Annotated in this window: 30 protein-coding genes, 1 tRNA gene and 2 pseudogenes (1 of these 33 running past the window's edge); 19 read left to right on the top strand and 14 right to left on the bottom strand. The window is 45.6% G+C overall.

From position 1 onward, the window contains the following. Window positions 1–1,729: 1,729 nt before the first annotated feature. A pseudogene (locus QUA27_RS17230) lies at window positions 1,730–2,932 on the top strand (Hsp70 family protein); the annotation flags it as partial. Further along, complete coding sequence (locus QUA27_RS17225; RefSeq protein WP_333069280.1) at window positions 2,921–4,741, top strand: alpha-2-macroglobulin family protein; 1,821 nt, start codon at window positions 2,921–2,923, stop codon at window positions 4,739–4,741. The pseudogene QUA27_RS17230 and the gene QUA27_RS17225, both read left to right, overlap by 12 nt. Here the strand turns inward: QUA27_RS17225 and QUA27_RS17220 are convergent. Then, a complete protein-coding gene (locus tag QUA27_RS17220; RefSeq protein ID WP_333069276.1) occupies window positions 4,726–5,607 on the bottom strand; it encodes a CPBP family intramembrane glutamic endopeptidase in 882 nt (293 codons plus the stop codon). The two genes, QUA27_RS17225 and QUA27_RS17220, sit on opposite strands and share 16 nt — an antisense overlap. 296 nt (window positions 5,608–5,903) lie before the next feature. Here QUA27_RS17220 and QUA27_RS17215 point away from each other — a divergent pair, with 296 nt between their 5' ends. After that, on the top strand, window positions 5,904–7,250 hold the full coding sequence (locus QUA27_RS17215) for a P-loop NTPase fold protein (RefSeq protein ID WP_333069275.1): 1,347 nt from the start codon (window positions 5,904–5,906) through the stop codon (window positions 7,248–7,250). Then, a complete protein-coding gene (locus QUA27_RS17210; RefSeq protein WP_333069273.1) occupies window positions 7,247–13,327 on the top strand; it encodes an NACHT and WD repeat domain-containing protein in 6,081 nt (2,026 codons plus the stop codon). Before QUA27_RS17215 ends, QUA27_RS17210 begins: the two co-directional genes overlap by 4 nt. A 278-nt stretch (window positions 13,328–13,605) precedes the next feature. On the opposite strand, the gene lpxD is transcribed toward QUA27_RS17210, so the two are convergent. From lpxD to rlmD, 5 genes and pseudogenes are all read right to left on the bottom strand, one after another. Beyond that, entirely contained in the window at window positions 13,606–14,646 is a 1,041-nt protein-coding gene (lpxD, locus tag QUA27_RS17205) for a UDP-3-O-(3-hydroxymyristoyl)glucosamine N-acyltransferase (RefSeq protein WP_333069272.1), read from the bottom strand. 143 nt (window positions 14,647–14,789) lie between these two features. Further along, window positions 14,790–15,107, bottom strand: coding sequence for a YkvA family protein (locus QUA27_RS17200; protein ID WP_333069271.1), 318 nt, complete (start codon window positions 15,105–15,107; stop codon window positions 14,790–14,792). 414 nt (window positions 15,108–15,521) lie between these two features. Continuing rightward, window positions 15,522–16,637 (bottom strand): SPFH domain-containing protein, encoded by a 1,116-nt coding sequence (locus QUA27_RS17195; protein WP_333069270.1) that lies wholly within the window; start codon window positions 16,635–16,637, stop codon window positions 15,522–15,524. Window positions 16,638–16,771: 134 nt separating this feature from the next. Beyond that, window positions 16,772–16,921, bottom strand: a pseudogene (locus QUA27_RS27435) (hypothetical protein); the annotation flags it as partial. A gap of 177 nt (window positions 16,922–17,098) precedes the next feature. Beyond that, window positions 17,099–18,511, bottom strand: coding sequence for a 23S rRNA (uracil(1939)-C(5))-methyltransferase RlmD (rlmD, locus tag QUA27_RS17190; protein WP_333069269.1), 1,413 nt, complete (start codon window positions 18,509–18,511; stop codon window positions 17,099–17,101). Between the two features lie 102 nt (window positions 18,512–18,613). On the opposite strand from rlmD, the gene QUA27_RS17185 reads away from it, so the two are divergent. Next, a complete protein-coding gene (locus tag QUA27_RS17185; RefSeq protein WP_333069268.1) occupies window positions 18,614–18,748 on the top strand; it encodes a hypothetical protein in 135 nt (44 codons plus the stop codon). Window positions 18,749–18,980: 232 nt separating this feature from the next. Further along, window positions 18,981–19,466, top strand: coding sequence for a bilin-binding protein (locus QUA27_RS17180; RefSeq protein WP_333063958.1), 486 nt, complete (start codon window positions 18,981–18,983; stop codon window positions 19,464–19,466). A 127-nt stretch (window positions 19,467–19,593) separates the two neighbouring features. On the opposite strand, the gene QUA27_RS17175 is transcribed toward QUA27_RS17180, so the two are convergent. Beyond that, window positions 19,594–19,977, bottom strand: a complete 384-nt coding sequence (locus tag QUA27_RS17175; protein ID WP_333069266.1) for a hypothetical protein — start codon at window positions 19,975–19,977, stop codon at window positions 19,594–19,596. 181 nt (window positions 19,978–20,158) lie between these two features. On the opposite strand from QUA27_RS17175, the gene QUA27_RS17170 reads away from it, so the two are divergent. Next, entirely contained in the window at window positions 20,159–20,560 is a 402-nt protein-coding gene (locus QUA27_RS17170) for a helix-turn-helix transcriptional regulator (protein ID WP_333069265.1), read from the top strand. A gap of 127 nt (window positions 20,561–20,687) precedes the next feature. On the opposite strand, the gene mazG is transcribed toward QUA27_RS17170, so the two are convergent. Together mazG and QUA27_RS17160 are read right to left on the bottom strand one after the other, a co-directional pair. Continuing rightward, complete coding sequence (gene mazG, locus QUA27_RS17165; protein ID WP_333069264.1) at window positions 20,688–21,515, bottom strand: nucleoside triphosphate pyrophosphohydrolase; 828 nt, start codon at window positions 21,513–21,515, stop codon at window positions 20,688–20,690. 66 nt (window positions 21,516–21,581) lie between these two features. Continuing rightward, complete coding sequence (locus QUA27_RS17160; RefSeq protein ID WP_333069263.1) at window positions 21,582–22,211, bottom strand: metal-binding protein; 630 nt, start codon at window positions 22,209–22,211, stop codon at window positions 21,582–21,584. A 72-nt stretch (window positions 22,212–22,283) separates the two neighbouring features. Here QUA27_RS17160 and QUA27_RS17155 point away from each other — a divergent pair. The 5 genes from QUA27_RS17155 to xylB all read left to right on the top strand — a co-directional run bounded on the left by QUA27_RS17155 (window position 22,284) and on the right by xylB (window position 32,619). Next, window positions 22,284–22,355: transfer RNA gene (locus QUA27_RS17155), tRNA-Val, on the top strand. Window positions 22,356–22,547: 192 nt separating this feature from the next. Continuing rightward, a complete protein-coding gene (locus QUA27_RS17150; RefSeq protein WP_333069262.1) occupies window positions 22,548–22,931 on the top strand; it encodes a hypothetical protein in 384 nt (127 codons plus the stop codon). Window positions 22,932–23,026: 95 nt separating this feature from the next. Further along, window positions 23,027–24,076 (top strand): CAF17-like 4Fe-4S cluster assembly/insertion protein YgfZ, encoded by a 1,050-nt coding sequence (gene ygfZ / locus QUA27_RS17145; RefSeq protein WP_333069279.1) that lies wholly within the window; start codon window positions 23,027–23,029, stop codon window positions 24,074–24,076. Between the two features lie 1,124 nt (window positions 24,077–25,200). Beyond that, window positions 25,201–31,155, top strand: coding sequence for a PAS domain S-box protein (locus QUA27_RS17140; RefSeq protein WP_333069261.1), 5,955 nt, complete (start codon window positions 25,201–25,203; stop codon window positions 31,153–31,155). 21 nt (window positions 31,156–31,176) lie between these two features. After that, complete coding sequence (gene xylB, locus QUA27_RS17135) at window positions 31,177–32,619, top strand: xylulokinase (protein ID WP_333069260.1); 1,443 nt, start codon at window positions 31,177–31,179, stop codon at window positions 32,617–32,619. Window positions 32,620–33,543: 924 nt separating this feature from the next. Here the strand turns inward: xylB and QUA27_RS17130 are convergent. Continuing rightward, window positions 33,544–34,362, bottom strand: coding sequence for an FkbM family methyltransferase (locus QUA27_RS17130; RefSeq protein WP_333069258.1), 819 nt, complete (start codon window positions 34,360–34,362; stop codon window positions 33,544–33,546). A gap of 212 nt (window positions 34,363–34,574) precedes the next feature. Next, window positions 34,575–35,081, bottom strand: a complete 507-nt coding sequence (locus QUA27_RS17125; RefSeq protein ID WP_333069257.1) for a hypothetical protein — start codon at window positions 35,079–35,081, stop codon at window positions 34,575–34,577. Window positions 35,082–35,191: 110 nt separating this feature from the next. Between QUA27_RS17125 and QUA27_RS17120 the strand changes: the two genes are divergently transcribed. The 5 genes from QUA27_RS17120 to QUA27_RS17100 all read left to right on the top strand — a co-directional run bounded on the left by QUA27_RS17120 (window position 35,192) and on the right by QUA27_RS17100 (window position 41,083). Beyond that, window positions 35,192–35,461, top strand: a complete 270-nt coding sequence (locus QUA27_RS17120) for a DUF8620 family protein (protein WP_510175265.1) — start codon at window positions 35,192–35,194, stop codon at window positions 35,459–35,461. A 313-nt stretch (window positions 35,462–35,774) separates the two neighbouring features. Next, complete coding sequence (locus QUA27_RS17115; protein ID WP_333069255.1) at window positions 35,775–36,857, top strand: ATP-dependent 6-phosphofructokinase; 1,083 nt, start codon at window positions 35,775–35,777, stop codon at window positions 36,855–36,857. Between the two features lie 273 nt (window positions 36,858–37,130). After that, window positions 37,131–37,553 carry an acyl-CoA thioesterase gene (locus QUA27_RS17110; RefSeq protein WP_333069254.1) on the top strand — a complete coding sequence of 141 codons (423 nt, stop codon included), beginning with the start codon at window positions 37,131–37,133 and terminating at the stop codon, window positions 37,551–37,553. A 250-nt stretch (window positions 37,554–37,803) separates the two neighbouring features. After that, window positions 37,804–39,252 carry a YcjF family protein gene (locus QUA27_RS17105; protein WP_333069252.1) on the top strand — a complete coding sequence of 483 codons (1,449 nt, stop codon included), beginning with the start codon at window positions 37,804–37,806 and terminating at the stop codon, window positions 39,250–39,252. Between the two features lie 340 nt (window positions 39,253–39,592). Further along, complete coding sequence (locus tag QUA27_RS17100; RefSeq protein WP_333069251.1) at window positions 39,593–41,083, top strand: DUF697 domain-containing protein; 1,491 nt, start codon at window positions 39,593–39,595, stop codon at window positions 41,081–41,083. Window positions 41,084–41,278: 195 nt separating this feature from the next. On the opposite strand, the gene QUA27_RS17095 is transcribed toward QUA27_RS17100, so the two are convergent. Then, entirely contained in the window at window positions 41,279–41,968 is a 690-nt protein-coding gene (locus QUA27_RS17095) for a hypothetical protein (protein ID WP_333069250.1), read from the bottom strand. A gap of 129 nt (window positions 41,969–42,097) precedes the next feature. After that, window positions 42,098–42,940, bottom strand: a complete 843-nt coding sequence (locus QUA27_RS17090) for a TlyA family RNA methyltransferase (protein WP_333069248.1) — start codon at window positions 42,938–42,940, stop codon at window positions 42,098–42,100. Window positions 42,941–43,204: 264 nt separating this feature from the next. Here QUA27_RS17090 and QUA27_RS17085 point away from each other — a divergent pair, with 264 nt between their 5' ends. Further along, entirely contained in the window at window positions 43,205–43,402 is a 198-nt protein-coding gene (locus tag QUA27_RS17085; protein WP_333069247.1) for a hypothetical protein, read from the top strand. Window positions 43,403–43,655: 253 nt separating this feature from the next. Here QUA27_RS17085 and apcB read toward each other — a convergent pair whose 3' ends face one another. After that, a complete protein-coding gene (apcB, locus tag QUA27_RS17080; RefSeq protein ID WP_333069246.1) occupies window positions 43,656–44,165 on the bottom strand; it encodes an allophycocyanin subunit beta in 510 nt (169 codons plus the stop codon). A 340-nt stretch (window positions 44,166–44,505) separates the two neighbouring features. Here apcB and glnA point away from each other — a divergent pair, with 340 nt between their 5' ends. Next, window positions 44,506–45,856, top strand: the 5' portion of a protein-coding gene (gene glnA, locus QUA27_RS17075) for a type I glutamate--ammonia ligase (RefSeq protein ID WP_333069245.1). The gene runs 71 nt beyond the window's last position; 1,351 of the gene's 1,422 nt are visible here — the first part of the coding sequence; the start codon lies at window positions 44,506–44,508; its stop codon lies off the right edge, out of view.

Raw genomic sequence — 45,856 nt, 5'->3', positions numbered from 1 at the left:
TCTATCCTGGCTCTTCGCTGTGCTTATCTCAACGGTCAACTTTCAATTTGATGTATGTGCCAAAGTGAGATGCACCCCATCTAGCCTACTGTGTGAAGGCAATTCTTAACTATAACGTAAAAATTGTAAAACTCAAATTTCGTTTTAATAAGGGTTATAGGGAAAACTCTCCTCCTTAAGTAGTAACCTCCCACTGATGTTTTTAAACCAAGCTAAGCCAATATAAAAACACACTTTATTCACCTCAAACAGTGCAATGTCTAATTTAAATATTCATGTTACCGACCCAGAACTGGCTCGTTACTATGCCGCTCGAATGTTAGTCGGGAATGCCTTCGCCTTCATCGATTCCCAACCATCCAAAAATTATAAAAATTATCAAATTGCACTAGAAAACTTTTACGGCCCACCACAACGGCGCACTATTCCCTTAGTGCCGAACGGTCAGATATTTCCCGGTTTTAAGATCAAACCGCAAATACAACATTTTAAAAAATCCCATATATTGCTACCAGACAAGGAAATTTATCAAGCAATTCATGACTCGGTACGTTTACTCATCATAGCCCCCGACTGGTTAATAAAAAAAAGTCAGGATGCAACATCACAGGCAGTTGTGGAATTAGCGATCGAAAAAAATTGGAGCGTTTACCGCACTCAAAAAATCGAGTTAGGGGCAGAGGGACTCACCTTAGTAGAACTGTCTCAGCTTCCTGTAGGGAATTATCGAGTTTACCTGAAAGACACGGAAGACTGGGAATATCAAAATAATAAATTGGAATGGTCTTTCACTGTAGCTGAATATGTTCTCTCACCTTTGCAAGCTACCCTAAAAAGCCATGAATTGCAAGAACATAATTTAAATTGTCGCCTGCAAGTCGAGCGTTTTAATCAACCGCTTAACCAACCCATACAAGTTGAATTGTGGATTGGAGAACACAAACTAGGTGAACAGCAACTAGAACCCGTCAAAGTTGGCATTTATGACGCTAATTTCAATTTACCATTTTTCACTACTAAAAGATTAGAATTGCGGATCAGTTACCTCGATGCAGTGGCGACAGTTGTGATTCCAGGTTCTCAACAGATAGACCGAGGTGCAACTTTCCTTTCAAATTTAGGGCGAGAAGTGCGAGTAAGCATGATGCCGCAACCGCAAACTAGATTAGTGCGGGGACTGTATGTGAGTGAAAGTAGCAGGGTGGAAAATACCCCAGAGCCCGATATGAATGATGGCTGGTACGTGTCTGGGTGTGAAAGTAGCAAGGTGGAAAATACCCCCGTGATGATTGTTGACCCCACACCTGCCAACCGTCAAACGCCGTTGCGGTGGATGGTTGGAGCACAAGCAGCGCGGTTATTAATATTAGATTTGCAAGGAAATGTTTGCTGTGAAAAAGACTTAGGCGATGTCGTTTCTGGACACGAAATAGATATTGAAGTGCCCGCACCTATAGGTTTGATAGCTATTGCCGCTTGGATAGAAGATAAAGCTTGGGAAGGTTGGTCAACATTACTTGTTCCTTCAACAGCACAGCTAGCTGTAAGCGCGCCTGCAACTGCTAGTCCGGGCGCAACCGTAGAACTGAGTCTTACCGCCGATAAAGCCGCAGCCGTTTACCTGCGAGTGCGGGATAGCCGTTTAACAGGTGCTAGTCCTGAAGAAAGTCTCGCCGCCTCACTCCAGGAAAAGTTACAAGAAGTAAGTAATTGGGCAACTTCGCGCTATATTACACAAAACCTCACACAACACCCAGAATGGAGTCGTTTCAAAAGCAGCAACGTAGTCGGCATTGACTTGGGTGCAACTCGCTCAAAGGTAGCTATTAAGAAGTACGGTCAAATTACGACGATCGCTAGTATTTCTTCGGTGGTTGCCTATACTCAAGATCGAGCTTGCCTTGTAGGTGAGGAAGCTAAACGTCAAGCTGCACTCAACCCAGAAAATACTTTTCATTCTCTCAAGAAGTGGCTCGGACGCAAATATAATGAAGTCCTCCGCGAAGCCAGTCAACTACCTTACCAAGTTACCACTGTTAACGGTGATATTGATCTTAATTGTCAGAATTTAGGCAAACAATTGACACCCCAAGAAATAGTAGCGGAAATTATCCGAAAACTGATTGACGAGGCTAGTAACTACTTGGAGGAAGAAGTAAATCAAGCCGTAATTACAGTTCCTGCTTATTTCAATGATGCTCAACGTCAAGCTATCAAAGAGGCTGGCAAAATTGCTGGAATTGAAGTATTGAGAATCATTAACGAACCTACAGCGGCGTGTTTAGCTTACGGGTTGGATAAAAAGTCTAACGAAACCATCTTGGTATTTAACCTCGGTGGTACCACGTTGGACTTGTCCATTCTAGAAGTTGGCGATGGCGTGTTTGAAGTGCTAGCTACTGCCGAGGAGGCTCATGTAGGAGGTGATGAATTTGACAAGAAAATTGTCGATTTCATCGCGAATGAATTCCAAAGATCCGAAGGAATTGACCTCCGAAAAGACAAACAAGCACTGCAACGTCTGACAGAAGCAGCAGAAAAAGCCAAGATTGAACTGTCGAGAGTTACCGAAGCCCAAATCAACTTGCCGTTTATTACCGCGACTCCAGACAAGCCAAAACACTTGTCCACGACTTTGACGCGCGCCAAGTTTGAAGAAGTGTGCTCGGATTCGATCGATAGCTACCGCATCCTCGTAGAAAACGCGCTAGAAAACGCCATGCGCAAAGCCAAACTTGGCAAATCTCAAATTGATGAAGTTGTTTTAGTTGGCGGTTCTACCCAAATTCCAGCAGTTCAAGCATTAGTCAGGCAAATACTGAATAAAGAACCTCAGCAGAGCATTAACCCAAATGAAGTAGTGGCTTTCGGTGCTGCGATTCAAGCAAGTTTTCTTCCGAGAGAGCAGAGTGGCATATTCTTGGTAGATTTGCCCGATCGCGCTAATGAAAAATTCTTGCCACGGACTGACTTTGCTGATGTAGCTTACTGCGGTATTGTTCGCACCGATGAATTGGGTAAGGCTGAGGTTAGTTTCAAATTACCCGATGCTATTACTTCCTATAATATTGAAGCATTTGCTTTGTCTCAGTCGGGTAAAGAATGGTGCAGTGTCAAACAGCATTTGGAGGTTTCCCTACCTATTTGGGCTGAATTTAAGCTACCTAAGTTCATTTATCCGGGCGATAAAAGTCCCGCAACTTTATACGTAAAGTGTACTAGCGGGCAATTCTGGTTGCGGTTATTTTGTAACGGTGTGCCGATTGAATTCAGTTTATTGGATGCGGAACAAATCGCACCCTGTACTTATCAAGGCAATCAAGCTAAGGTAATTTTTGAAGTACAGCCTGGTGAGTGGCGTGCCGAAGTGCAGGATTTAGTTACTCAGGATTATGATGTTTGCGTGGGAACTGTTGGTGAACTCGGTAAGTTTCAAGAAGTGGCACAGCGCTTTCAATTATTGCGGGCTGGCGAAACTTTTGATTTGCGATCGCACCAAGTATTGGAATTGCGAGTTTTATCCTGTTTAGAAAAGCCTTTTAACTTGCTGTGCGATGCAACTATTAATTACGAACATCACTGCTGCGAACAAACGGCTGCTAAGCTTCTAGCTGCGGTTGCTTCTCTAACAGCAGGAGGCAATGCGGCGAAGTTGCGCGATGTAATTATAGCTGGAGTGGCGCGAGAACAAAAGATGTATTTGCCGGGAAAAGGATTAGCTTTATACCCTCCACAAACAGGGACTGGTAATGCTCAAGCAGATAATTATTGGGGTAGAATAGCTGCCCAATATCTATGCGATTTAAGTACGACTGGCGAGTCTTTATTTGGTTTAGCAGCAGTTAAGAGCGATCGGGAACTTGAGTTTGCGTTGCGAAGCGCGATCGCCATTGGTGAAGGTGCTGCCGCGGCCTATCATTTGCCAATTATACCAACTCAAATTGCCAACGGTCGCGATGCTTACCGTTCTTTCATGGGGCTTGCTTCAACCAGAAATGAAGCTTTGTTATATGCTCGCAGTTACCTAAAAACTAAAAAAAGAACGCATCAGAATAACGTCATCAACCGCAGCGAACAAGCTTACTGTGCGGCAGTTTTGTTAATGGCGGGGGAGAATTGCGATTTGCGATGGGCTTTAAATACTGTCAACCAACTTGCCAACTGTTTAAATGGCAGCGGTAGTTTATATTCTACTGTGGATTCGGTAGGAATGATTGCCTTAATGAGTGCTTTGCAAGCTGCGGGAATCAATTTGAATGGTACTGTATATGCCCTGCAGGAAGGTGAAATGCGTGCCCTGGAATCAGAGGAGGTTTTTAGCACTCAAAAAATCGAGGCGATCGCTCTCTTGGAAGGTACAGCTTTAGTTGAGATGAAAACTATTGCGATCGAAGATTGGAGTACCTTTGTCGCAGATATACCAGTCAAAATTCAATTGAGCAAAACGAATAGTTCTCTACAACCGGGTGATACTGTTGAACTAATTGCCGAAGTGGAATCTTACGAACCGGGTTTGTTACTGCAAGTATGTTTGCCGCCTGCACTTTCTCGTTTGGAAGGAGGAGGCGAAGTCAAACGATTTTCAGTAGACTTTTGCGGTCAAACAACTCTCAAAATTCCGCTGCGAGTCAGTGGTTACACTTCACCTGCTGGCGAACATTGGCGCGCGGTGGTAAGGAATATGTTTAATGAAGAAGAAACGGGTAATTCTGGATTGTTGCGCGTTCAAGTTGGTGGTTGATAACCCATCACTATTGACAGTACGGCTGCTGTTGCTAGCAGTAGGAGAATTCCGGCTGCACCTGCTAGCGGCTTGGCGGCGATTCCTGTAATCCATTCTGGTACGCTAGAAGTAGGTTTAATTGCGCCTTCTGTATCTACGGTAGTTATACCCCAAATCCAAGCTGCGTGAATGCCGATCGCCAATCCTAAACTGCCATTGTCGGCGATGCGGGCTAATGTTAAAACCATCCCCATCAGCCACAATCCGGGCAGTTGCGGTAGAGTTTCATTGGCGGCCCAAATTAGATGGGCGATCGCGAAAATGAAACTGGCGAGCGCTGCGGCGATTAGCAATGAGTAATCTTGCTGGAGGATTGTTTGCAAGCAGCCGCGAAAGATTAACTCTTCTGTGGCGCTAATCCACAGTGCTAATAACAGAGTCAGCAGACTAGCAGGGTTAAAAATTAAACCCCAAAAATTAATTATTTTTTCGCCTGTTTCGGTGGAATTTTGCCCGATTTGTAGTTCGATCCAGCCTGCGGTTAATTGCAGGCAGAATAAAATTACTAAGCTGATTATTCCTAATCCTAATCCCCGCATTAATGACATCAAAACTGCGGGTTGCCAATCCCAACCCCAGTGGGCAAAAGATGTGTTTTCGATCCAGCTTGTTGCCCATAAAATGAAGGGCACAATCAGGTAGAGGGAAGCTAGTAAAGGTAGTTTTTTGTTTCCCAGGGGTTGGGGTGGATGCCATTTGAGGGCGATCGCCAGCACAATTGCTGCGGGAAGCCACACAACCATCCAAGTTGAGAAAAACAAGATTATTTTGACAATTGCTGGTATTGACGGCGACAGCAGTCGCAGGTTGTTTATGCTATTCACATTTAAGGGGTTGCGATCGGTACGCCTCTAATCAGTTAAAAACTTGACATTATTGGACAAATGGCAATAAATGTAACCATCAAAATGGTGAATGGGTGTGGCAGGGTTTTCAACGAATACTCTGCAAGCATACCTTTTCCACAGTCAAATCAAAAGCACCCGATTTCCTGACGGTAACTTTCGACACTTGGAGTTGGATGGGTGTAAGTGCCCCCACACAGGCAGCATCGAGCCAGTGAGTGCTGCGAACCTAAATGCAGAATATAATCGAGCATAATATATAATTGAGCGGTTTGATGATACTAGATTTACACAGATTCTTTAAAGCATCCAATCCCAGCCGGACTCTCGATATCAGCCAACCTGAAGATCGACAGTATTACATCGATTTTTCAGCAGTGCGAGGGAGCAATCTGATCAAAGAACTGGGTCGTACTATAATCTTCTCCCAAGATGAGCCCACTTGTCAGTTATTCACCGGACATATCGGTTGCGGGAAATCCACTGAATTATCGCGACTAAAAGCAGAGCTAGAACAAAAAAGTTTCCACGTAGTTTATTTTGAGTCTTCTCAAGACTTCGATATGGGAGATGTGGATATCAGCGATATCTTACTGGCGATCGCCCGTCAAGTGAGCCACAGTTTGGAGGCCGCTCAAATCCAACTCCAACCAACCCGTTTCCAGTATTTACTCCAAGGAGCTGCCAACCTTTTAAACTCAGAAGTCACCGGAATCAAAGCTAAAGTTCCTGTCGTGGGCGATATCGGCATCAATGCAGAACCAGGAAAGTTTTCCCTAGCAGTAGGAATAGGAGAAATAACCACAAAAGCCAAGGATAGTAAAGATATTCGCTCTCTGTTAAGACAACACTTGGAGCCGCGAGTCAATAATATTTTAGAAGCCATTAATCAGGAACTAATTGAGCCCGCCCAAAAGCAGCTAAAGCAGCAAGGCCAAGCCGGAATGGTTGTGATTGTTGACAATCTAGACCGGATTGATAACAAGCCAAGGTCATCAGGAAGAACTCAACCAGAGTACCTTTTTGTTGACCGAGGAGAACAACTGAACAAACTCAAGTGCCACGTTGTCTACACCGTCCCCTTAGTTCTTGCTTTCTCCAATGACAAAGAAAATTTGACTAATCGCTTTGGCTCAGATCCTCAACTGTTGCCGATGGTGCGAGTGCATGAACGATGTGGCAGTCAATGCTCTGAAGGCATTGCTTTGCTCCGAAAAATGATTCTAGCAAGAGCTTTCCCTAATGTAGATTCAGAGCAACGCAGCAGCTTAATTTCAGAAGTGTTTGACGCATCAGAAACGTTAGATTACCTCTGTCAAGTCAGTGGCGGTCATGTGCGAAACTTGTTAGTGCTGCTTAATAGCTGTATGAAAAAAGACGACCCGCCTTTTTCCCGCGATTTGGTAGAGCGAGTCATTAGCCAGCGGCGCAGCGAACTGAGTAAAGCAATCACGCCCCACGAATGGGAACTGCTACGGCTGGTAGCGCAACAAAAAACTGTCAGAGGTGAGGAAGAATATCAAACTTTACTGCGGAGTTTGTTTGTCTTTGAGTATCGCGATGCAGATGAAAGTTGGTTTGATATCAACCCTATTTTAGCAGAGGCAAAGGAGTTGCAATGATGAATGATCCGTTACCCGAATTAATACAGATTAATCAAGCGTCTTTGAAAACCCTGATCCGGGGAATTACTTGCTTTCAAGAAGAGTTTTCCTTAATTTTAGCCGTTTGCAACTACAGAACATTGCGGGAACAAATTGTGCACCAGTTGCGGGAACAATGTCCGGTTCAGATTCGGGAATTGGTGCTAGAAAAGTCCGTTCAAACTCTCTACACCAGGATTGCGGAAGAACTGGGTGCAGAACAGCCTAATGCACTAATGATAGTCGGTCTGGAGTCTCTGATCGAAATCGACCCGGTTTTGAGGGCGACCAATCAGATTCGAGAGGAGTTTCGCAACTTTACTTTTCCTGTAGTGTTGTGGGTGACAGATGCGATCCTGTGCAAGCTGATTCGGTTGATTCCAGATTTCCACAGTTGGGCAACGACGGTGGAGTTTCAAATGACGGTGGACGAGTTGATTCAATTGATTCGGCAAACTGTTGATGAGGTGTTTGCTAAGGTTTTAAATTCTCGCGAAAACGTATTTTTAGATAATGCTGCACTCGATCTTGAAAAGGGTTCTGCGCGTTGTGCTGAACTCAAGTCAGCTCGTGAAGAGTTACAAGGTCGAGGGGTAATGTTAGATCCAGAGTTGGAAGCTGGTTTGGAATTTATCCTGGGTCGAGTCGCGGATAATTCCGATGTTGTATCTCGCCAGCATTACGAACAGAGTTTGGCTTTGTGGCAGCAAACAGGCGATCGACAACGTTGCGGAATTTTACTATTTTATATTGGACTGTGGTGGCGTAATTATGCAGCACGACATCGCGTGGAGTATCAGCAAGCTGCCGATCGCGCCAGAGACTATTTTCAGCAGTCAATAGAGGCTTTTGAACAAGCCAATCGTCCCGACTTAGCGGCTAAATTTATCAATTTCTTGGCAGAGGTGCTGCATCGCCTGAAGCGTTGGCGCGAACTAGAGCTGGTGGCGCAAAAAGCCTTAGTTCTCCATCAAACCCATTACGACCAATTCAGACAAGCGCGAGTTCATGGCTTTCTCGCTGAAGTGGCATTGTCTACATCATTGTGGATTGAGGCAAAACAAGCGGCGCGGCAGGCTCTGATTCTACTAAGTGATGCTACAGAGACTATATCAAATCCATCGCCTGAACAAAGTGTTTTATTGGATTTAGAACTTTCTTTTCATCAAGGTTGGTATTTGTTTTCGCTAGCGAAAGCACAACAGCAACTCGGTCAGGTATCAGAGGCGATCGCCACTTTAGAAACTGCCAGGAATCAAACCAAACCTCAATACGATCCTGAGCTTTACATCCAGATTTTGACAAGTTTGCGAGAAGACTATTTCCAACAAGGACAATACCTCGATGCCTTTTATATTAAACAAGAGCGACAAGCGATCGAAAGTCAGTTTGGTTTTCGAGCTTTCATCGGTGCAGGGAGGTTGCAGCCAAAACAACAGATTGCCAATCCAGCGTTACCCTCTGCCGAATCGCAACACGAAGTTGCCCAGGAAATTGCCTCTTCGGGACGGTTGCACAGTGTCGAATGCTTGCTGGAACGGATCGAGCGAGATGACTGCAAACTGACGATCATCCATGGGGAATCAGGGGTTGGCAAAAGCTCGATCGAGCAGGCTGGACTAATCCCTGCTTTGAAGCAAAAGCCGATAAATGCCCGCAGTGTTCTGCCAGTTTTACAACAGGTTTATGCAGATTGGGCTGAGGAACTGGCTAAGTGTTTGGCAAAAGAACTGGTCAATATTCAAAAAGGATTTTCTTTAACCCTTTTTAGTATCGAAGAAAGAGAAGATGACCAATCTGATGTTCGGCTTGACTCCGCTACCTTAAGTTTAACAGACACTCTGCTCGCTCAGTTACGGAAAAATGCGGAGCATAATCTGTTAACTATTCTGATTTTTGACCAATTTGAAGAATTTTTCTTTATTTGTAAAGACAGCGTAGAAAGAAAAAGATTTTATGATTTTTTGCGCGCTTGTTTAGATATCCCTTATGTAAAAGTAATTTTTTCGCTTCGAGAAGATTACCTGCATTATTTATTAGAATGTACGCGATTCACTAATTTTGATGTGATTCATAATAATATTTTGGATAAAAATATTATTTTTTACTTGGGTAACTTTAAGCCCGATGAGGCCAAGTTAGTTATTCAAAGTTTAACTGAAAGAACTCAGTTTGAGTTAGAACCTGCTTTGATTGACGAACTTGTCAAAGATTTAGCAGGAGAAGTTAACGAGGTGCGTCCAGTGGAACTGCAAATTGTGGGCGCACAATTACAATCTGAGAATATTACGACCCTAGCCCAATATCAAGAAAAAGGGCCAAAAGCAGCACTGGTAGGAAGATTTTTAGAAGAAGTTATTAAAGATTGCGGTTCAGAAAATAAGCAGCTTGCTGAACTTGTTTTGTGGCTGCTAACAGATGAAAATAGTACCCGCCCTCTCAGAACTCGTGAGGATTTAAAAAAAGGTTTAGAAGACTTACTAACAGATATCCCTCACCTAGAATTAGTTCTAGAAATTTTTGTGAAGTCGGGGTTCGTATTGCTGTTACCTAGTTTTCCCGACAATCGCTATCAACTGGTTCACGATTATCTGGCTGATTTCGTGCGCCGTCAAAAAAACAATGAACTAATTGAAGAATTGGAAAAAGAAAGAGCGCAAAGGAAGCAAAGTGAAGCTGAGTTAAATCGGGTGCTGAAACGTCAATTAAAACTGGCGATGACCGGCGGGGCTATGATGGCAGTTCTCGCAGTCCTAGCAGGTGTATTGGGAGTGGCAGCAAAAATCGGTGAAACTAATGCTGAACTCAAGCAAATTAGCGCCAACTCCGAATCTCTGTGGGCTTCAAATAAAGAGTTAGAGGCGTTGGTAGAAGGTTTAAAAGCTGGAAAAAAGCTTAAACACGGATGGAAAATCGAACCGAGTACTAAGAATCAAGTAGTGTCGAGATTGCAAGAGGTTGTTTATAACGTTAGAGAGCGCAACCGATTGGAGGGTCATACCGATACTATCACAGATATTAGTTTTAGCCCTGATGGCAAATACATTGCTTCTGCTAGTAAAGATAAAACTGTCAAGCTTTGGAACCGCGACGGTAGCGAGAAAAAACCTACTTTGCAAGGAAAATATGGGAATGAATTTACAAGTGTCGCGTTTAGCCCCGACAGTCAAATTATTGCCGTTGGAAACAAGGATAGTAACATTTACCTCTGGCGTCTGAATGGCACATTAATTAAAACTTTAAAAGCACACAGAGACTGGGTGACAAATATTCGATTTAGTCCTGACGGTAAGACGATTGTTTCTGCTAGCCGGGACAATAGTGTAAGACTTTGGAACATTGATGGCACTCAGAAAGAAAAGCTGGAAGGGCATAATTCTACTGTTAACATCGTGCGTTTTAGCCCTGACGGTCAAAGGATTGCTTCAGCTAGTGAGGATGGTACTATCAAACTCTGGAGTTTAGAGGGCAAGCAACTTCAATCTATAAATAGTCCTGGCGTTTTTGACTTGGCATTTAGTCCAGATACCAAAACTCTGAGTGTAGCTAGTAGGGACAATACCATCAAAATCTGGAAAATTGATGGTATTTTACTCAGAACATTTAATAATATAGCAGGTTTTTCTAGTCCTGTTTTCGCTTGTTTCAGTTATGATGGTAAGTTTTTGGCTACTGTTGGTCACTATCTTCAAGGGAATCTTTGGAAGATAGGAGGTAGTAAAATTGAACAGTTGAAAGATTTAAGACTGCCCGCTCCGACAACTGGCACTTTGAGTCCTGATACTAAAACTATTGCCTTAGCTGGTAAGGACAATGTAGTGAAACTTGTGAGTCTAGATTCAGAGACTTTGGATCTCCATGAAGAGGGAATTAATAAAAGCAATGTTATCGGGCTTAGCCCTGACAATTTGCCCGTTTCTATTGATGATAACCAGTTGAAATTTTGGAACAGCGACGGAACCGTAAAAAATTCCATAGAACTTGCCGATCGCATGGAAAACGTAAGTTTCAGTCGCGACGGTAAGGTAATTGCTTTAATGGGTACTCAGGCGACGACAAAACTGTGGAACAGTACAAACAAATTACTGAATACCTTCGAGGTGCATTCGTCATTGCCCGAAGTCAGTCCTGATGGTAATCTCATGGTTACTGTAGAGAGAAATAATACAGCAAAGCTGTGGAACCATGATGGCAAGCTAATTGGAAATCTGCCCGGTCACAAAGCACGTATTACGAAGGTAATTTTTAGTCCTGACAGTCGGCTGGTTACGACTGTCAGCCAAGACAATATAGCCAAGCTGTGGAACCATGATGGCAAGTCTATCGGCACTTTGCAAGGTCACACAAAGAAGATTTCAGAAGTTATTTTTAGTCCTGACAGTCAGCTTATTGCTACTGTAAGTTTGGATGATACAGTGAAGCTGTGGAATCGCGAGGGTGTACTGATTCAAACAATTGAGAAGTCTAGTGACCGATTAAATGGACGGACTTCTTCCGATAAAAGTCAAGTAAAATTTAGCCCCGACAGTCAGATTTTATTTGTCCCCAGCAATTACAATGACGTGCAACTCTGGGGTCGAAATGGAAAAGTTATTCCCACCCTTAAGGGGCATGATGGGCTAGTTTATAGCGCGATTTTCAGCCCCAACAATCAGATTATTGCTACCACGAGTTCCGATCGCAATGTGAAACTTTGGAGGCGGAATGGGGCTTTGATTACCACTTTACCGCAAAACTTCTATGAAGTTGATGTTAGTTTTAGCCTTGACAGCCAACTGCTTGTTTCAGTTAATAATTCTAGTATTGTCAAACTTTGGGGTATTGACGGGAAAGAAATCGCGAATCTGGCAAATAATAGCGATGATTCTCCTAAAATTAGTTTCAGTCCTGACCGCACAACCGTTATATTGATAGCTAAGGATAACGTCAAACTTTACAACAGAAAAGGTGGGCTAACGGGAACTATAAAAAATGACGGGGATGACGTTCCTCCAATTAGTGTTAGTCAAGATGGAAGACTAATTGCTTCTGTCGCTCGGAATAATGTAATAAAGCTTTCGAGTAGTAATAATGGCAAGCTGATCAAATTCCTGAAGGGACATCACAGTAAAATTACTTTAGTCAATTTTAGTCCAAATAGTAAGATGCTTGCCACAGCAGACAAAGATAATACTGTCAAGCTTTGGGAGAGCGACGGTACACTGCTTCTAACTCTTAAGGGACACGGGAACCGTGTTGAACGTGTGGATTTTGGAGCGGATGGCAAGACATTTGCTGTTTCCGGTGTTGAAGATGTGGTGCAACTCTGGAATAGGGAACACAAAAAGATAGTTGCTACTTTAAAAGGACACCGCGATCGCATCAATAGTGTCAGTTTTAGTCCTACCAGTCAGCTAGTTGCCTCTGCCAGCGATGATAAAACAGTGAGACTGTGGGATTTTGATGGTCATGCACTGCATATTTTAGACAAACATCTAGATAAAGTAAATCGCGTCCGTTTTAGTCAGGACGGTGAGATACTTGCCTCGGCAAGTAATGACAAAACCGTAAAACTTTGGAACTTAAAAGGTGGATTGATTAAAACTCTTGAAAAACAACATAAAAGTCCTGTTCGGGATGTAATTTTCAATCATCATAGTTCAATAATTGCCTCAGCTAGCGATGACAGCACTGTTATCCTCTGGAATTATCAAAGTGGCAAGCTTAAGCATCGCTTATCAGGACACAGTGCGTCTGTTAAAAGCCTCAGTTTCAGCCCAAATGGTGAGATACTTGCCTCGGCTGATGAGAATAGTGTAGTAAACATTTGGAGCCGCGATGGGATAATGCTAAAAAGCTTTAAATATGGAAGCTTTAATGGTAATAACATTAGCTTCAACTCTGATGGGCAGCAGATTTTTACTTGGATGCGGGGCGAAGATAATGGCTATTACCGTAAACCCTTGCTGTGGAGTATGAACCTCGATGAGCTTTTACGTATCGGTTGCCTGAAGGCAGGGGATTATCTGAAGAATAACCAGAATTTAGAGAAGAACGATCGCTCTCTTTGCGACTAGCTATGAAATGGATAGTCAATAATTTCGGTATACTGAATTAAGTCTGGCCTGTGAGGGGCGCGTGAATAAGACCCTCAAACCGTCGAAAAATCCTTGCGGGCGATCGTTAAATCTTCTTCTTTTAACAGGTGATATCATGTCCCGTTGATTCGTCCTTATCTGGGGGGGCGGGTTTATAAAGCTGTGGGCTTTAAAATTAAGAAAACTCGCGAACCCGACCCTACAGAACTTGACATTATACAAGAATGAATCAAGATGCTTAAGTATCTAACTAATGACTACCGATCGAGCTTGCGCTGAATTTGCCTCAAAGATTGGTACATTTCCGGCAAACGGTTGTAGACGGCTGCGGCTTTTAGAAATAGTTTGTGGGGAATTGCGGGAACGCCCGTCACGATCGCACCTGCGGGCACGTCGCTGTGAATTCCGGCTTTAGCAGTGGCGATCGCCCCATCTCCGATTTTGGCTTGATTAGCAATTCCCACTTGACCTGCCAAAATTACATTGTTGCCAATTTTTACCCCGCCAGCCATGCCAACGTGAGCGGCAAAAGCGCAATTTTTTCCTACTTGACAGCCATGACCTACCTGTACTAAATTGTCGATTTTTGTATTCTGGCCGATGCGGGTTTCTCCGACAGCGGGCCTGTCGATCGTGCTGTTGCAGCCAACCTCAACGCCCTCTTCTAATACAGTGCAGCCAGACTGCTCCATTTTCACCCATCCTGTGGCTGTCGGCACGAACCCAAAACCTTCGCTGCCGATCGCCGCACCGCTGTGAATCACGCAATTTGCCCCGATGCGAGTACGTTCGTGAATGACACAGTTAGCGTGTAAAACTGTGCCGGGACCTATTTCCGCATCTGGGTAAATTACGACATTTGGATGAATGCAAACGTTGCTGCCAATTTTGACTTTTGCTTGAATAACGACGTGGGGGCCAATATAGACATTTTCACCAATTTCTGCTGAGGGGTGAACGACGGCTGAGGCATGAATTTCGGATGCTGGGCGAAACGGTTGATAGAAAATGGCGATCGTTTCAGCAAACAGCAATCGCGGATCTGGTGCGGCAATCCAAGCAATATTGCGATCGTCACATTGAGCTTGGATACTTTCATCTAAGGGTAAAATTAAAGCCGAAGCATTTGTAGTGGCTGTATGAGCGGCAAATTTAGCACCTTCTATGTAACTGATAGTACCGGGTGCAGCTTCATCAACAGGGGTCGCGCCTGTAATTTCTGGATCGGTAGCAACCGACGCTGTGAGGGTGCGACTGGTGGCTAAGTTAAGTTTTTGTACTATTTCGCTAAACTTCATCTATAAAAATTTGTTGTTAGCACAGATGGATCATAGTTAAAATTACCAGTTTTGGAGCACGATCTGAGCAGTTGGCATTTAAAAAACAAAAACCCCGATTTCTTGAAGAAGTCGAGGTTGTAGCGCTCGATTATTTTTGGCAATTATTTTACAGAAACTGCATCTACGTCAACGGTGCTGCCTTGGGCTTCAGAATAATCGGCACCGGTGGCTTCGGATGCTGAGGCTGTCTCTGTTTGGCGGGATTTAAAGTAGTCGATCGCCATTTGGGAAACTTCGGAAATCAGCAAAACTGCGATCGCCACATCGTCAATTTGTCCGACGACGGGGAGAAAGTCTGGGGCAATGTCGATCGGGCTTACCAGATATGCCAGCGTTCCCAGAATAATCCACCAGCGGTATTTGGGGTTGCGGAGGGTGTCGCGGTACCAGTTGTAAACAGATTGTATAGAAAAGTTCATGGGGTTGTCCTCTACTTATATTTTCAATCTTGACAAATTGTCGCTCGAAATGCTTGTGGAGATATCCCCCCTAGGGTTGGCAAGAGACTTCTACCTGGGAGTATAGGGAATTGTGGAGGGAGAAGTTGTCAAGCTGTGTCGGAAGGGCGGGGACTCGTGACAACGCCCCTACAGAAACCTGACAGATGAAAGCCGATGGAATTAATCTGTGTTTATCTGCGCTTATCTGCGGTTTAAAAAAACATTCATATTGTTGACGGTAGATTCGGCATCTATTACTTGTAGATCGTGATTAAAGCAAGTTACTTAGATTGGGATTGTGTTACCGCAGATGTCAGCAGATAAACACAGATGAACGCCGATGGGATTTATCTGTGTTTATCTGCTGTTTAAACAAATCTTCATCTCTCTCTCTCACGAATTTTGAAATATCCATTTTTGGTCGCCGATCGCAATTTCGCAGCCATTGGGCAGCCAAAAAGGCTCGTTAGCAGCCAGCCTCTGCCCACCCACAAAAGTGCCGTTGGAACTGCCGCTATCGACAAGCTGGTATCGCTGTTTGCCAATTTCGTCCGTGGCCCGGCGGATTTGAGCGTGGTAGCGAGAACTTTGCGGATCTTGTAATACTAAAGTGTTGGTTGGTTCGCGTCCAATTGTAAAAGGATTTGCCGTTAAAGCGATCGCTTCTCCAGAAAGTTTGTAGATTAAATATGCGGTTGTTTTGCGATCGCTGCTTGCGAGTACCGTCGGTGCAAGTTGGGGAGGATTTCTCCCTGCTGGGAGGCTGTTTTGAGCAAGTTGTTGTGTCAGTTGTTGTAAATCGCGATCGAAGCCCGCTGCTGTGTCGGAAGCTGGAATACTCGCAGGAGAATTACCTGAAATTAAGTTTAACTGCTGTACGGGAGATTGAGGAACAATCGGGCGGCCGGCTTCGGCAATTCTCATTTGCAGGGCGGCGGCATTTTCTGCTTCTTGTCGGGCACTCATTCCCTCAACTTGGCGAATAACTCCGTTGGTTTCGGGAAAGCTGACATCGCCAATTCGCACGTCTTCTAAGTTAAAACCTAGGGTATAAAAATCTTGGACGCGATCGAGCAAATTTTGGCGCAGTAACTGCCGTCCTTGACTGATAAGCTGTTGTAGGGGTATTTGCCCGATCGCTAATCCCATACAATCCTTAACTGCACTTGCTAAAGCACCTATAGGATCGGACAATTCCAAAGCTACCCGTTTCGGATCTATAACTTGATAAATAACGGTCAGAGTGGCATCAATTAAAAATCGATCCTTAGACAAAAAATCTCCGTGCGACTGCACCTCCAAATTGCGGAGTTTGGTGTCTACGAGGACAATTTGAGACTGTTCCAGCAGGGGAAGGGCAAAGCTGAAATGTCGCCCGGATTTTAGGGTACGCACGGCGCGGCCGTTTTTGACCAACACACCCGTGTAACCCGCCCCTATAAAGTCCATACTAAACCCGGCCCAGCGTTCTGGAGTTATCGTTTGAATTAGGGGAGAAGTGTTGTTCATGGGAGGGAGTTGAGGGAGGGAAGATTCTATTTTTAGGGTAACAAATTGCTGGGGGCGAGCGATCGGGCGGTGTGCCGGTTCCGCAACCTCTATTCTATACTTCTGGACACCCCCCGATTCAGGCAGGACTGGATCTAGTTTGCACCCCAGCAATCCACCTTCTGTTTGTACTGGATTCCCACTTTTGCCATCACCCACGGGGAAGCAATATTTTCCGGTTTGGAAAGCGCTAAAATGCGATCGAGTCCTAGAGTTTGAAACCCGTATTCTAAGATAGCAAACGCTGCTTCATTTGCTCAACCCCACCCCCAGTTTATATCTATTTGTACTCACTTACTCACTAGGCTTAAATTGCATACATTCGCAAAAAATCTTTAAATTATTATCTGCGTTGCATCTATGGTTTCCCTATCAATCAAAGATTTATGCAATAAGTGTAGTGGGTCGATCACCCTTTTGATTTACCGCACCAAAAAAGCCACACACTCAACATGAGAAGTCTGAGGAAAGAAATCCGCCGGCTGCACTCGCGCTAACTTATAATCCCCATTTTCGCACAAAATCTTCAGGTCGCGAGCCAAAGTAGCAGGCTTGCAGCTAACATAAACAATGCGATTTGGTTTGATTTCCTTGATAGCTTCCAAAACCGCGCGATCGCACCCTTTCCTCGGCGGATCTAGCAGCAGAATATCCGGTGTCAATCCCAAGGAAGGCAGCAAACTCTCTACAGTTCCGGCCTGAAACTCGACATTTCTCACGTCATTTAACTCAGCATTTAATTGGGCTTGTTCGATCGCCGCCGGTTGCACTTCTAAACCAATGGCTATTTTTACTTGTTTTGCCAGAGGTAAAGTAAAAGTACCAATTCCGCAGAAAGCGTCAACCAAAATCTCGTTTCCCTGCAAATTCAATTCCCCTACCATCACCTCTAACAACGCTTCAGCAGCCTCTGTATTAACCTGGAAAAAAGTATCGGCTCTTAGCTGAAATTTCAAACCAGCAAAGCTTTCTCGCAGATAAGAACGACCAGCAATGCAGCGAGTTTCGGAACCAAAAATCACATTAGTTTGAGCGGGATTTATATTCAAACAAACCCCTGCCAGTTGAGGATATTGTTTCAGCCACTGAGATGCTTGCTCTTCGAGTCCCGGCAAGTCTCCAGTGCGAACTATTAAAGTTAGCAGCATCTCGCCAGTGCGCCGTCCGATCCGCAAGGACAAGTGACGCAATTCTCCTGTATGTTTCTTTTCGTCGTAGACTGGCCAATCCCGCCAGTGGATGTCTTCTTTGACTTCTTTTAACAAAGGATTGAGGCGCGGGTCTTGCACCGGACACTGATTGAGATTGACTAATTTGTGGGTGCTTTTTTGATAGTAACCTGCTTGGACTTGACCTGTTGCAGATATTGCCACGGGATAAGTCGCTTTGTTGCGGTATCCCAAAAATTGAGGAAATCCCTCGATTTTTCCAGTTAAAATTTCATCAACTTGCAGATTGCTAAATCCGCCAATCCTTTCTAAGGCTTGAATGATTTGATTTTGCTTGGCTGCAAGCTGATATGGATAATCTACGTGCTGCCACTGACAACCGCCGCACTTGTCGGCCACAATGCAGTTAGCTCGAATGCGGTGTTCGGAGGTTTCCAGAAGTGTGTCCAGCTTGCCTGTAGCATAGGTGGATTTGACTTGCACGAGGCGCACAAGGACTCGATCGCCCGTCACTGTATCGGGCACAAACACTACTAACTCACCAAAACGACCAACTCCATCGCCGGTGTCTGTCAAGTCGGTAATCTCTATCTCAATCAGTTGACCTTGCTGGCAAGGGTTTGCCAATTTCGTCGAGTTTGGGGTGGGGAATTTAGATTTGGTCACAAGTAGTCATGGTAGGATTTAATATGGTAATGCAATATCGCTCTCTCTTTCCTGAGATAAGTCGTAGCGAAGCGGGGCGTAAGCCATCGCACTCAAACTCAATTGCAGGCTGTCTTCCTGCTGCTGAACGTCTTGCTGCTAAAGCCAAGCTTCAACCGGGGAGTCAAGCTTGTCGCGAGTTGCCTCGATCCCGTCGGTGCGATCGGCTGTTGGGGCGATGTAGCAAAAACTCGTTAAACAGTCAAAGTGTCTGCCGACATCCAAACTTTCACTCGCAGTTTTTGAGTTTTTCCCGCAGTACCCTGGAACACAAGGAAACTGGCTTGAATATCAAGCATAACGCTTGGGGAGATTTACCCTCTACTTCTAGGATTGATAAATGTTAGGAGCAAGGCGAGTCTGCGAACCAAGAATCCCGTCGCCAACAGATGGGAATGTTTATTAATGTTATCCTCAAATTTGAATAACAATGAGCGTAGTTAGCCAATTAATTCTCCAAGCCGACGACGAACTTCGCTATCCCAGTACCGGCGAACTTCAAAGCATCAAAGATTTTTTTAAAACCGGAGAACAGCGGGTGCGTATTGCTACTGCGCTGTCTGACAGTGAGAAAAAAATTGTTGAAGAAGCTAGCAAAAAACTCTGGAAAAAACGCCCTGACTTTATCTCTCCTGGGGGCAATGCTTACGGCCAGCGCGAACGGGCTTTGTGTCTGCGCGACTACGGCTGGTACTTGCGCCTGATTACCTACGGTATCTTGGCGGGTGACAAGGAGCCGATCGAAAGCATCGGTTTGATTGGCGTTCGGGAAATGTATAATTCTCTCGGCGTTCCTGTTCCTGGCATGGTCGAAGCTATCCGCTGTTTGAAGGAAGCTTCTTTGGCTTTGCTGAATCAGGAGGATGCTAAGGAAGCAGCTCCTTATTTTGATTATATCGCTCAGGCAATGTCTTAATTGCTTTGGTGATTGCTTTGATGAATGTGGCGGAGCATTCGCGGGTGATTTTTGGGGTGATTTTATCTCGCAATTGCTCGCAAATGTTTCGCTTCTGTTTTGGGAAAGGAAATCTGCCTAATTTCTGCTAGGAAGCAATGCAGTTTAAGCTTTTCCAGATGTTGAGTTCGTCTTGTCTTTCAATGCAGATTTGATTTAAAAAGTCAAGTGTTTTTTGGAGGCATTGTTTTTTGAATTTCCGGCTGTCGTAGTGAATGGATGTTTTGAGCTGCGAGAGTTCTCCAAGGGTGGGGCAGGTTTGGATATGATGGGCGATCGCATTTTGCCATTCTTCCAGCCTGCGGTAGCTGACAAACAAGCCGCCTCTATCCCGATGGTGGACGAAAACCACGAAAGCCCATGATTCGACTCGCTTAATTTGATTTTGGCTGATTTTGAGCACTTGGGCGATCGACCTGACGGTGATGCGGAGCTTTTTCGAGGGTTGGATGCGGCGAAACAATGCTGTCATGGCTGTATACTCAGGGGTTGAGAGGCAAGTTCTGTTTAGAGTCAATTACATATTACTATATCAGACTCTTATTGCACAAGTGCAATAAAGATTAATTTAAAATTCTTAAGCTCAGATGTTGCTCGTGGAACCCTCAATCATTGATGCTGTGCTAGTTTGAGAGTTAACGTAGGTGGGAAAAATGTCAGGACTCTCTAACAAGGCTGTGGTAGACAAAGAGCAGGAATTGCGTCCCGTTCGCTTTACGGAAACGGGGCGGATGCGTTTGGGGAAGATTTTAAAAGCAGCAAGACAGACAACAGGCTGGTCTGTCAGCGAAACAGAGTTTAAAACCAAGGGATACGAAGAGGCGCTGTTCACAGCTAGAAATCAACCCGTACCCAAAGATGTGGGTATCAGTGCCGCAACAGTCAACCGTTACGAACGCGGGAAGCTGGATAATTTGGATTGGCGATCGCTCTCTCTGTTATGCTTTGTTCTCAAGCCGATCGATCCGGTGACAGGGGAAGCCTTGGAACCGACAAATGCTTTATATATCGCGTGCGAACATCCGCCGTACAATGACGCGAAGCTTTACGAGTAGTTGATTGCTGACATCTGAACTGATACAACCAAATTTTTGAGATTGAGAGTTTTGAACCGCAGATATTAGCGGATGAACGCTGATTAACGCTGATGTCATTTTATCTGTGTTTATCGGCAGTGATTGATTACCGATCGCCCTTTTGTTTAGCAATTAAAGCTTTAGCTTGCTGCCACAGAGATTCTAACTCTTCTGGGGCATAATCCGACAAAGGTCGATCGCACGCAGCCTCTACCTTCGCAAACCGCTGCACGAAGCGATCGTTTGTTCCCTGCAAAGCAGCCGACGGATCTAAATCGTACCAGCGAGCTAATTGAATCAACACAAACATAATATCTCCCAATTCTGACTCCTGCGCTGCCTTATCCTCGTGTTTGAGAGCGTGTTCAAATTCTGCCATTTCTTCGTGAAATTTATCCCACACGCCCTCTACACTATCCCAATCAAAACTCACTTCCGCAGCTTTTTGGGAGATTTTCATCCCGGCGGTTATCGGCGGCAAAGTGCTGGCATAACGGCTCATTTTCGAGGCTAAAGTTGGCGGCTTTTCCGAAGTCGTGCCTTTTTCTGCTGCTTTGATTTTTTCCCAGTTTTCGTTGACTTCATCGACGCTGTTGAGTTCCACATCGCCGAAGACGTGGGGATGTCGCCGAATTAGTTTTTCTGTAATGCCCGCAGCAATTTCGGCGAAGGTAAACTGATTAGATTCGCTGGCAATTTGAGCTTGCAGAATTACCTGTAACAGTAAGTCGCCCAATTCTTCGACGATCGCATCTTTATCTCCTTTGCGAATCGCATCGGCGGTTTCATAAGCTTCTTCGATGATGTGAGGAACTAGCGTTTGGGGAGTTTGGGCTAAATCCCAAGGACATCCGCCGTCTGGCGATCGCAATTTAGCCACAACTTCTATAAGTTCTTTGAGTGCTGTGAGCGATCGACTTTCAGAATTAGACATAATAATTTACCTTTTATATCAACCGCCAAGACGGTTATAACGTTGTTTCTCCAACTATTGATTTTATTACTTCTGCCTTCTTCCTTCTGCCTTCTTCCTTCTGCCTTCTGCTAGGGATTTGCTAGATGTGCGAGTGGGAGCTTTGATTTTGTGCCTCTTAATTGTCTTAGGATGGCGCAACCCGCTCAATCCTTTCTTTTTGAATCTTTTATAAGCCGAGCCGCCCCAATCGCTCAGATAGTGGCTCATCGCGCCCAATTCTAGACCGATGTAAACGGCTAAAATTTCGGTGCGGTGTTCCCAGGTCGATCGCCCGTAACTCAAAACCACATCCTGCCAATTCCCGCCTAAGTTCCCGACTTTTTCGGCAATTGCCAATCCCAACATTCCGAGAACTGCGATCCAGATAGCGAGGTACAAGATTCGCAAAGCAGTGCCGATCAGAGGGCCATGGGACAAAAAAGAGCGGTGGCGCAGGCTTTTTTGGTATGGGAGCCAAATCGCTTTGAACCATCCCCAGCGCTGATACTGGCAAGAGTAGATATCCAAGTCGGGGCCAAACATCAGCCCGCCGAATAAGAAGCTGCCGGAAACGAGCAAAGTCAGGTTGCTGCTCTGAGTCTGGCCAAAGGTGAGGGCTGCCACGAAGGGCAAACTCCACATGGTTATTTGATCGTGGGTGCGGCCAGAGGGCATTTAAAGTTTATGATTTTTTTTACTTGATCTTTCTGAGTTACTGTGATATGATAAATCCCGGTGAGTGCAATTGGGTGATTAGCTCAGTGGTAGAGCGCCTGCTTTACACGCAGGATGCCGTAGGTTCAAATCCTACATTACCCATCCGATAACTCAATATCAACAGTTCCAGCCGTTTTTAGCCGTCAAGCCGAGAACGGCTTTAACTTTTGCTGCTGACGGCTGACTTTTGAATTTAGTGACGACTAAATTTAACATTCTGTGGCGAATATCTCAAAAGTTGGCACCCCATGCTAGAAAATTAATTTATTGATTTTCTTTTTTAGAACCCTGTATATGAAGCCTAAAATAACTAGCCCGATCGCGTGGCAGCAAGCTGAACTGCTCATGCAGCCAGCGATGATTCGAGTGCTCGACAATATTCGCAAACAATTAGAGGAGTCTGTGTGGACGGGCACTTATCAAGAAGTCCAGATTCCAATTCCGGGCTATCAACTAATTTTAGAGCTTCAAGGTGAGCAAAGATGCGTCGATATTTGGGAGCTTTGTTATCGAGTCTGCTTTGTCAACTACCAGCCCGCCCACGCTCAACAGCAAAGCCAGGAAGTCGTAATTGACACTAGCCTGATTGACGATGACACTGGCGATGTAGATTGGAATCGTCTTGATGCCAAAGCCAGTCAATTAATACAAGAAATATTTGCCAATTTGGGCAAATAGTTCAGTTGTCAGTTGTCAGTTGACACGAAAGCAGTAGTTAACAGTCAACAGTCATCAGTCAACACTCAACAGTCAACACTCAACAAAATTTTATGCTGATTCAAGAATTGCACGACATTCAAGCAGCGGCTGGTGCTACTTTTGCAGAGTTAACAACCAAAGAAATTGTGCCAGTCAGTTTTGGTAACGACGCAGAAGCGATCGCAGCAACTAAAAAAGGTGTAGCTTTGTACGATCGCACTCACTGGGGACGCATTCAAATCTCAGACAGCGATCGCCTGCGGTTCTTGCACAATCAAAGTACCAATAACTTCAATATACTCAAACCCGGTCAAGGTTGCGATACCGTTTTCGTCACATCCACCGCCCGGACGATCGACCTCGCCACCGCTTACGCGACAGAAGATGCCGTACTGCTGTTAGTCTCAGCCAACCGCCGCCGCCAACTGCTGGAATTGCTCGATCGCTATATTTTCCCAATGGATCGCGTTGAGTTAACAGATTTAACTGATACAACTGTGGCTTTCAGTTTCATCGGGCCAGAAAGCACTCAACTACTAGAAAAAATCGGAGTTACCGAACTAGAAAATCAACCTTACGCTACTCACGAATTGATAAATTTTGCAGGTATGGAAGTCAGAGTTGCGGTTGGTAGCGGTTTAGCAACTCCCGGATACACGTTAATTGCGCCAGCAAGCGATGCAGCAAGCTTGTGGAAGGAATTAGTCCAAGCTGGGGCCGTACCGATGGGCGATCGAGTTTGGGAACAACTGCGAATTGAACAAGGACGCCCTGCACCAGATTTTGAACTCACAGACGATTACAACCCGTTAGAAGCCCGTCTTTTACACACGATTACCTATGACAAAGGCTGCTACATCGGTCAAGAAACAATTGCCCGCTTGAACACCTACAAAGGAGTAAAACAGCAACTTTGGGGCGTGCAGTTAAGCGGTGCGGTTGAACCCGGAACCGCAGTCACAATCGGAGAAGAAAAAGTCGGCAAACTCACCAGTTTTACGGAAACTGACGCAGGTTTTTTTGGTCTTGCTTACATCCGCGCAAAAGCGGGAGGCGAAGGACTGAAAGTGCAAGTCGGAGCGGCGTCAGGGGAAGTAGTAAATGTACCTTTCTTGAGTTCCTAGTTGCGCTCGATCGCCTCTTGGCGTCGCAGCGTCCAAAACTTTTTTGTTGAGGTTGATTTAGGTGAAAGTTAGCGCAATAAATTGACACCAAGTCCTATCTTTAGATAGATTTGCCAACAAACAGCAGCAATTATTCTGTATTACAGTCGTCACAGAAAAACCTGAGTTTTTCAATGAAAAATTTTATATCGCGCTTCGTTAAAATTTGCCTGCGAGTAGGAATAATCTTTGCTTTAGGAATAGCACTGATTTTTAGCTCCGAGCTTGAATTGTCGGGCAACAAAGTGCAAGCTATCGCTACACCTTGAACTCCTGAAGCTAAGTCTTACGAAGTTGCCCGTCCCGATCGGCAGCCAACAAGGGATACAGAGAAGGATGCGAGGGGTGTAGTTGACAATATCACAGAAAAGCTGCATCTCGACCAACCGATTGCCCCCAGTACCAAAAGATTTATAGAATCGGTAAAAAATAACGTGGGCGAAGCAGTTACGCCGGCAGGGGAAGCAGTAGAAAAAGCTACAGATCGAGGAAGCAGCGATCGAGCCAACTAATTCAATCGCATCCTGTTTTCAAAAATCATATTATTAGTCCGCCTGCGCGGACTTTGTTTGTTTAGTAGCGATTTCCAGATCCGAATCATGGAAGGGATGATGAACAAGGGCAACCTATTCCCATTGATGACCCATTAGCCGACATCCTCACTCAACGCACCAGTTTGAGTGAATTAGATCTCAGACCATTACGGGACCTATCTGAAATTTTTGGACATTTAGTAGAGTCACCACGTTTCGTCGAGACTGTTGCTAACCTGTTGCTTAGTTTGCATGAGTTCGGTGTTCAAGGAACGCTAGCCCGATTGTCCCAAGCACGATCCACATCCGTGAGGAAACTTATTTGACACTGCCACGGCTGCACTACTTTAAACTCGTGGGATTCTCCCGTCTAGCCCCGATCTGTGTCTACAAGTGCAAAGGGAAATTCAGCAGCCAGTACAGCGCAATATTTATTGAGGTCATTCTTTTCTACATTCCATCTCGCCAAAGCATCTATCTTAAGGCAGATTCTCCTCAGTGAGTAACTCAGGTTCAATGGAGAAGACCGTGTATGCCTACGGATGAATCTTCATGAAGCGCGACGCCACAGGTAAGTTTGTTAGCAATTGGAATTCGGAGACTAAACAACGAGTGAGCGTGTCTCTGACTAATACAGCATGGCGATCGCTCGATAAAGAGGCTCACAGGCGAGGAATTTCTCGCTCTGAAGTTATTGAACGCTTTGCTCGCACTCTTGAAGGCGAACAGTTGTTCTCTGCCCAAGAAACTGAGGGCAAGGTAGCAACGATTCTTGAAAGCATTACGGATGCTTTTGTCGCCTTCGATCGCGATTGGCGCTACACCTACGTGAATCGGGCGGCGGCTAAAATCCTGCACAAAACGCCAGAAGAGCTACTGGGAAAACACGTTTGGAATGAGGTTTTTCCTGAGTTGGTCGGTGGAATTGCCTATCGGGAACTACATCGGGCAGTGGCACAACAGGTTCCTGTTTCCTGGGAAGAATTTGGGGAACCTATCGAGTGTTGGTTAGAGACGAATGCCTATCCGTCTCCAACAGGGGTAGCCGTTTATTTTCGAGATGTGACCGATCGCAAGCAAGCGGAGGCAGAACGAGAACGCTTGTGGCACGAGCTTGAAATTCAACGCGCCAGATTTGAAGCCGTTTTGCGGCAGATGCCTGCGGGAGTAATTATTGCCGATGCGGCATCCGGTAAGTTGGTTCTGGCGAACGAACAAGCTAAGCAGATTGTTGGGTATGACTTTGAACAATCGCTTGAGCTTAATGAATATAATCCCGTGGTTCCATATATTCCACTTCGTTCTAATGGTCAGCCCTATGCTCATGAAGACATGCCCTTAGCGCGATCGCTAAAAACAGGTGAAGTGCTGACCAACGAAGAGATGGAAATTCATCGAGATGATGGGAGCCGCATTTTCATTAACCTCAATTCAGCACCGATTTTAGATAACCAAGGGCAGATTGTAGCAGCCGTTGTTATCTTCCAAGACGTGACCGAACAGCAAGCTGCACTACGCGAACGCGAACTTATAGAGCAAGCTTTACGTGAGAGTGAATTACAGCTACGAGGTTTATTTGATGCAAATCTCATTGGCATCATCATCGGTGATTTTCAAGGCAATATTTTAAAAGTCAACGATGCTTGGTTAGCAACTTTAGGTTATACACGAGAAGAAGTTTTATCGGGAGAGGTAAACTTCATTGAGATTACTCCACCGGAGTTTCGATATTTAGACCAACAAGCAATGGCACAAATGAAACAAGTTGGTCACCATGCGCCGTTTGAGAAGGAATACATTCGTAAAGATGGTAGCCGAGTTCCTGTTTTAATTGGAACTGCCTATTTAAGAGGACCCAATGACTTAGGCGTAGGCTTCTCGATCGACTTAACAGAGCGCAAACGCTTGGAATTAGAACTGTGGCAGCGAGAGCAACATTTCAAAATGCTGGCTGAAAATGCCCCGGATATTATTACCCGAATTGATGCAGAGTTTCGCCATCTTTATGTCAGCCCTTCTGTAGAACTGGCAACAGGTATTCCATCAGAGCAATTTCTTGGCAAGACTAATGCCGAGCTAGGAATCCCAGAAGACATCTATCGCGTTTGGCATAACAGTTGGCGGCAAGTCTTTGCAACAGGCTGCGAACAGACGATTGAATTTAAGTTTCCGACTTCTTATGGTATTCGATGGTATCAGTCGCGTATTGTCCCTGAATTTGCTCCTGATGGCTCCGTAGAAACGGTACTGGGGATTACTCGTGATGTGACCGATTACAAACAAGTTGAACAGGCATTACGAGAGAGCGAAGAACGCCTGCAGTTATCACTTGCAGCAGCGCAGATGTTTGTCTGGGATATGGATTTGCAGACCAATCAGATCGTTTGTTCTACCAATGCTCTAGACGTTTGGGGTGTTCACAAAGGCACAGGAGAAGAGTTTTTTGCGCTCATTCATCCAGACGATCGACAACGGATGATGCAAGCGGCCCAAGGGGCAATTGATGGAGAACAATCCTACGCACAGGAGTATCGGGTAATTTGTCCGGACGGCGTTGTGCGCTGGCTCAACAGCCAGGGACAAGTTTATCTGGATGAAACCGGACGGGGAGTTCGCATGATTGGCGTTTCGGTTGATATTACAGAGCGCAAACAAATGGAAGCAGAGCGCGATCGCCTTTTAAAACGAGAACAAACTGCCCGACTGGAAGCAGAAACTGAACGCAAGCGGTTGCATGACATCCTGATGCAATTGCCTGCCATGATTGGAATTCTTAAAGGTCCCGATCTTGTGTATGAATTTGCGAATCCAACTTATCTGCAAGTGGCTGGGCGCACTCCACACATTATCGGGAGATCAATGCGGGAGCTTTTCCCAGAGCTAGAGGGACAAATTTACTTTGAAGCCTTGGATCGCGTTTACCGGACGGGAGAACCGTTCATTGGAAATGAGTCGGTTGCTTACTGGGATCGAAACAGCAATGGTGTGTTGGAAGAGGGATTTTTCAACTGCATCTTTGCGCCTTGGCGGGATACTAAGGAAACCATTCAGGGCGTGTTGGTTTATAACATTGAAGTGACAACCCAGGTGCGGGCAAGGCAACAAATTGAGGAATTACTGGCAGAACTTCAGCACAAGGAGAGACAGCAGCAATTTCTGATCGAATTGAATGATGCGATTCGTGCCATTCAAGACCCCAAGGAAATTATGTGGCAAGTGGTTTGTGCCACAGGGCAACACTTCCAAGTTACTCGCTGTACCTACGGCGAAATTGATTCTACTCAGGAATACGTCATCGTCGATCGCGACTATTGCAATGGTGTCATCAGCGTGGTGGGTAGACATCACATGGATTCGTTTGGCCCTGAACTTATTGCTGAATTAAAGCAGAGCAAAACTATTGTCGTAGATGATGTCGCTCGCGATCCTAGGACTGCCGGATCGGGGGCTGCTACCTTTGACGCAATCCAAACCCAATCTCTCCTATGTGTTCCATTGGTGAAAGAAGGGCGATTTGTTGCATTGTTGGTGTTGCACCATGTCTCTGTTCGCCACTGGACCGAGGAAGATGTGGTGCTGATGGAGCGCATTGCTCAAAAAACCTGGCTAGCGGTGGAGCGATCGCGGGCAGAAGCGGAATTGCGAGAAAGTGAAGCTCACCTGCAACTCGCTCTGAAGGTTGGACGCATGGGAACCTGGGAGTGGGACATACAGACCGATGCATTGCTTTGGTCAGAAGGCCACTTCACCGTCCTGGGTCTACAACCGAATGAATGCGAACCCAGCTATGAGGTTTGGGCAAGTCGGGTTCATCCCGATGACCTAGCAGAAGCTAACGCGAAATTTCAGCAAGCCATAGCTGAAAAGAAAGAGTATCACCATGAATATCGCCTGCGTTGGTCAGATGGCTCGATTCACTGGGTGGAAGCGAGAGGACAGTTTACTTATGATTCTCAGGGAAATCCCAAGCACTCGATCGGCGTCGTCATCGATATCACACAACGCAAGCAAGCAGAAGAGGCGTTGCGTCAAGCCCTACAAAAGCTCAACTTCCATGTTGAAAACTCTCCAATGGCAGTGGTTGAATGGGATCGAGACTTTCGAGTCATTCGGTGGTCTGCTGGTGCAGAGCGCATTTTGGGCTGGAAAGCCCAAGAAATGCTGGGCAGATCTTTAACAGAGATACCTTTTGTCTTTGAGGAAGACTTGGAAGCAGTTGCTGAAGTCTGCCAACGGCTGGTCTATGGTGAAGAACCCCATATTTTTTCATACAACCGCAATTACACCGAAGATCGCAACATTGTGCATTGCGAGTGGTATAACTCCAGTCTCAGGGACGAATCGGGACGGATGATTTCGGTATTATCGCTGGTGCTGGATGTGACGGAGCGCAAGCAAGCAGAAAAAGAACGAGAACAACTGTTAGAACGCGAGCGCCTTGCACGCTCCGAAGCAGAAGCCGCACAGCGCCAACTGGAAACCATCTTTGAAATATCACCCATTGGACTTGCTCTGTTAGATGAAAAGCAGCGATTTATTGCCATCAACGAAGCATTAGCAGAAATTAATGGATTAACCCGCGAGCAGCACTTAGGCTCTTCAATTCTAGAACTTTTTGGTCAGTTCGATCCCAAATTAGTCGAAGTCTTCGATCGGATTTACACAACAGGGAATCCTTTCATCTCACCGAACTTTGCGGTGAATGTTCCCGGACGCAGCGATCGCCGTCCCGGTTACTACAATGTTTACTATCTCCCAGCGGTTAACTCAACTAGCCAGGTAGAAGGCGTTCTAGTTTATGTGGTAGATGTGACGGAACGGGTGCATTTAGAACGTGCCCAACGCTTTCTCTCTGAGGCGAGTGCAGTGCTTGCATCCTCACTCGATTATCAAACGACTCTAGAGCGAGTCGCGCAGCTTACAGTACCGGAATTAGCCGACTGGTGTACGGTTCACATCGTTGAGGAACAGGGTTCGATCGAGCAGATTGCAGTGGCTCACATTGACCCTGCCAAACTGGAATGGGCACATCAGATTAGAGACAAGTATCCTATGAACCCGGATGACCCTCGCGGTGGTGCCTTTACACTGCGAACTGGGCAATCCGACTTGCTGCCGCATATTCCCGATGAAGTATTGGTACAGGCAGCGCGTGACTCAGAGCATTTAGAGATGCTGCGGCAGGTTGGATTCAGCTCTGCAATGACGGTGCCGCTACGAACTCAGGCACGAATTCTAGGAGTGATCTCCTTTATCTCAGCCGAATCTGGACGACAGTACACCCCGACAGATTTGGAACTGGCAGAGGAATTGGCTCGTCGTGCTTCCTTGGCGATCGACAATGCTCAGTTGTACCGGGTAGCTCAACGCGATCGCGCAAAAGCAGAAGCCGCTAACCGGATTAAAGACGAATTCTTAGCGGTATTGTCCCACGAGTTGCGATCGCCTCTCAATCCAATTCTGGGCTGGACAAAATTGCTACGAACTGGGCGACTAGATACCACAAAAACCCAGCAAGCCCTGGAAACGATCGAACGCAATGCCAAGCTGCAAGCTCAACTAATTGAGGACTTATTGGATGTCTCGCGCATTCTGCAAGGAAAAATGACGTTTAACGTCGCTCCTGTGAATCTAGTGGCAATGATTGAGGCTGCACGGGAAACTGTACGACTGGCAGCCGAAGCCAAACACATTCAAATCCAGACCACATTTAATCCTATTTCAGGAACGGTTTCAGGCGATACCAATCGCCTCCAACAAGTAGTCTGGAACCTGCTCTCCAATGCTGTGAAGTTCACCCCAACCGGAGGACGAGTCGAAGTGCAACTAGAACAGGTTGGTATGTATGCTCAGATTCAAGTCAAAGATACTGGAAAAGGCATCAGACGAGACTTCTTACCCCATGTGTTTGACTACTTCCGTCAAGAAGATGGTACAACAACCCGACAATTCGGCGGATTGGGATTGGGACTAGCGATCGTCCGTCATTTTACCGAACTGCATGGAGGAACCGTTCAAGCAGACAGTTTAGGAGAGAACTTAGGGGCTACATTTACCATCCGGCTACCGTTAAACATCGTAGAGCCGGAACCCTCTTCTGATGACAGGCACCCAGAAAGTGCGGCAGACTTAGCAGGTGTTCAGGTCTTGGTTGTGGACGACGATGCAGATATGCGGGAGTTGGCAGAATTCACGTTGATGCAATCGGGTGCACAAGTTGCCACAGCAGCTTCGGCGGCACAGGCGTTAGCCCTCCTGAATCAATCTGTCCCCGATCTGCTGTTATGTGACATTGGGATGCCAGAGATGGATGGTTATGCCCTGATTCGGCAAATTAGAAAGTGGTCACCCCAACAGGGAGGCACGATGCCTGCGATCGCGCTTACTGCCTATGCCGGAGAAATCAATCAGCAGCAAGCCTTAGCTGCCGGATTTCAGATCCATATCTCGAAGCCTTTTGAACATGAGGAATTGGTAAAAGCGATCGCCCGTTTGCTAAGACACTAAATGATTTGAGGATTAGCTATCATGCTGCTTGGTATAGATTTAGGAACAGGCTCTGCTAAGGCATTGCTCTTAGCGACAGACGGAACCGTTATAGGTGAGGCGTCAAGCTCCTATCCTGTTCATGCACCCCACCCTGGATGGGCTGAGTCGGAACCAGAAGATTGGTGGTTAGCTGCTGCCTCGGCTGTGAGGAAGGCAGTGGGGAATCATGCTCACCAAGTACAGGCGATCGCACTTTCAGGACAAATGCACGGTGTTGTCCTAGTTTCGGAGTCGGGTCAGCCCCTGCGCCCTGCTATCCTCTGGGCAGATACTCGCTCTAGTGCCGCGCTTAGCGCTTATCATTCGCTCGATGCCACTATTCTAGAGCGATTGGGCAACCCGATTACGGCTGGAATGGCGGGTGCAACTTTGTTGTGGCTACGAGAACACGAGGCTACTGTCTACACCGAAGCGCGTTGGGTACTTCAGCCAAAAGATTGGCTGCGGTTACGGATGACTGGAGAAGTCGCAACCGAACCATCTGATGCTAGTGGTACTTTGCTTTACGATGTTGTGTCGGACAAATGGGCAACAGAAGCCATCTCAGCCTTGAATCTACGTGGTGATTGGTTACCAAAAATTATCCGCTCTAGTGCGATCTCCGGCTACCTAACAACTATTGCTTCAGAGCATCTCAGCTTACCTGTTGGCTTACCCGTTATCGCTGGTGCTGCGGATACCGCAGCGGCGGCACTTGGTAACGGACTACTAGAGCCTGGATTAGTTCAACTAACCATCGGCACAGGCGCTCAAATTATTACACCTCGATCGCAACCAATTATCGATCGTCATGGTCGTACACATCTCTATCGAGCCACCGTACCTAACCAGTGGTACAGCCTTGCAGCCATGCAAAATGCGGGGTTAGCGCTTGAGTGGGTGCGAGGTATCCTCGGCTTGAGCTGGCAGCAAGTTTATACTACAGCGTTTTCTGTTCCCCCAGGATGCGAAGGATTGACATTTTTGCCATACCTCACGGGTGAGCGAACTCCACACCTTGACCCTTATGTACGCGGCGCATGGGTGGGGCTGGGACTTCATCACACACAGGGGCACCTGATGCGGGCAGCTTTAGAGGGAGTTGCTTTTGCCTTGCGACAAGGTTTTGAGGCACTTGAGGCAACAGGTTTTAAAGCCACAGAAGTGCGTTTAGCAGGCGGTGGAACGGCAGAAATGCCTTGGAAACAATTACTGACTGATGTATTGAGAATACCCCTCTATGCAACTACAGTTGCTGCTGCTTCCGCGCGCGGTGCTGCTCTACTGGCGGGTATCGGAATTGGTGTATACGCAGATGCTAATGACACCATCAAAATGGTAGCCGCACCAACGCTTGCTGCAAGTCCGCAATCAGTTGATCCAACCCTAGAAGAGGCTTGGATGCGATATCAATCCCTTTACCCACGACTTAAAAATATCTGATTAGCATTTTATCAAAGTAATAATTGAGTCTTTATCAAAATTTAATTCTCATCATGTATAAAGGGTTGCATTTTTTTAATACTATATAAAAGACAATTTTTTTCTTAAAAACTCTCACCTCTCAGTCGGGCAATTAAACAGTTTAAAGCTTAGTAAAAACTATAATAATTAAAATGACACAGAAGACAGATTAGCTGGTATTAACCTTTTGAATCGATGGTTTAAATTTGCTGGTGAAAGTAGTATTGAATAGTCATCCGTAAGTATAGAATATAACAGTGCTTCAAAGAATATGACATCTACTATATTTTGGCAGCAATACCTTGCAATCAAGAACTACCATTGAAAGCCTCCATTGGTTGATGGCTGACAGCTTCGACCGCCAGCAACTCAACGATTCACAACAAAAGCGCCTGGGAATTAATTGTGGTAGTTGACGCTCCCCCGTCACAGCGTAGCTTGACGGGGAATACTTCCTTCACAGCTTGATGCCAAGTAAAAGCAGTGCCTTTGCTTAGTCTTACTCTAGCTCGAGAAGCTACGGAGGTATGCCCTACGTCTCAAATTCGTAAACCTTGATCTCTAATGTTTTTAGCTGCATTGATTTTTCTATCATGGTGAGGCCGACATTAGGGCATTCCCACTTTTTGATATCTAATGAAAGCCAATTTACAGCAGATTGCAAGCTTATAGACCTCAATATCAGCATTTAGAAAACTAATTCCTTAGATGTTGAGTATTAATTAAGTTAAGTGCAAAATGCGACCATGATTTAGTAAGTGTGGAGGCGATGTAAAACACAATTGTTAAACAATAATCAAGTATCCAAAGACCATAAATTTGTCTACTTCAGGGCGGTTTATATACTGTTAAATAGCTCTGTTTACTCCTGCTTACCTACTTATCAGATGGAAGAAAATTGAGTTAAATAATGACATAATTTTCGCCTAAAATAGGTTGATTAACCTGCGGTTCCGGCTCTACTGGATCGCTGTAATGAGTGTCAATGTATTTCATGAAACTTTCCCGATAAGCTTTGAGATGCGAGTTAAGTGCTTCGATATCCTGCTCTCCTGTCGCGAAACCCCTCTCTCTTCTGAAGTGACCGGATTCCTTAACAAAAGCCATGTCAACTTGCCACAAAGCTGAATCAATCGGGCGATATGACAAATCAACAATATCGTAAGCTGCGAAGCCTTGGGACTTCATAAAACTCATTACATCATACATCTGACCGAACAAAGTAACTTCTACAATTACATATTCAGTCTGCTGCAAAATCTCAGTTGCTCCTGCTAAAACATCTAATTCCTGTCCGTCTACATCAACTTTAATTAAATACGGGCTTGGCAAATTTCTTTCTCTGCATATTCCATCCAGAGTAATTGCTGGTATGTTTCTCAAATAAGGATTGCTGCTGTCATTAACGCGATTTTCAGAAATTGAAGAATGCAACATAGATGGACTAACGTTAAGCGTGAAAACTCCCGCTTCTTTGCTCGCTGCCGCAATAATATATTCTGCACTTTTGAGCTTGCGACAAATTTTGGCGAGATAAGGTTCATTTTCGGCGATGGGTTCTATTAGCAAATGTCGCGAATTAGGGAAAGTATCATAAAGGTTAAAAGTTCCCAATGCCGCACCGACATCAATCACAGTTTTGGGCTCAAAACCTAACTGTTTAGCCAGCAGCAAGCTGCCTGACATCGAGTTTCTCGGAATTCCTGTTTGTTGTTGGCTCACATTTTTTTCCTGATTTCAATGTGGATATAATTAATATTATGTCTTGCGGCAGAGTTATGGTATGTCCGAATAAAGAAACGAAGCAATCGAAACCTCGGCGATTGCTTTCCTTCGGATCCCTATGACAGAAATACGTTTTAACTGAGATGTTGCACCATTCTCAATAAGCTTTTTATGGACAGGTAAGATGTGATTTTCAATGCAGCCTGCTACTATTTCCCGGATTTATGCGCCTTGTTTTCCGGTTCTACAGATTGCAAAGCTTCGTCGAGAATGGCCCGTGCTTCTTCGGCTTTACTTCTAGCGTCCCGATAGCGGACATTTGCTTGAGCAAAGTTTTTTAGAACCTTGAAACCATCTTTCAAACGACCAATTTCTTCGGCAGTTACAGCCTCATCTGTAAACAAAATGTCGATCGCCGCCCGGATTTTGAGTGCTTCTTCGCGGGATTCCATCACTTTCAATTTGAGACTTGCCAAATTGCTCAAAATCTGTACAGCTTCAGTAATCGCGTCCTCCCCTTCAGACGCAGCATCTTCGATCTCCTTAACTTCAACAAACTGCTTGGGCCCAAATCCCTCCACGAGTTCCGTGGGAAGCTTGCCCTCATCCATGAGATCCATCAGCCGATCCATCGCTTCTTCCCGGGCTTTGGCTGAATCTTTCCCTTTGACAGTTAAAATAATTTCGGGGCTTTGAGGAAGTGTATAGCGAACCATATTTTGACAGCCTGTGCGCGAAAACAATTGAATGATATTTTATCTTTATTCGATCGCCAATTGCAGCTATCAATCTGCTCCATTACCAACCGCTGGCCAAAACTTGACACATATACACTCAAAAGGAACCCTCGGCAATGAAAGATAAATTTCTTAACTTGCTTAACTTCATTCTAGTAGCTGATGTATTTTTCGTCTTTGCCAGTTTTGCGTGGTTTGCGATCGCAGTAGCAGGTCGATCGACTGGCGTGAATCTCGGTTTTGATTTGTGGTACAGTCTCTGGCAGCCCGTATTTAATCCCGCCCTCGGAATTCTTATGGGTGGTGCTATTCTCAGCGGTATAATTAACCAAGTTTCTAAACGCCTCAATCCGAAGTAAAATTGATGTTTTGTTGGAGACGGTGATTGGCGATGCTACTTAGTTGGCGATCGAACTTGTGGGATGCGTCAGAGATGAGGCACTCCATTAGGTCGATGAAGCTTGAAAATACATAAGTAGTCAAAAACGAGTGAAACGCTCTCCGAAGGAGCGATATCTTATGAAAGCAATCACAAAAGTTATGATTGCTTTACATTGTGTTACAGGGTAAAGTTTATTTTCGCCTACCTATTTAGGTCGGAAATAAAGATTGGACGATCGGGATCTAAAAATATCAACTCATATTCGGAGTAACAAAAGTCGGGCATTAATTATGGGAGAACAAAAATGTATCGGTATCCTCACCAGCGGGGGTGACTGTGCAGGCTTAAACGCAGTTATCCGAGCCGTTGTCCACCGCGCAACGGGAACTTACAATTGGAAAGTGATGGGCATTCGTCAAGCCACGAAGGGATTGATGAGTCGTCCCCCTCAAGCAATTCCCTTGGATATTGAGAAAGTAGACTCGTGGCTCACCATTGGCGGTACGATGCTAGGCACGACAAATGAGGGCAATCCTTTTGCCTTCCCGATGTCTGATGGGACTCTACGCGATCGTTCTGAGGACATTATCGAAGGCTATCATCAGTTAGGTCTGGATGCCTTAATTGGCATTGGTGGCGACGGCAGTCTCGCCATTCTCAGGAAGATTGCTCAACACGGCAATTTGAATTTAGTTGCTATTCCTAAAACTATAGATAATGATGTCGGAATTACCGAGCGTTCCATCGGTTTTGATACTGCTGTCAATATTGCCACTGAAGCACTCGATCGCTTGCATTTTACTGCTGCCAGTCACAGTCGCGTCATGATAGTTGAAGTCATGGGACGCGATGCCGGACATATTGCAATCAGTGCTGGAATTTCTGGGGGAGCTGATATAATTCTGATTCCGGAAATCCCTTACAAAATTTCCCAAATCTGTGCCCAAATTCAAGATCGCCAAGAGCGGGGAAAAAACTACTGTTTAATTATAGTAGCGGAGGCAGTTCGCACAGAAGCAGGCGAGTTAGTAATGCACACAAATCGCTTAGGTCAAAGTCGATTAGGCGGAATTGGTCAGTATTTAGCTGATACAATTTCTGACTGTAGCGGTGCAGAAACTCGCGTCACCGTTTTGGGACATACTCAACGCGGGGGAACTCCTTCACCGCTAGAAAGATTAATTGCTTCGGCTTTTGGCGTGGCAGCAGTTGATTTAGTTGCCGAAGAGAAATACGACTGCATGGTATCTTGGCAAAAGCGGGAAGTTGTGAGCGTTCCTCTGGAAGATGCGATCTCCAAATACAGACCTGTAGAGTTCAATGGTACTCTGGTTAAAACGGCCCGCGGTTTAGGGATTTGTCTGGGAGACTAAACAATTACCCGTCCGATTTCTCAAAGGTTTAGTCGGGGACGCACTCAGAACCACAAAACAGGGTTAACCGAGACTGAGGGTTTTAAGCCAGTGTATTGTGCTTAAAAAACCAAGGTGCTGACCGTCCTTGCTTCCAGGACTAATATTAACCTGGAAGTAGTGGCGTTTCAACGATGATTAGTTTAACTTGCAATCAGTTCCGAGCGAGTATCGACCCCAAGTGCGATCGCGCTCGGAACTACAAAATACCGCAACAAGTAGACAGGTGAGAAATTGACACCATTTACTGCACAAATTAGAGTGCGCCATTACGAAATGGACGCCCTCGGTCATGTAAATAATGCTGTCTACCAGCATTATTTAGAACACGCTGCGATCGAACATTTAGAACACTTGGGATTTACACTCGATCGCTACCGGGAACTGGGCGGCGTCTTTGTAATGCGGCGGATAGAGATTGACTATTTGCGATCGGCCGCTGCGGGCGATCGACTGGAGATATCAACTTGGATCGAACAACTGCGCGGCCCGCGCGCCGTCCGCCGCTACGAAATTCGCTTACTTGGAAAGGACGAAATATTGTTAAAAGCCGAGGCGCTTTGGGTTTGGGTAGAAGTTACCACCATGCGACCGCGAGCAATTCCCAAACAAATAATTGATATTTTTGAATCACAATCTCAAGCATTACCAACATAGAGAAAAAATCAACTATTATATTTGCAAAATCCTGTAAAAATCTGTTGGTTTGTAGTGAGGACTTCAGTCCCCTATTCCTCGTTTGTAGAAGTGCAAAAAGTTGATTGTGCAGCGGGCCGCAAATCCCGATGGCAAAAAGTCGGATTGCCCGCCTGCCAGTTTGGATGTCACAGAGGTACGATGGAATATAGGGAGGGAGGCCAAGCCGGCGAAGGTTAAGCTTGGTGACAATACCCACAGGAAGGAAAAAATGACACTTAACTTGCGGCGACCGATTTTAATAGGCGGAATAGGACTTTCAGCAGCGCTGTGGCTGCTGGAAACTCTACAGCATTCGGGTTCAGAAATGGGCGAAACAGCACTCATCGGCTTGGCTGCTGCCGGTGCGGGGTATTGGTGGTGGAAGCAACAATCCCCCAAACTCGAACTCGCACTCCCGCAACCCCTGGCGAACCGGGAAGCAGCCGAAAAAGCGATCGCGACCTCCGAAGCCACCATTAAATTGCTGGCTTCAGAAGCTCAAAACTCCGCCGCTCCTGCTAATCTAACAGCAAAGCTCGATCGGCTCAGAAGCGAATTAGACAGAGAAGATTTGCGGATTACCGTAACTGGCGGCAAAGCTGTCGGTAAAACTGCCTTAATTCAAGTTTTAAATTCTAATTGGGCATCTCAACACCAGCACAAGCTGAGTTTTCCAGAAACAGCACCGCTATTTGCTAATACAAATACCGATGCCAAAATCGGCGGTGATTTAGTGCTGTTTGTGACAGCGGGTGACATCACAGATTCCGAATTTCAAACATTATCTCAGCTAGCTGCAGCAGGTCAGCGCGTGCTGCTAGTCTGGAACAAACTAGACCAATATTTGCCAGAACAGCAGTCGCAGGTTTTGCACTCTTTGCAGCAGAAAATGCAAGGAATATTGGGGACAGAAGATATAATTGCGATCGCAGCTTCTCCCAAATCTATTAAAGTGCGCCAGCACCAAGCGGACGGCACATTTAAAGAACGCATCGAAAATCAAGTCTCTCAACTCGACGCGCTGACGGAAAGATTGACTAAAATCTTAACTGAAGAACGACAACAGTTGGTGTGGGCGAGTGCAGTGCGCGAGGCTGCAAGTATCAATTTAGAGGCAAAAACCTTATTAAATGCAGTCAGGCGCGATCGGGCAATTCCCATTATCGAACAATATCAGTACATCGCCGCCGCCACCGTGTTTGCTAATCCGGTTCCGGCTTTAGACTTGCTAGCAACAACCGCCATCAGCACCCAGCTCGTAATCGACCTCGGCGCTATCTATCAGCGAAAGTTTTCCTTAGACCAAGCTAAGACAGTAGCGGGTACTTTGGCTAATCAAATGTTCAAATTGGGATTAGTAGAACTGTCTACCCAAACTATTACTGGACTGCTGAAAAGCAATGCCGTCACCTATGTAGCAGGAGGCGCGGTGCAGGGAATTAGTGCAGCATATTTTACCAGAATAGCAGGACTGAGTTTAATTGAATATTTCCAAAGTCAAGAACTGGAAAATGCTGCCCAAGGCATTTTCAATCTCGCCCAGTTGACTAAAACTTTGCAAGCAGTATTTACGCAAAATCAGCAAGTTTCCTTCTTGCAATCTTTCGTCAACCAAGTGGCGAGTCGCCTTTCATCTCAGGTATCTGGGCCTGAGACCGTTAAGTCGGCGGTCAATTAGAAGTAGTGCAGCATCTGATGTTGTTAAATTCGCTCGATCGCCCATGATATCCCTAGGGACACGGCAGTGCCGTGTCCTAGCCGCAGCCCATTAAGAAACCGTTCATTCAGGGGTCAATTAAAATTAGTCCAGCATCTGATATTAAATCCGGTCAATCGCCCAGGATATCTGATATTAAATCCGGTCGATTGCCCACGATATCCGTAGGGACACGGCAGTGCCGTGTCCCTACCTAATTCCCCAATAAAAAATTATAAATTTATGAAAAATTGTATTAAAATAAGAAATAGGATTTATAATTCGACGATCAATTATACCTGCTTAAAAAAGCCGATCGCCAATGGCTGACAATTCCCTTCAAGAAAATCGCTTATCGCTTGCCCGCGCCAGTTTGCGCGAATCCCTGGCGCGCTATTCCCACCTGCGCCAAGGGAAAAAAAACTCGAATAATACAGAATTAGAAGCAGCGCTGCAATATCAGTTAGATATCTTAACTTCCACATCAGAAAAACTAGACCACAACGTCATTCGCATTGCTACTTTCGGCTTAGTCAGCCGTGGCAAGTCAGCCGTATTAAACGCGCTTTTAGGTCAAAAAATTCTGCAAACAGGCCCTCTCAACGGCGTGACTCAGTGGCCGCGTTCCGTGCGCTGGAGTGTGCCTTTATCCTTCCTTGACAGCGAGGAATCCCCCCAATCCCCCCTTGGCAAGGGGGGGAAAGGAGGGGTGCAAGTTGAATTAATTGACACTCCCGGACTTGATGAAGTTGGCGGCGAAGTGCGCGGCGAAATGGCGAAACAAGTAACTCGCCAAGCTGACTTAATTCTGTTTGTCGTTGCAGGGGATATCACCCGAACTGAATATCAAGCACTGTGCGAATTGCAAACAGCTCAAAAACCGCTGATTTTAGTTTTTAATAAAATTGACCTTTATCCAGAATTAGACAGAAAAGCTATTTACCAAAGTTTGCAAGCGCTGGGAAATTCTGAAGAGTTAGCAGCCGCTGCGGTAGCAGAGAAAACAGATAGCGAAAATTTGTCCGATCGCCCAAACAACTCCTCCGATAAATCTACCGCAAAATCACCGCCTAAAATTGCCAAATCATTAGAAATAGTCATGGTAGCCGCCGAACCCGCGCCGGTGCAAGTGCGGGTGGAATGGTCCGACGGAAGAGTAACTAACGAATGGGAGTCGCCACCCGCGCAGATAGACGAACTCAAACATAAAATTCTCACAATTCTTAACAGAGAAGGTCGATCACTCCTCGCTTTAAATGCTTTAGTTGAAGCTAGAGATGCCGAAGCAAACATTGCCCGTCACGTTCTCAAATTGCGACAAACAGAAGCCGAAGATTTAATCTGGCAATTTGCAAAATATAAAGCTTTGGCTGTCGGTTTAAATCCAGTGGCATTCTTGGATGTAATGGGAGCAAGTGTCGCAGATTTAGCTTTAATTCGCTCTTTATCCAGACTTTACGGCTTACCCATGACTGGTTACGAAGCCGGGAAACTTTGGCAGACTATTTTCTCAAGTGCTGGTGGCGTACTTTTGGGAGAATTGGGTAGCAGTTTTCTGTTGGGATTTGGCAAAACAGCAGCCGCTGCTGCCCCGCACATCGGCTTTTCTACTTTTGCCGGAGTTGCTGTCACTCAAGCTAGTTTAGCAGCTTACGGAACCTATGCTGTTGGTCGTGCCGCCCAAGTTTATTTAGAAAAAGGCTGCACCTGGGGTCCCCTGGGACAAGATACGGTAATTCAAGAAATTCTCGCCACCATCGAGCGTAATACAATTATCGATCGCTTGCAGCAAGAGTTTAAAATTGGCAATTAAAAATTGCCCTAGTAGTTGAGTAGGGTGCGTCAGCAGATGGTTATTTGCGAATAATCGAAGAGCTAGGATCTGACGCCCCCTACTGCTTGTAATCTTATTATACTATTGTCAAAAAAGAATGCAACTGTAGTTAAGCTCCCAACCACGATCTTCATCAGTGATTCCCAATTATTTAATCGAAAATCGAAAATCATATTACCGTCTGGCAATTCTAACACCTTCTCTAAAATGCGCGATCGTCGCAATTACCGCTATAGAAAAGTAAAATATTCTAATCAGCCAAAAACAAACCCGCATTGACCAAGAAACAATAGTCGGAGCAATACCTGTGAACTGTACAAATCTGGAATTAACTTTTTTTTCAAAACTGTCAAGGTCTTTCATCTCCGATTGTTTCGTCGGAATAACCGGAAACTGACCAGTATATACGTAATAACCGATAAAACCGGGCAATCCAACTTTTCTATTCAAAAATGAGTTAGTTAAGGTTGCAGTTTGCGAAGGCGATAATTTATCCGATTCTTCCACTTTTTCCAGCCAAGCATTATATCGAATGGCTGGCGTAATCATGAAAACTAAGGGAACTATAACTATCAACAAAGCCGCACTAATTTTGCGACCGTATTGAGGGTGTAGAAGTCGTGTCCCCACACCCACTCCCATACCGATAAATGCAAATATCAATATATTTAACAGTTCAATAATTTCGATACCCCTCAACAGATCGCCGATAATCAGAATTGTATATAATAATTTGTCTGCTAGTAGCAGAGCGGCCCACTTGATGAGAATTGAAACGCCTAAAATAGTAGCTACAATTGCTACATACCCGATGCCACCTAGAACGTAGAGTAAAATTGAACCGGCTTGTTTGAATGATTGCATGGAATTATTCACTCTTGTGAAACTTGAGGAGTCCGATTGACAAAAAAAATTGAAAATTTAAAGCAATCTGGAGTTCCAAATTTGACTTTTAAAATTGATTAGTTTGACATCTAGAAATCAATCTACAATCTACAATCGATCGACAAGTTCCCGCGCCGCCGCTTTGGTGACTTGTGCGATCCGTTCTTTCACAACATCCTCTTCGATCGCCCTCGGCTCTGGCTCCTGTTCGCGATCGATCCCCAACCATAAAAGATACTCGATATTACCGGCCGGGCCAAGTAAAGGCGACCACGTTAAGCCGCGTTGCTGCCATCCTAAAGCTGTGGCTGCCTTCCACACTTGAAAAATCGCATCAGCTTGAGTGGCTGAGTCTCGCACTACGCCTTTTTTCCCGACTCTCTCGCGCCCTACCTCAAACTGCGGCTTTACCAACAATACCGCTTCTCGCGGTGGTGCCAACAATTCCCACAGCGCCGGTAAAATCTTATCCAGGGAAATAAACGACACATCTACTACCGCCAAATCTGCTCGCTCAGAGTCGCCGTAAAGCTCAGCAGCAGTCATGTACCGCAAATTGGTGCGTTCTTTCAAAATTACTTTCGGATCGTTACGCAAGCCCCAATCTGCTTGACCGTAGCCAACATCTATGCCGTACACTAGGGCGGCGCCGGCTTGCAGCAAACAGTCGGTAAAACCGCCTGTGGAGATGCCGCCGTCGAGACAAATTCTGCCTGCAACGGGAATCGCAAAAACTTCTAAAGCTTTGGCTAATTTGTCACCGCCTCTAGAAACATAGCGCGATCGCTCTTTAATCTGAATTTTTGCTGCGATGTCAACCTCAGTGCCCGGTTTGTCAACTACCTGCTGGTTGATAGAAACTTTCCCAGTCCGAATCAAAGCCTGAGCTTGCTGTCTGGAACTGCACAAATCTAGGCTGACCAATAATGTGTCTAGTCGCTGTTTAGCCAAGGTTTTTAATCTGTACGGATAGGGTTAAGAACAGTACCAGATTAGCACTTACGCACAAACCCCACTGCTAATTTTTGGCGATTATTTTGGTTTTGCGATTGTCGCGGGGCGATCGCCTCCAGGTCACAGGATGTGACTGAGATCGCTCTGAGTGTGTACTTGGATCACAGATAAACATTCATAGAATCACACAATAATTTTTGTGACTAGCGGATGATTTATATGGAGCTAAAAGCGCTACCAATACCATCAGGGCGAGCGACCATGAAAACAATTAACTTTCCTATCAGAAATCCTGGCAATTGTCAAGAAAATCCCCTCGCATTCGTCAGCGGTGACATCATCCACATTCTTTACCCCAACGGCGAAGTAGAAGCAACAACCGTCGCACAAATCGAGCTGCGCCAAACCAAAAATCCCCTGGACAAATGTCTCGTCTGGGGATGTGTTGACGATTTTTAGTACCAGTTTCAAACAAGAATGCAATTGTAGGGAAGCTCCAAACCCTTAATTCATCAGTCATTCCCAATTCTTCAAATTTTTAACCTATAATTTTTAATTTATAATTTTTAATCTCAAATCTTTAATCTAAAATTGTATAACCCATAAAAAAAGATCGCTTGGAGGCTGTGAAGCCAAAAAAAGCGATCGATCTAAGTGCTGCTAACTGCCAGCCAAAAATGCAATTTACTGCTAAAAGAACTAGCAAATTGACTTAAATATCTTGTTCGCTCAATTCGCGAATCATGTAATCAAAAGGCTGCTCCAAAAAAGGCCCAACAGACAAGCCAGCAGCTTCCACCTGAGCCTTAACCATCTCCTTCATAATGCTAATTCCCATCACCGTCGGGCCAATGGGAACGCTTAGAGAATTGTAAGTTTCCCGCAAACCTTGCAGCACGCGCTCGTCGAGCACGTCGGTACTTCCAGCCACTAGGGCGTAAGTAGCATAGCGCAAGTAGTAATCCATATCCCGCAGACAAGCCGCGTAACGGCGAGTCGTGTAGGCATTTCCCCCGGGACGGATCAGTTCCGGCTGTTCAGCAAATAGCTGGATACCAGCTTGCTTGACAATTGCCGCAGCATTGCTGTTAATCGCAGCCGCCGCCTGTACCCGTGCCGTGCCCGTTGCAAAATAAGATTTCAACCGATCGATACCATCTCGGTCTAAATACCTACCAGCAACATCATAATTTTCAATCAGGCTCGTCACTGCATCGCGCATAAGTTTCTCTCCCAAAAATCTTTATCAATACTTTGCTATCTGAGACAGACCGCCTATTGTAGACTACTACAAATCGGCGTTTGATTAAGATTTGAGATGGGATTTTCACTCTAGGTAGTCTATCCTCGGCAAACAGCAGCAAAATTCAGCCGTCTGCCTTGTATCTTCAGCCGAAAAATAATCCACAGGGCAAGAATCCCGAACTGCCCAGCCGCACTGGGCACCAATTTCAAAATTTTGTAGCCATAGATACAAAATAGTGGGTACTGAAGGCCTACGATCGCCCAAACAGTCTGAAATCGGCCGATCGCCAAGACACAACCAATATCAGGAGTAAGTCATGTTCCAGACACCCCAAGAAGCCTTAAACTACATACAAGAAAATAAGATCCAGATCGTTGACCTCAAATTCATCGATATGCCGGGGATCTGGCAGCACCTTTCCCTGTACCACGACCAAATCGACGAAAGCTCCTTCACAGACGGCGTACCCTTCGACGGTTCCAGCATTCGGGGCTGGAAAGCCATCAACGAATCAGACATGACGATGGTCATCGATCCGACCACCGCTTGGATGGACCCGTTCATGGCAGAACCGACCATCAGCTTCATTTGCAGCATCAAAGAACCTCGCACCGGCGAACCGTACAGTCGCTGTCCCCGCACCATTGCCCAAAAAGCCATAGACTACTTGCTTTCGACCGGTCTCGGCGATACAGCATTCTTTGGCCCGGAAGCAGAATTCTTTATTTTTGACGACGTTCGCTTCGACCAAACCCAAAATTCCGGCTACTATTACGTAGATTCGATCGAAGGTCGCTGGAATTCCGGCAAAGAAGAAGCAGGCGGCAACCTCGGCTACAAACCGCGTTACAAAGAAGGTTATTTCCCAGTAGCACCAACCGACACCTCACAAGACATGAGAACGGAAATGCTGCTGACAATGGCAAAATGCGGCGTACCCATCGAAAAACACCACCACGAAGTCGCCACCGGCGGTCAATGCGAACTCGGTTTCCGCTTTGCAACTTTAGTACAAGCAGCCGACTACTTGCTGACTTACAAATACGTCATCAAAAACGTCGGCAAAAAATACGGCAAAACCATCACCTTCATGCCCAAACCGCTGTTTAACGACAACGGTTCCGGGATGCACGTTCACCAGTCGATTTGGAAAGACGGTCAACCTCTGTTTGCAGGCGATCAATATGCAGGTTTCAGCCAAATGGGACTGCATTACATCGGCGGCATTCTCAAGCACGCCCCGGCACTTTTGGCAATCACCAACCCCACGACCAATTCCTACAAGCGTTTAGTTCCAGGCTTTGAAGCGCCTGTAAACTTAGCTTACTCTCAAGGAAATCGATCTGCATCAGTGCGGATTCCGTTGTCAGGAACCAACCCCAAAGCCAAGCGGTTAGAATTCCGCTGTCCTGATGCCACATCCAACCCCTATTTAGCATTTGCAGCCATGCTGTGTGCCGGCATAGACGGAATCAAGAATCAAATTGATCCGGGCGAACCTTTGGACGTGGATATCTACGACCTTTCCCCAGAAGAATTGAGCAAGATTCCTTCGACGCCTGGTTCGTTGGAAGGTGCTTTAGAAGCTTTGGAAAAAGACCACAGTTTCTTAACTGAAACCGGCGTATTTACCGAAGACTTCATCCAAACCTGGATTTCCTACAAAC

The sequence above is a fragment of the Microcoleus harperi Pol14_C6 genome, from assembly GCF_036701295.1.
Classification (GTDB): domain Bacteria; phylum Cyanobacteriota; class Cyanobacteriia; order Cyanobacteriales; family Microcoleaceae; genus Microcoleus.
Note: the sequence above shows the minus strand (reverse complement) of the source record. Positions and strands in the feature narration are given on the sequence as shown.

Bases quoted from the DNA above. Each gene is read 5' to 3' on its own strand.
- QUA27_RS17105 (WP_333069252.1), top strand. From the start codon at position 37,804: ATGACACTTAACTTGCGGCGACCGATTTTAATAGGCGGAATAGGACTT.
- apcB (WP_333069246.1), bottom strand. From the start codon at position 44,165: ATGCGCGATGCAGTGACGAGCCTGATTGAAAATTATGATGTTGCTGGT.
- QUA27_RS17215 (WP_333069275.1), top strand. From the start codon at position 5,904: ATGATACTAGATTTACACAGATTCTTTAAAGCATCCAATCCCAGCCGG.
- mazG (WP_333069264.1), bottom strand. From the start codon at position 21,515: ATGTCTAATTCTGAAAGTCGATCGCTCACAGCACTCAAAGAACTTATA.
- QUA27_RS17200 (WP_333069271.1), bottom strand. From the start codon at position 15,107: ATGAACTTTTCTATACAATCTGTTTACAACTGGTACCGCGACACCCTC.
- QUA27_RS17150 (WP_333069262.1), top strand. From the start codon at position 22,548: ATGAAGCCTAAAATAACTAGCCCGATCGCGTGGCAGCAAGCTGAACTG.
- QUA27_RS17100 (WP_333069251.1), top strand. From the start codon at position 39,593: ATGGCTGACAATTCCCTTCAAGAAAATCGCTTATCGCTTGCCCGCGCC.
- QUA27_RS17140 (WP_333069261.1), top strand. From the start codon at position 25,201: ATGAAGCGCGACGCCACAGGTAAGTTTGTTAGCAATTGGAATTCGGAG.
- QUA27_RS17195 (WP_333069270.1), bottom strand. From the start codon at position 16,637: ATGAACAACACTTCTCCCCTAATTCAAACGATAACTCCAGAACGCTGG.
- QUA27_RS17175 (WP_333069266.1), bottom strand. From the start codon at position 19,977: ATGACAGCATTGTTTCGCCGCATCCAACCCTCGAAAAAGCTCCGCATC.
- xylB (WP_333069260.1), top strand. From the start codon at position 31,177: ATGCTGCTTGGTATAGATTTAGGAACAGGCTCTGCTAAGGCATTGCTC.
- QUA27_RS17085 (WP_333069247.1), top strand. From the start codon at position 43,205: ATGAAAACAATTAACTTTCCTATCAGAAATCCTGGCAATTGTCAAGAA.
- lpxD (WP_333069272.1), bottom strand. From the start codon at position 14,646: ATGAAGTTTAGCGAAATAGTACAAAAACTTAACTTAGCCACCAGTCGC.
- QUA27_RS17095 (WP_333069250.1), bottom strand. From the start codon at position 41,968: ATGCAATCATTCAAACAAGCCGGTTCAATTTTACTCTACGTTCTAGGT.
- QUA27_RS17210 (WP_333069273.1), top strand. From the start codon at position 7,247: ATGATGAATGATCCGTTACCCGAATTAATACAGATTAATCAAGCGTCT.
- QUA27_RS17115 (WP_333069255.1), top strand. From the start codon at position 35,775: ATGGGAGAACAAAAATGTATCGGTATCCTCACCAGCGGGGGTGACTGT.
- QUA27_RS17170 (WP_333069265.1), top strand. From the start codon at position 20,159: ATGTCAGGACTCTCTAACAAGGCTGTGGTAGACAAAGAGCAGGAATTG.
- QUA27_RS17125 (WP_333069257.1), bottom strand. From the start codon at position 35,081: ATGGTTCGCTATACACTTCCTCAAAGCCCCGAAATTATTTTAACTGTC.
- QUA27_RS17160 (WP_333069263.1), bottom strand. From the start codon at position 22,211: ATGCCCTCTGGCCGCACCCACGATCAAATAACCATGTGGAGTTTGCCC.
- QUA27_RS17180 (WP_333063958.1), top strand. From the start codon at position 18,981: ATGAGCGTAGTTAGCCAATTAATTCTCCAAGCCGACGACGAACTTCGC.